Source organism: Azospirillum sp. A23 (genome assembly GCF_042938965.1).
In the GTDB taxonomy this organism is placed as follows: Bacteria; Pseudomonadota; Alphaproteobacteria; order Azospirillales; family Azospirillaceae; genus Azospirillum; species Azospirillum melinis.
Map to the genome: position 1 here is coordinate 1 of NZ_CP170670.1, position 55,535 is coordinate 55,535.

A 55,535-nucleotide genomic window follows, 5' to 3' on the forward strand; every position below is an offset into this window, starting at 1 on the left:
TGAGGCATTCGCCAAGCCCGATCAAGACGATCCGTGGCAGGGCCTGGAGGTGATGTTGAACTCAGAGAATTTTGAGCGGTTTAGCCGAGGCTAAAGACCGAGGATGTCATCCATCAAAGGAGAAAATGATGGAAAAGGATTCAGAATTGGCTTCATCTGCCAAGAAATCGTATGAATGTCGGGTCTCATATCAACACGGCAAGAGTAATGGCAATAGAGCAGTAACCATAGAAGCCGAAACTGGCTCTGTAGCGGCTTCTCTTGCCGAGGCCCTAGTGGTTCGATCTGATCGTTCGTTCACCCGAGTAAAATGCGTATCCTGTCATGGGAAAGATACGATCAAATGGTCTTGCAGAGTCGCCTATAAGAACAGCGCGAGTAATGGCAATGAAACAGTAATCATCGAAGCGGACACCGAGAGCTTAGCTATACAGTTATCGGTGAACGAAGTGGAAAGACGACATCCAAATTATACGGACATTAAATGCTCATCTTGTAAGGCGACATAAAGTAAACCGTTAAAACCTCTGAAACCAAACGAGGTGATTGGGATGATTACTCAGTTCTGCACTATCGCATACGGCCACGAGCGGCAGGCCAATGGCAAGTACAAGCTTTTTCGCAAGGAGGGCGACGGCGAATGGTGGATGGTCATGCCCGATCATCGGCGTCACTTCCATGAGGCCGTTAATGAGTTCGCCGAGACCTATCCTGAGGGCACGGCGATTACCAGCACATGGGATGAGCTGGACTACGATCTACCTCCGACGCCATGGGATTGGATGAGAGACGACGACCTTGGCTGATTCATAATCCATGTAGGGAGCATATGAAGATGTTGATGGTTGAGGATGAGTTCTACCAACTTGCAGCGATCAGCCTGTTCGACACGCGCGGGGCGAGCCAGTATAAGTTCGCCCCCCATGGCGCGGCCGATATCCTGGCCCATACGATGACGGTCGGCCCCATTGCCGGCGGTATGACGCTGGCGCCGCTCCCGGCGACCAATGACGCCGACCGCGACCAGTCGCGATAAGGAGCCTCCGCCATTGATGTTTCTGACACAATGGATACTCCCGTTTTCAGCGATGATGACGGGGCTTTACGCAGCGTGGCTGTGGTGGCAGTCGGCGCAGATCGATGTGGGACCAACCGACTTCGAACCTCTCGACCGGGCGGAGTCCGCTCACTGGCGGGTCACCGCACTGATCTTGGCGGGGCAGAAGTCGGCGACATTGAACCGACGGGCGGCTGCATGGACCGCCGCGGCAACATTCCTCAGTACCGTCGCGAGCTTCACAGATCGTTTATTCTGAGAATGGAGTGAATTGCGAAGGTGTTGAACGAAACTGAGCCCGTCACAATTGAAGTCATTGCAGTGCATAAAGCACCAGTCGGTGGAAAATTGCTGGCGCTTGTCGATGTGTCTATCACGATCCATGGCATCGAATTTAAGGTTCGTGGCCTCCGTGTATCGAGAGAGATCATGAACGGACAACATGCTACCTCTGTTACCGCTCCTCTTCACCGGGATAATGGAGGGCAGTGGATGTCAACTATCACTTTTCCGGAAGAACTCCACGAACCGCTATCGGACATTGTGTTGAACGCCTGCATCGAACACGGTATTTGCCGGAAGGTGTGAGGCGACGCCGTCGGCGCCGATCAGCAGCAGCAGGATCGCCGGCAGCCCGGCCGCCGCGGTGGTGGTGCTGGGCGAGCGCCCGGCGCCGCCCTCCGCCAGCAGGCCCTGCGCGTCGTCGGCGCCGATCAGCAGCAGCAGGATCGCCGGCAGCCCGGCCGCCGCGGTGGTGGTGCTGGGCGAGCGCCCGGCGCCGCCCTCCGCCAGCAGGCCCTGCGCGTCGTCGGCGCCGATCAGCAGCAGCAGGATCGCCGGCAGCCCGGCCGCCGCGGTGGTGGTGCTGGGCGAGCGCCCGGCGCCGCCCTCCGCCAGCAGGCCCTGCGCGTCGTCGGCGCCGATCAGCAGCAGCAGGATCGCCGGCAGCCCGGCCGCCGCGGTGGTGGTGCTGGGCGAGCGCCCGGCGCCGCCCTCCGCCAGCAGGCCCTGCGCGTCGTCGGCGCCGATCAGCAGCAGCAGGATCGCCGGCAGCCCGGCCGCCGCGGTGGTGGTGCTGGGCGAGCGCCCGGCGCCGCCCTCCGCCAGCAGGCCCTGCGCGTCGTCGGCGCCGATCAGCAGCAGCAGGATCGCCGGCAGCCCGGCCGCCGCGGTGGTGGTGCTGGGCGAGCGCCCGGCGCCGCCCTCCGCCAGCAGGCCCTGCGCGTCGTCGGCGCCGATCAGCAGCACAAATTTTCGCGCATGGCGAGCATGCGCGCGGTAGACTCATCCGACAGACAAAGCGAGGCCTCATGAACCGCCGGCTATCAGCCGTCCAAGATCCCGAACTGACCGACAGGCGCCGCCCGGCAGATACTGAGCCTCCGGAGGCTCTTGATCCGGCTGCGGCATTTGCGCTGGGGCAGTGGGGCATGGCGAAGCGGCTTGCCCAGCCCGGTCGACCGCCGCGCCGGTGCAGATTCAGGTAGGCATTCACCTACCGCTGTCCTCGAAGGGAGCGGCCGGGAGCATGCGGCCGCTGTCGCGAAAGGGGCGGTTGGCCATCTCACCGGTGCTGACGGTGCCGATCAGACTACAGGCCACCGGCCCCGCTGGTCGGTCGCGTCTCCGATGTCAGGCAGCACGTCGGCGGGCGTCGGCGACGCTGCAGCATCGGAGAATTCTCGCGCATCGTGGCAATGCGCAGCGTAGACTCTGTTGGGTCGAAGGATGACCCTCCACTCTTTTAAGGAAGTCGGTAGGCCCAATGCCACCCTTCAAGCCCCGCGTACCAGTGCCGCAACCGAATTTCAGCAAGGCCCGTCCCACCACTGCCGCTTCGACCGGAGTTCGGCCAGCACCGGCCCGTGTGAACGGATCAGCGCTTCAGAAACAATCTCAGTGGCTCGCTCGCGCGGCCGATGCCGAACGCACCGGAGATGGCGTGGAGGCTGAACTGTGTCGGCAGTATGCTGAGCATTGGTTCCGCGTATCGCGGGGAGAGGACTGAGGGAGATGAGCTGGTGAGTGACACCACCTTGACGCCGCGGGAGCGGGCTCTGATCCGCAACGAATTCATGGTGCGCTTTGGGCAGGCACCGCGGCTGGAGAGCGGCATCCTGGTGAAGCGGTGGGCCACCGGGCCGAACAAGGGTCAACCGAAGCCGGGAGCGGTCATTCAGGGGATGCTGGACCGTGGGCTGCTGGAGTTGCGGGACGACGGCAGCCATTGGCTGCGGGCTCAGTTTACCGAGGCCGGCCTCGCTGCCTTACGGCACATGGCCGAGGATGCACGCGCTCTGCCACCGGGCGAATACCAGCACGTCCTGAACGAACTCGGAAGCGGGCAACGGGCAGATCACAACAACGCATCGTCGGCCATCCGGGGTTCGAAATCTGTCGCGTAAAGGAGGGGTGGTGGAGCAAGGGGCCGATGATCTGGCGGCTGTGAGTGCATTTCTGGCCATGGCGGTCAAAGAACGGCTGCGTCTCAATGGTCATGCGGCCACCGACGTTTGGGCCGCCTGGGTCCGGCTGCTGGACCTGTCACCGGCTGATCAATCAGAGTTGTTGTGCCGGTTGCTGGGCGAGGTGCCCGAATGAATGCGTCGTGAAAGGGAACGGTCGGTAGCGTCCTCCAGCTGGCCGTCGACGGCGCCGCCCTGGTCGATCACCTCGCCGGCGTGCCGGCGGCGATCCGGATCAGGCTGGCCAGCACCGGCCCGGCCGGTCGGCCGCCGCGTCCTCCAGCTGGCCGTCGACGGCGCCGCCCTGGTCGATCACCTCGCCGGCGTGCCGGCGGCGATCCGGATCAGGCTGGCCAGCACCGGCCCGGCCGGTCGGCCGCCGCGTCCTCCAGCTGGCCGTCGACGGCGCCGCCCTGGTCGATCACCTCGCCGGCGTGCCGGCGGCGATCCGGATCAGGCTGGCCAGCACCGGCCCGGCCGGTCGGCCGCCGCGTCCTCCAGCTGGCCGTCGACGGCGCCGCCCTGGTCGATCACCTCGCCGGCGTGCCGGCGGCGATCCGGATCAGGCTGGCCAGCACCGGCCCGGCCGGTCGGCCGCCGCGTCCTCCAGCTGGCCGTCGACGGCGCCGCCCTGGTCGATCACCTCGCCGGCGTGCCGGCGGCGATCCGGATCAGGCTGGCCAGCACCGGCCCGGCCGGTCGGCCGCCGCGTCCTCCAGCTGGCCGTCGACGGCGCCGCCCTGGTCGATCACCTCGCCGGCGTGCCGGCGGCGATCCGGATCAGGCTGGCCAGCACCGGCCCGGCCGGTCGGCCGCCGCGTCCTCCAGCTGGCCGTCGACGGCGCCGCCCTGGTCGATCACCTCGCCGGCGTGCCGGCGGCGATCCGGATCAGGCTGGCCAGCACCGGCCCGGCCGGTCGGCCGCCGCGTCCTCCAGCTGGCCGTCGACGGCGCCGCCCTGGTCGATCACCTCGCCGGCGTGCCGGCGGCGATCCGGATCAGGCTGGCCAGCACCGGCCCGGCCGGTCGGCCGCCGCGTCCTCCAGCTGGCCGTCGACGGCGCCGCCCTGGTCGATCACCTCGCCGGCGTGCCGGCGGCGATCCGGATCAGGCTGGCCAGCACCGGCCCGGCCGGTCGGCCGCCGCGTCCTCCAGCTGGCCGTCGACGGCGCCGCCCTGGTCGATCACCTCGCCGGCGTGCCGGCGGCGATCCGGATCAGGCTGGCCAGCACCGGCCCGGCCGGTCGGCCGCCGCGTCCTCCAGCTGGCCGTCGACGGCGCCGCCCTGGTCGATCACCTCGCCGGCGTGCCGGCGGCGATCCGGATCAGGCTGGCCAGCACCGGCCCGGCCGGTCGGCCGCCGCGTCCTCCAGCTGGCCGTCGACGGCGCCGCCCTGGTCGATCACCTCGCCGGCGTGCCGGCGGCGATCCGGATCAGGCTGGCCAGCACCGGCCCGGCCGGTCGGCCGCCGCGTCCTCCAGCTGGCCGTCGACGGCGCCGCCCTGGTCGATCACCTCGCCGGCGTGCCGGCGGCGATCCGGATCAGGCTGGCCAGCACCGGCCCGGCCGGTCGGCCGCCGCGTCCTCCAGCTGGCCGTCGACGGCGCCGCCCTGGTCGATCACCTCGCCGGCGTGCCGGCGGCGATTAAAATTTTCGCGCATACGGCTATGCGCGGGTAAAATGTATGCGCGAAACAAGCACTGTCTCGTAAGGGAGCGATCAATGATACCGGCACCGGTCTGGGAGGTGTTTCACCCGGTTGATGGGAGACCCATTGGCTACACCGCGGCGTGGCACTGGCTGCCAGCGATTGAGGCTGTCGCACGCGCTGCTGGTCGTGATCCTCAGCCGCTCGATGCCGAATTGGCGAAGCTTGAGATGGTCGGAGAAGCGCTGCTGGTCGGCGCTGTGCGCTTGACCAGCCTGTCGCAATAAGAGGAAAGCGCGATAGGTGTCAGGTAAACAACGCTAAGGGTGAGCTGAGCCGGAACAGTGGCTTGCCTGTGGGCTACTAGCCGTGGGCTGGGGAGCAGCGGGACAGAAAAACCGACATAAAGGCTGGTCGGTTACACGGAAAACCCTGCTGGAGCGGTTTCCGTGCAGCCGATCAGCGTTTATGAGGTCCGGAGACGAAAGTACGCACGGTGTCCGCTTCGACAGGACATTCACGAAAGGCGGGTGGCGATCACCCGATCCTGCCCACAATTCCACCGGCCAACGGGACTACGGGGCCAGCCCGGTGCGCTATGAGGGCGCGGCTGGCCCCGTAGTCCCTACGCGCCGGAGGCGCGTTGACCCGTGGATTTGTGGACAGGGGTCTCGCTACCAATCACTTCCAACAGTCGTTGGCCACGCCCCGTCGTTGCGACGACGGGCGGCGGACTGTTGCGCAGCCACAGGCCCTCCGGTGTCGGTTCGGTACGTGCTGCAGGGTAAAGTGCGAGTACCCTTGTCATCGTCTCATTGAATCTGGCCCTGAAGTCGCGCAGGCGGTCGTAGCCCTGGTCGAACTGAGCGGCCAAGGCTGGCCATGTGATCAACTGGGGCTTTCCGGCGGGCACCTTGTGAAGCCGCTGCGCCAGCCATGCATAGAGATCGAGCGCAAACGCGGAGCCTGCCAACCGCGCGACTGCTCGGCGGTCGAGCGGAACGGCATGCGCCATCAACGATTGGAAATAGTCGTCCGACAGCCTGATCGTGGACGGCCAAAGGACGCGCTGATTATGAGTGCGGGGGAACCACAGATCAAAGCTGCCGACGACTTGCGTATTGATCTGCCGTGCCCGGCCATCTTCGATCATGCCAAGGCGGATGTTGGTAGCGGCGAGGCAAGCCAGCTGCTCCTTAATCGTCTTGATGGTGCGACCGCCTGTGTTAAGGGATAGCGAGCGCACGAATGCCGTTAGGCTGTTCTCCACCTCGATGACGGGCGATTGCGTTCGCATGGCTTCCGCGTTCAGGTGCAGCAGAACGAGCCGTGGCTTTTCACCATAAGGCAGCGGCAGTTCTTCGAACTTCTCCGTCTCCGGATTGAGGACAGCACCGGCCTCCAGGCGCAGCGAAATACGGCCCTGTTGCCGCTCCCATTCGCGCGCCGCGGTCCTCCGGTAGGGCAAACCCACTTGGCAGAAGACAGTGTGCTGGAACGAGATCTCGGCCGCGCTTGGTGTTGCCTCCGTGATCTCTGCAGTAGCGGCTGCAAGCCGGCTGGCCGTTGCGTCTCCAAGCGGTCGGCCGGTCGCAACAGCACGTGGAGGCTGGCGATAGCCGAAGAGGTCGGCTGGTGCGTTGTCATCAGGCTTCATGGGATGCAGCCTCTGGAATGGCGTCCAGTTCGGCGTCGTTCCGCAGCATTCGGGCTGTGCTCTGCAGCTGCGTGCGCGCCTCCGCCGTAGCAGGGATCCAAGCCGTCACGCGCACATAGCCCTTCGCCTTCAGGCGTTGCTCATAAGCTCGCACGCGCCGGGAATTGTTAGTCGGCATCTACCGCCCCATAGCTTGACTGTAGGCACGCTACCGTAACGCGCGTTATGCGGCAACCGCGTAACGCGCGTTACGCCGCAGCATCGAACGAGCGGGGGAGGGGGGCGGCATGGCGCTGGTGATAAAGTACATAGCAGCGCAAGACACTCGCGAGTGGCACACCACGGTCAATGTCCTTGCCGTACTCCCTGGAAATGTGCCGTACAAGATGTTGCCAACGACCAAACGATAGCTGAAGAGCCATCTCATCTATGGCATCCCAGAATGGCCGCTCAAGAAGAACGGTAGTCCGGCCACAGCCAACTCTCAGACATCGTTGTTCAGCATTGTAGAGCACGTTCGTGGTCCTGCCCTTACTCTATTAACGATGAAGTGGGCATTGCTGCCCATGGAATATGGCGTCCCCGCGTCACCTATCTGCTCCGATTATCTGCGCACAAATAGTGGCATAATCGCTACCTTATCTTGTGGCAAGTTGTCGCACCGCGTCGCAATCCAGAGCGCCGAAAGTAGCGGATCTGAACGAAGACGCCTTTGATATTGCTAGACTTTCCTCAGAGGGGGTTAGGCCCATTAGCATGGCATATTTGCCACTATTTTTGCTATGCGAGTCGCATCCCTGGTCAGCAAAATTAAGGGTGGACGATCCGAAAAACGTATATCGCTATACCTACATATACGTGCATCTCACCCATGCGACAAATATTATCGGGAGAGCGCAACCCAGCCGAAGGCAGCACTCCAACCACGCTTTACCTTTCATTTTCAGCACTTTAACCGGATGCCGCCACCTTACGCGTGGACTGGCGTAAACCACCTTGCCACAGATAAATACATACTGGATTATGCGCCACCATTACGCCGCAGTTGCGCTCGCGAAAGTTCTTGTAGTACGCCATGTTAAACAAGCGTCCTCCGCACGTCTGGGAATGATGAAACTCGGTGAACTCTTCGCCAGAGTCGGGGCAATCAGCAGCAGACCATGGTTTGCATTTGCGGTTGTGCTTACTATTGCTAAATTCTGTGATAAGTCCGGCGTCATATCCTTGCCGCGAGACGAACTCGCAGAGCATGTGGTTAGTCTTCTTGACCAAGATCGCTGGTCAGACCGCCGTACTAGTCGCTCAATGCTATCAAAGGCGACAGCCGGCCCGGACATTAGTCGGGTCATTACAGAGCTTATGGTCGGCGGGATTATTTCAGAACGCTACTATGTTGATCCGGCCGGTAATCGGTTCGACAAACAAGGGCGTGGTCGCATTGCTGCATATCGATTAGATGCCGAAGTATTTTTAGCAATTACAAGGGGCGAGGTCTAGCTGATACTGCGATCAAGCGCAGGACGCTTAGGCCCTGCTTATTGCACTACTGACGAACAGGTGCGAACCTGCTCAACCGCTTCGGCCTGCATAGGAGCAGACGCTGAGCGAACCGTGACCTTGACGAAAATAGTAGTAGCAACTGATCGATACACAGTTGACGCAGTTGCTACTACTGGATATCGTAGTGTCATCAAGACACACGAGGGGACCGCCCATGGAAGGCGATGAAATGCGTGCGCTTCGAGAAGCGCGCGGGCTGGATCAAGCTGCGTTCGCAGATTGGCTCAACACCCAGCTGAGCCGCCGCTATAACAAGCAGAAGATTTCGCGTTGGGAGACCGGGGCGGAACGGATCCCAGAAGCCGTGAACGATCTGCTCGCCGGCGACATTCAGCAACCAGTGCCGCGGCCGCAACTCGCTCCGACAATCCTCGCCGTTGCCAACCAGAAAGGCGGGGTCGGGAAAACTGTCACCGCCGTAAACCTCGCTTACCATCTGGCTCAGGCTGGGGCCCGCGTTTTGCTCATCGACGCGGACTCGCAAAGCAATGCGTCGATCCACCTTGGCCTGGGCGCCGGGACGATCCTTTCGCTCGAACAGGCCGGCAAAACGACCTACGATTTCCTCATCAAAGACGCTGAATTGTCCGATGTCGTTTACGAGACGACTTACAAAGGGCTCCACCTGATGCCCGCCGGCTTGTCCTTGGCCGACGCGGACGCAGGGTTGTTAACGGACAGCATCGCGGGGAAGGCTGTCGATAGGAAGATGCGCGGTCTCCGCCGCAGCTATGACTTCGTGGTTATCGACTGCGCTCCGAACCTGGGTGCCGTCACGATCAACATGCTGTCTGCATCGGATTTGGTGCTGGTCCCTGTCCAAACGGAGACCTTCGCCCTCCACGGCGTACAGCGCCTGGTCGCCACGATCACGCGCATTCGCCGCTCGGCCAATCCTGACTTGGACGTTCTGGGCCTTGTGCCCACGCTCTACCGGAAGAATCTCACAGAGCATCGTGACACGCTCAATGATATGCGGAACCAGTGGGAAAAGAGCTTGCACATCTATGAGCCCATCCCGAACGCGACGATCCTCGCGCAAGCCGCGTCGGCCGGGCAGATCGTGTTTGCCGTAGAGGGCTCTGCTCCCGGACAAGAGGTGTTTGAAGCCATCACCGCGGACCTGATGCGGATCGCCGCGAAGAAGGCGGCAGCCAAGGGGGAGAGCGTCTATGGCTCGTAAGCTGCAGCGGCGAACCGGCGAATTGCTTGGCGGCGTCGAGCCGACAGAGAACCTTGCTGGCACATCTCGCCTTTTCGGGCAATCAGAGAACCTGCCTCGCGTAGTCGAGCTTCAGCTTGATGCTATCCAGTTGAACCCCGATCAACCCCGGAAGCACTTCGATGACGAAGCCATTGCTTCGTTGGCACAGTCGATCGAGCGGCATGGTCTCAAGAACCCTGTGCTAGTCCAGGGTGACCGAGATCAGGGCTATGTCCTCATTGCTGGGGAGCGCCGTCTGCGCGCTCACCAGCTGCTGGGAAGGTCGAGCATCTTTGCCATCATCACAGAAGGCGATTTGGACGAAATCGCTCTGGTGGACAATGTGCAGCGGGTCGATCTGAACGAGGTCGAGTACGCGCGAGCTTTGGAGCGCTTGGCAGACAAGCATGGCTACACGCAAACCGATCTCGGAAAAGTGGTCGGGCGCGCACAGCCGGACATTGCCAGAAGCCTATCAGTGCTGAGGATCGCTGACAGCATCCTGGTGGAGTACATGCCCTTGGCAGGCCAGATCGCCAAAACCGTCCTGTACGAGTTGGCGACGGTAGACGGCGAGGAAGCCCAGCGCGGGATATGGGACGCGTTGAAGAAGACCGGCTTCTCAATCAAAGCGGTGCGGAACGCTAAAGCGGAAGCTGGTCCAGCCCCTCAACCGGCAAAGCCCCCGGCCGATGCCGTCAAGGCTGCCACCACCGGCATCAAGCGGCTCGTCGGCGGTGTGGAAAAACTGCAAGCCCACCGCGCAGCCCTGACGCCGGAGCATCGACAGGACCTGCTTGCATTGCGAGCGAAGGTCGATCAGCTGCTCGGTGACGGGTGACGAACGGAGTGTCATCGCCCGGTTATGTGAATTCGCATAATCGGGCGGTGCGCAACATCCCGGTGGGTCACGAGCGGACGCAGTGCGAGATTTTCAGTTCTGGGGCCAGTGCCCGCGCGAGGCGGCATCGGTATGCCTGATTCCGGACTAGATCACGGGTGTTGTGAAAGGCGCCTGCCGCCCGTTCCCACGTGCCGTGGCGCTCCTTCAGTTCGATGAGGAAGGCCGCACCAGCCCGAACATTGGTCAGAGGATCGAGAACCTTTTCCACGCTGCCAAAGCGGTATGCGTGATACCGCATGTTCATCTGGACGCAGCCGGCATCCGGATACTGACGCTTGGTCAGCATGCCTGTGAGCGCAGATACAGCCTCGGCCTTGGTCCGGAAATAGAAGTCCTGACCGGCCAAGTTTAGGGTCCAAGGCCAGCCGGAGCTTTCAACCTGTCCAATCGCCTTCAGGATGCGGTGTGGCACGCCACTCTCTTCAGCGACCTGGGCAATCGCATCCTCGCACGTCTGCGCCGCCCGTGTAGGGCAGGCAGAAAGCAGGGTGGCTGCCACAATGGCAGCCCCCAAGAGCATCGAGCGCGAGAGGCGGTGATAGGCGCAGCTACGGCTACGCCTCGGGCTTCTTTTGTCCATTCAGAAACTCACGGAACTGCTGCTGCAGATCGGCATCCTCAAGGAACCGATCCGTCAGCCATTGGAACAAGGTGACTTTGTGGACCTTCCGATCCAGCTGGTACGTCAGATCGGTGAGGTGCTTTTCGACCGCAGCCGCTGAGCTTGTGGTGAGCTTGAAGGACGTGAGCACGGTCTTGCCACTATCGGTCATTCGATCTGCCTCTTTCTCTAATATATGCGTATATACGTCAATAGCCATTTGACGATATGCAGCTATAAATGCTAAACCATAGCTGCATATACGACCGTTATGGCGAAGGCGCTGAAATCACTCAAGGGCCTCGGAGTGGCTGCGACCAGCACGCCCCCCCATGCGCAGTGCAAGAGGGTGCGACGAAACATCGCGATCAGGCTGAGGTAATCAGATTGCGCAAATGTATCTCGAAAGATACCTGAATTAGTGGCATAAACGCCACCGTTATGGTGTCAAGCGCGGCTGAACGCGTCAAACCAACAGAAAGGAACTATTAACCATGAAGTTCGACAGCTCGCTCTCCGCACTGAACCGGGACGAGAAAGACAAGGTTGCGTCCGCTGCCCTGGCTGTTCTGGCTTGCATCTTCGTCGTGGGCCTCTGTGATCCGGCCTTTGCTGGCACCGACACCACCTTCGACACGCTGAACACCAAATTCTCGGGATACATCAGCGGCTCGGGCGGCGAGTTGGCCGCGGTGCTGGCGTTCGGCTTCGCCCTCGCGGGCAGCATCCTGAAGTTCAATCTTCAGCAGATGGCTTCCGCGGTCGGCGTCGGGGCGATGGCCGGTCTCGGGCTGCCGATCATCACCGGGGGCATCACGGCGCTGGTGTAATCATGAGCAACGGCGACGTTGAGCCCTACTACATTCCCCGTCATCTAGACGACCCGGAGCGGTGGTATTTTTGGACCTTTGACGAAGCATTGGTTCTCGTTGGCCCGCTCATCCTGGGCTACGTGTTCCATATGTTCACCTTCGGCATCATGCTTTCTGCAGGCGGATACTTCGCTTACCGGAAATTCAAAGGCTCAGAACAAGCCAACGTCGCCGTTTACGGCGTGTATTGGTACTATCCACCGCTTGGCCTAAAAGGAACGCCCCCATCATACGTGCGGCGTTACGTGGGGTAAAGCAATGGACTTTCGATTGCACAACACTACGCTGCACGACGCCATCGTGCTGCGAAACATATTCTTAATTCTGCTTGTTCTGAGCTTGCTCGTCAACGCGGGGCAAGCCTGGAATGCGGCCACAGAAGACAAGGTTACGCGGCTGGTGCCGTCCGTAATTCCGGACGGCATGACGATCGGCACGAAGTCCGTGGATCGGGCCACGCTCGAATTGCTGACGCGCGATATGGCGGGGCTGCTGCTGAACGGCACGCCAGCCACGACCGACTATGCGCGCCAAGCCATCCTGCGCATCACGCATCCGGCAGTGTACGGTGCTGTCGAACAACAGACACTCGAATACTTCGGCTATTTGCGTGATCGCAAACTTTCCACGGTCTACTTCCCCACATCGGTCAATGTCGATACGCGCACTATGATGGTGGAAATGGTAGGGCAATTCGACACTTACATGGGGAAGACCCAAACCAACTCTGAAGTGAAGATCTATCAATTCAAATGGGCCTTCTCTGGTGGCCGTCTGTCCTTTTACGGCTTCCAAGAGGTGAGCAAAGATCATGCTGGAGGTAAGCAATGACGCCGCGGGCCTGGGCCATTCTGGCCGCCGTTGGTTTGGTCGCACTGCCGGTCTCGGCAGGCGCCATGCAGATCAAGAAGGTTGTCGATGGCGGCGAGATTTCGGCAACCGTGTCGAAGCTCGATCCCAACAGGATTGCCGTAGTCGGTGACCGGGTAACCAGCGTGAAAATGGAGAAGGGTGCGTTCTCAGCAACAGTCGATAAGGCGACGGGCGATCTGTATGTGCAGACACTGCCCGGCGGCGAGGGAGCGCCGCTGAACTTCTTCCTGACCACTGAGCGCGGCTACACCTACAAGCTGCTCCTCACCCCCGGAGATCGTCCTTCGGAACAAATCGCCCTGCATAACCCGCAGGTCAACGGCTCCAAGGAAGCCGGCGATTGGGAGCGGGAAACTCCCTTCCAAGAGTCGGTGGTCCGCCTCATCCGGTCGATGGTGCTCGAAGAGACCATCAAGGGATATGAGATCAGCGCACCGGACACGTCTTACGATCTCGGTGGCGGCATCCGGCTTGTGCTGAAGGCTCAATACCTCGGCAAGTCGCTCGACGGTGAAGCCTACACGGTCAGGAACACGCTGAGCCAGCCGGTGGAGCTGACGGAGCAACGCTTCAAGCGGGCCGGTGTGGTGGCTGCAATGCTGACGGAACGGGTGCTGCAGCCGGGTGGTGAAACCACGGCTTTCGTTGCACTTCGGAAGGGGTCAGGCAATGTCACGGGACGCTGAAGCACAGAGACTGAAGCGGCGGCAGCAGCTTGTCGCTGGTGGCACCATCGCGGTCGTGCTGGTCGGCGCTGTCGTCTATCTGGTCCTGCGCCAGCCTGGCCCCGCGACCATGGCATCCTTCGATCCCAACAAGGCCGTGAAGATCAACGATCTGTCGGGAGCCTCGGCACCGGAAAAGAACTGGCTGAACAAGGCGGAAGAACGCTTTGGGAAGCTGGAAAAGACGGTCGACTTCTTGAACTCGGCTAAGACCGCGGCAGAGAAGGAGGTCGATCGGCTGAAGTCGGAACTCAAGGCAACGAATGAGGCATTCGTCGCCGCTGAGAAGAACGCGAAGGAGGTGATCAGCGCACAGGCCGACGCCTTTGAAAAGCTGGAAGGTGAGAACAAGCGGCTGCAGGATCAGGTGCAGGCGGTGGCGGTGGCCAGCCCTGCCGCTGCGCCGAACGCGGGCAATCAGAACCGCCGCTTCGTGCCGTCGCAAGGCGGGCAGTCGGCCGGTGTGAACGGCGATTTCGTCTCGCGCCAGAACGGCCGCCCAAGAACCGGAGCCGACAATCTGGTGAACGGGACGGAGGCTCCGCGCGGCGGCGTTGAGGTGGTGACGTTCAACCTCGATCAGCCGGCCGGGCCCGGCCGCTCTCGATCCACCCGCGACTACGTGCCAGCAGGCGCCTATGCCGCCGCCGAAATCATCAGCGGCGTGGATGCCTCCACTTCCGTAACCTCGCAAGCCGATCCGCGGCCGATGCTAATCCGCATCACCGGCCCGGCGAAATCGGCGGCGCTGAAGGGCGCACAGATACAGGAAACCGATATCATCGGCTGCACGGTCACGGTCGCCGCCACCGGTGACCTATCGTCCGAAAAGGTGTACGGCCGTCTGCAGCGCATGACCTGCACCCGCAAGGCAGGAGAGGTCATGGAAACCGATGTTAAGGGCTATCTGGTCGGTGCCGGTAAAGCTGGCATCCGCGGCGAGGTTGTAAGCCGCGAAGGCGATCTAGTGATGCAGAGCTTCTTTGCGGGCGTAGCCGGTGGCGTTGGCAAGACCTTCTCCCAAACACTCGGCGGCGGTATGGCCGGCTTTGGCGGTCTTGGCGGCAGCGGCATCACGATCAACACCGGGGAGACGGAAACCCCGAGCTTTGGGCAGGTCGCGAAATCGGGCATAGGGCAGGGCCTGGGGAACGCTGGTGACCGGCTCTCCGATTACCTCATAAAGCGCGCTGAGCAGTACCAGCCGGTCATCACGGCACAGCCTGGACCTGTCGAGGTCGTGTTCATCGAAGGCTTCCACCTCGACGGCCGCTCGGCTAAATAAGGAAAAACTGTTATGAGCTATCGCATTGCGATGGGCGCCTTGGCGGCTGTCCTCCTGGGGGCGAGTGGCCCGGCTCTGGCGGATTGCACCGCGCAGGATGCATCCGCGGTAACGTCGGCTTTCGCAGCCCGCATGCCGAACACCCGTGTCACCAAGCTCAGCTGCACGCCCTGGCCTGGGGTGTTTGAAGTGGTGGCTGGGAACAACGTCTTTTACACCGACGCGTCGGCCCGGCTGGTCTTCGTCGGCTCGATGTATGATCTGGTGGCGCGCGAGGATCTGACGGAACCGGTTCGCGACGCCGCCGGGGGTGGAGAGGGTGCCAAAGTGGGACGGGTGGACGTCCCCGATGACAGCCCCACGGTCACTCCCGTCACAAAGCCGCCAACACCCGAATTGTCGGCCGCTTGGGACACGTTCCCGGCCAACACCGCGGTCGTGAGCGGTGCCGGACGACCGCTGAAGCTGGCCGTCTTCTCGGACCTGGGCTGCAGCTACTGCCGCGAACTGCACAAGGCGCTCGTGGAGTGGGGGGACGTGGAGGTTCACGAGTACGTGACCACGATCCTCGGTACGGAAAGCCTCGCGGACAAGGCTCTTTGCTCCGACGATCCCGCGGCGGCAGTCGACCGCACCTATAGAGGTGAAAAGTTGGCTGGTGGCACCCCCGGCTGCTCGCGCGAGCGCACTGCACAGGTGCGGTCCTTCATGGATTCCAAGGGCTGGCGTGGAACGCCAATGCTCGTGCGCGCCGATGGGGCCGTGATGGTCGGGTTCCCCGGCAGAGACAAAGTTCGCGGCTGGCTCACCGATGGGGGCAAGTAAGATGCGTGGTATTTTCCTGGCGATAGGACTCGCCTCGCTGGTTACCGGCTGTAGCGGCCTCAACGGCAACATCTCAGGGTCCTGGGACTGTCCGGCTCAGAAGGGCCGCGGCTGCATCTCGATCTCTGATGCGGATGAACTGGCGCGTCACGGTGGCGGAACGGCGGTCGTGTCCTCGGGCGTCTATACGGCTCCTAAGGCCGCTACCACAACACCCGCACCGTCCTCCCAAACCTCGAACGCCGGCGTCTTGGAAGCGCTCGGCCTGAAGGGCTCTGCAGGTAGCGTCAGCGCCGCCAGTGCGGAGCCGGTGCGCTTGGCTCCGGGAGCCGCGGCACCGTCCGTCGTGGTGCCGCCCCGCACCCGTGAAAGGGTGGCGAGCATCTATTTCTTCCCCTTCGTGGATGCGGCAGATGCCTACCACGATGCAGCCTATGTCCACGCGACGATTGTCCCGTCTGAGTGGGTGGAGCGCTGACCATGCTGAACCTGCTGGACGGATTGCAAGGCACGCTCACCGGAGTGTCGATGGCGCAGCTGCGTGAAAAGCTGCGCAATCTGTTCGGTGACGACCATCTCATTGACCGCCAGTCCGAGTTGGAGCGGCCGCACTCCATCGCGGAGCTCCTGCCTTACCGGGTCTACGATCAAGAAAACGATCTTTACATCAACCGCGACAGCCACGGCTTCATCCTCGAATGTTCGCCGCTGGTGGGCGCCAATGAGGAAACCGTCAACCTCCTAACGGGGATGATCACGGACGGGCTGCCGGCGGGATGCTCGGGTCAAATCCTGTGCTGGGCGAGCCCGAACGTCGCCGCCACGCTCAAGCGGTGGGTCGGCATGCGGGAGAAGCAAGGAGGCATCTACGCCCGCCTGGGGCAACGTCGGTTGGAGCACCTGGCCCGTGGCGGCTGGGAATCCCTCCTGCCGAGTTCTCCCTGCCTGCTGCGACATTTCCGCTGTTTCATCGCTCTCAGCCTGCCCGGCAAGGGTGACATGCGGACCTTCGACCAGATGCGCATGCTCCGTGCTGGTTTGGTCGCCACGCTGTCCGGCATGAAGATCCGCGGGTCAGTGCTGCGGCCGGAAGGGCTAATCGCTTGGCTGGACGAGGTGTTCAATCCACGCGAAGGACTGGACCGTGACGTGCCGCCGTATAGCCCAACCGATCCGATCAACGCCCAAGTCGGTATGGGGGAAAGTCAGCTGGTGGTCGGACGCGGCGGCCTTGGCCTGGGAGCGGTGGAAGAGTGCGAGGACGGCCGCCGCAGGTCTGCCTTCGACGTTCGCTGCTTCGCCGTGCGCAGCTTTCCGGAGGTGTGGGCGCAGTGGCAAATGGCCCGCTTGATCGGCGATCCCAGCAACGACCAGCTGCGACCATCAGGGCCATTTCTTTCTGTCTTCACCTTCACGATCGGCGAAGACGTGAACGCGTCGATGAAGGCGAGCGCGAAGGCAACCCGCGCCACCCAGCAAGCCGGGACGGACATGGCGCGGTTCGTGCCGAGCATCCGAGAGAAAGAGCGGGATTGGAAGTTCGCCAAGGCCAAGCTCGATCAGGGGCAGAAGCTGGTGAAAGGCTTCTACAGCGTGGTGATCTTCGCGCGCCGGGGCGAGGGGGACGAGGCAGAGCGACGCATCAGGGGGTTGTACCGGGCGAACGGCTGGGCATTGGCTCGTGAGCAATTCGTCCAGCTGCAGACCTTCTTGACGGCGCTTCCGCACACCCTATCGGAAGGATTGGCGCAGGACCTGGATTACTATGGCCGCACGCGAACCATGGTTTCGTGGACCTGTGCGAACCTAGCCCCCCTCCAGGGCGAATGGCGGGGCATGGGAGACCCATATCTGCAGCTGATCGGCCGGCGCGGCGAACCATTTTGGTGGAACCCTTTCGCCAACACGGAAGGCAACTACAACACCATCGTGGTCGGCAAGTCGGGTTCCGGCAAATCGGTGGCGATGCAGGAACTGGCCGCCGCTCTGCGCGGGGCGGGCGCTCACGTCGTCGTGGTCGACAATGGCCGGAGCTTCGAGAACAGCGGCAAGCTGCAAGGGGGCTCGCACGTCGAGTTCACCGCTGCGGCTGGGCTGTGCGTGAACCCGTTCAGCATCATCGACGCGTCCAGCTTTCTGGAAGACGGCGATTACCGCGGCGAAGTGGTCGAGTTGATCAACAAGATGGTGCGGCAGATGTGCCGGCCGCATGAGCGCACGGACTCTGTGGAGAATGCGCTCATCGCCAAGGCCATCATGGCGGCGCTCGAAGTGCGCGAGACCGGCAAACTCGTGACCATGACGACGGTCGGCCATTTCCTGCGCGAGAACCCGGACGCGCGTGCACAGGATCTCGGCCTCATGCTCGAACCCTATATGGTGGGCGGCCTGTATGCCCGCCTCTTCGAGGGGGAGTGCAACATCGACCTCGGCAATCCGCTCACCATCTTCGAAATGGCCGAGCTTAGCGGGAAAAAGGAACTGCAGGGCGTCGTGCTGCTGATGCTGATGTTTCTCGTCTTCCAGGCGATGTACCGCAGCAAACGCCGCTATCCGGTCGCCCTCATCATCGACGAAGCCTGGGAACTGCTGCACGGCGAAGCGAGTGGCGAGTTCATTGAGAAATTCGCCCGCACATGCCGAAAGTATTTCGGTGCACTCATCACCGGCACTCAATCGGTGGATGACTACTACAAGACACCAGCGACACTCGCCGCGTTCCAGAACTCGGACTGGGCATTGCTGCTGGCTCAGAAAAATGAATCAGTCGATGCCATTAAAAAATCCGGCCGGATTGCCTGCGATCCGCAGATGGAAACAGCGTTGAAGTCTCTGAAAATGGTCGAACACCAGTACTCGGAAATCATGGTGTATGGGCCGATGGGATACCATATCGGACGCCTTATTCTCGACCCTTATTCCATCGCACTGTACTCATCGAAAGGCCAAGACTACGCCCAAATTCAACATCTCGTTGAGCAAGGCGTTTCTTTGGAAGATGCCGTCGATAAGGTTGCCGACCGCATTCGCAATGCTCGGCATTGAAGCACAACAAGAAAGGATGACTCCATGAACCTCGCAATCGTGAAGACCAATGTGACCGCCGCCAGCCGCACGCTCTCCGGCATTTTGATCCCGGCGCTTGGTGCCGCCCTGTTCCTGCCCGGCTTCATGCTGTGGGCGTTGCTGGCGCTGCTGCACTTCGACACCGGCGCTCTGTTGGCCCTGTTCGCAAGCCTCCTTCAGCATTGGCAAGCCTTGCCAGCGGATGCACAGGCTGACGCTGCGCTCAGCCTGGAACGGGTGATCATGGTTGGCGTCGCCACCCTGTGGGGTGTCTGGCTCGTCCTCACCAGTTCGCTGTTCGTCGGCCGGAACAAGGATGCCGTCCGTGGGTAGCGCGCTGCTCGGTGAGCTGAAGACGGTCGCGGTGGCGCTCCTTACCGCCCTGGTCGTCGTTCTTGGGCATGCCCACTTCAATCCGCCGCCACCGACGATGGTCAAGGTTGGGCTGAAGGGTTTGGTTGAAGGGTTCGTGCTGGACACTGCGAAGTCTGTGAAGGACGAACACGAAGTGTCTGCCCGTACCGAGGCGTTCATCCAGGGCCTGAACACCGAAGTCAACCGGATCGCTGAGACCTACAACGTCATCGTCGTTCCGAAAGAGGCTGTGATGGCTGGCGCTCCCGACGTGACGGGCTTGATCGAACAAGCGCTTCGTGAGGGGAGCTATGCGCCGCGCCGTTAATGTCGCCGCCGCGGTTGCCCTGCTGATCGCCGGTATTGCCGGGGCACTGTGGAGCCGCAGCCATCAGATCCTCATCAACAAGACGGGGAGCCTGAGAAACTGGGGCTACATAGTCGACGTCGGGCGATTGCCAGAGCGCGGCGAAATGGTGGCATTTATGCCACCATCAAACCCCTATTACTCCGAGACCTTCGTCAAGATCGTGGGTGGGGTGCCGGGGGATGTGGTGGAGCGGGAAGGCCAGACCTATCGCGTGGCTGGCCGCCCGATTGGGGAGGCAAAAGAAACCTCCGCCCGCGGCCTCCCCCTCGCTCCCGGCCCGACGGGGGTTCTCCCCCCCGGCCACTACTTCGTCTACGCGCCCCACAAGGATTCCTATGACTCGCGATACGCGGAAATTGGCTGGGTTCCTGCTGCTGCTGTGCTCGGTGCTGCACGCCCCATTCTCTGACGCGGTGGCCGCGGACCTCGGCGTGCACGGTCAGGTCTTCCCAGTGGCTGAACCGGACATGCTCGAAATGATCATGGCGAAGCTCCGCCAGATGGAGGCAGAGGGCAAAATCACAGAAATGCAGGAAGGCTTGAAGAGCCGAACGGCGGCATACGCTGTTCGTCCGCCGGCTGTCCCTGGAATTGGCACTGCGGTCCAGGCGCGCTCCTGGCTGCACGATCCGGCTGTGGTCCTGAACCGTGATCTGCAGGACCAAGACGGAAACGTGTTCCAGAAGTCAGGGCGGCGGATCAATCCGCTCGACTACATCAACCTGTCCCAGCAAATGCTCTTCATCAACGGCGACGATGAGAAGCAGGTCGCTTGGGCAAAACGCACTGAGAACGCACTGGGCGGCCGAGCCAAGATCATCCTCGTGCGTGGGGCTGTGGCCGATCACAGCCGGCGGGAAGGCAAGCCCTATTACTTCGACCAAGGCGGGAAGCTCACCGAACGCTTCGGGATCCGCAATGTGCCTGCGCTGATCCGGCAGGAAGGCCGCTATCTGCGCATCGAAGAGGTGCCACAATGAAAAAGCTGCTGTGCGCGCTGGGCCTCCTGGCCGTTGTGGTGGTGGCGGCTGTTGGCCTCGGTCGGCAGGCCGTGGCGCAATCCGCCTCCACGTCGGGAACCTGCACCGGACACTTCGTCAATCCGATCAGCGACCTGTGCTGGGATTGCGTGTTTCCGATCACGATTGGCAGCTTCCCTCTACTGCCGTCGAACCGCCCGGACACGCCCAATCCCGCCCTACCGATCTGCATGTGCCCGATGCCGCTTCCGCCATTCATCCGGCTGGGGTTGGCTGTCGGCTACTGGGAACCGGCTCGGCTCGCGGATGTCACCCGCCATCCGTACTGCTTCGTCAATCTCGGTGGTTTCACTCTGGGGAACATCCCGGCGCCGGCGGGGAAAACCGTCTCCAAGGACGGCAACAGCCACGACGCGGCATGGCACATCCACTGGTACATCTACCCGGTGCTGTACTGGCTAGAGATCTTGGTCGACTGGATTTGTCTGGAAGCGACGTCGGTCGATATCGCCTACATCACCGAACTCGATCCGCTGTGGCTGGACGACGAACTGACGTTCCTGATCAACCCGGAAGCGGTTCTCTTCGCCAATCCGATTGCTATTGCTGCCTGTGCGGCTGACTGCGTTGCGGCGTCTGTGGGCATGCCGCTTGATCCGCTGTTCTGGTGCGCGGGCTGCCAAGGCTCCTATTACCCGCTCGACGGCCGTCTCCCCAACCATGTGGGCTCCATCCAATCGAGCCTGCTCGCCGCCGAACGGTTCATCTACAAGCTCCACCGCGAACTCGTTCTGTGGGCCGAAGGTGGCCCGGAGGCGATCTGCGGCAAGTATCCCATGCCGGTGGTCCGCAAATCTCTCTACCGCTCGCAAATCACCAATCCTGTGCCCGGCCCGTGGGGGCTGTTCGGCTGCAACCCGCTGGGCCGGTCCACGGTGCTCTACGAGACCGGCCGTGAGGTCCCGGTGATTGGCGAGGATTTCGGCTTCTTGTTCTGGAGGAAACGGAATTGCTGCAGCTTCTAAGGCCGCTGTGCGCGATGGCCGTGCTGCTGGCCCTGGCGCCGGCCAACGCGGAAGACCTGAACCAGCTTCGCCAACAGGTGCGGCCGGACCTCACCGAGAAGGCCATTGAGGCACAAAAAGGTGAGGCGCAGTCCTTCCTCGATGGCGTCATGGGCAGGGTACAGGGCTCTGGCGCCATGGACGACACCGGGAAGTGGGTGAACAACAACCGCATTCGCCTGGGCGGGGCCGGCGAGCGCGCTACTGGCGGGCCATTGGCTACCGAAAGCGGCGTTGACCTGGGCGAACTGGTGGGCCGTTACGCTGGCCCTATGGACGAAGCTCAGACGGCCGGGCAGGACCTGCACTCGCCGCTCGTGTTCGTCTCGTTCTCGATGCCGGAGGCGGCGCTGAAGGATCTGGCGGAGCAAACGCGCCGGGCCGGCGGCGCGCTGCTCTTCCGCGGCATGGTCAACAACAACATCACCGACACCATGGCCGCCATGGGTCGGATCGTTGGGGAACAGGGCGGAGCGATGCTCGATCCGACCATGTTCCGAATGTTCGATGTGAAGGTCGTGCCGACTGTCGTTGTGCCGGCGGAGCAGGTTCAGCCCTGCTTTGAGCCGCGGTGCCGGTCGGCCGCGCCGGAGCATGATCGGATCGCAGGCAACGTCACGCTTTTCTATGCGCTGGAAACAATCGCGAATGCCGGCGGACCTGGCGCTGCGCGAGCGGCGGAGAACCTGTCCAAGCTCCGGAGTGCTGAGCCATGAACCGGATGGCCCTATGCGTCCTAGCCGCTCTGCTGCTGGCTCTGCCTGCCTCGGCCCAGACGCAGTCTGATGCTCGAAATGACGCAAAGGCGTTTGGCACTCCGCAGCAGGAAAACCTCAAAGGGGTGGCGCGGAATCAGTCGAACCCCGGTGAGGTGCCGAACTATCAGGGCACGAACCTGCCAGAGTCAGCCTACCAGAACGGCATCATGTTCGATGACGCCGTAGAGCGGGCGCATGACACCTCCACTCCGGAAGGCGAGGCGGCAACCCTGCTGAGCGACAGCTTCGCCAATCGCCCGAAGATCGAGGTGAAGCGGTCGGACGCCTGGATGCAGCCCGGCCTCGATGCTGAAGCGAACCCGAAGTCGCTGGTGGACAGCTTCACCGGCCGATACGGGGAGTGCAAAGAGCTTCCCGGTGCGACGCTGCCTGGTGGATCGACATACAAGACGTGCGACGTGTGGAGCGATCTCACGACAAGCACCTGCTACCTCGAACGGCTGGTGTCGGTCGATCAGCATCACCGCTACCGCTGCGACAAGGTGCGAGACAGCTATACCGTCAGCTGCCAGAACCAGCTGCGCGTCTCCTGCGACTGGGTGCAGTCAACAGGGCTTGAAGGAGCACAAGTATCCTCGGGCTGCGGCGGTGTGAGCGCCGGAATTTCCGGAAATGCGATCTGGATTGGGTCAGATAGCACCTACCCAAATATTGGCGCGGCCATGTGTGGCGGCCCCGGAAACTCAGAAGCGTGGTTCAACATCTATATACCAGACGTCAATGTTCTTGAGTCATTGCGCATTGAGAAAGTCAGGTACGGCGCAAGAGACTTTCTTAATGTTTACGTCAACGATCAACACGTCCTTGGTCTTGGTGGATACAACAACACCCTTGCGGGCGACGTGCTCAACGTCTGGGCAGAGGTGAAGCACGTTCTTCGTAGCGGGTGGAACAGTGTTCACCTGACCACGAATGCGGGCGCGAATATTGGATACCTTTACATGGCGGGCTCAACCCGTCGATGCGGGCAGTGGAGAGAAACATGGAACGATGGCTGCGCAGGCTACTACTGACGCTGGGTGTCGTCATGTCTGCACTAACCGCGTTTTCGTTCAGCGCTGACGCAAGTTGCGTCAAGACGTCCGAATGGTGCGCAGAAGGCGGCGGCACGCGGACGATCGACGGCTTTCCTGTCTATAAGGACTGCTGGCGCTACGACGCCACCATGCGCTGTGGCAGCGGCACCTATCTTGATTACTGTGCCCCTCTCCGCAACACCGGGCGCTGCACGGCGGTGAATTCGACCTGCGTCGCCTGGGATCCGGATGGCATCTGCGGCCGGTATCAGGACGAATATGTGTGCGACGTCCAACTCGGCTCCTTGCCGAGCAACGTCGTATTCCTGAACACGACCTACACCATCAGCAACGATTCCATCTCCAACCAGTGCACGTCGCTGGAAGAGAACAGCAGCTGCGAGCTTGCCGGCGAGGTCTGCGTCGAAGGCGGCGGAACGCGCAACATCAACGGGCTCGACGTCTACAAGGATTGCTGGAAGTGGCGCCGTGATTACACATGCCGGGCTGCCTCCACCAAGAACGACTGCGCCAAGAACGAACAGGAAGGATGCACCTTCCTGAACGAAGAGTGCATCGCGACCGACCGAAGCGGCACGTGCCGCACATGGCAGCGCAACTATCGGTGCGGTGAAGCATCCTCCCAAGGCCCCAAACAGGTTGTCTGCGGAGACTCCATCTATTGCATCGACGGCGACTGCGAAAGCATCTCCTACGAGCCGAATAAAGACTTCACCAAGGCCGTGACCTACCTGAATTTGCTCCGAGATATGGGAAAGGACTTCGACCCGAACTCTCTTCGAGTTTTCTCTGGAAAGAACTATTACTGCGGCAAGGGCATCATTGGTTTCTCCAATTGCTGCTCTGATGATGGATGGGGCCTTGATCTTGGAATTGCTCAGTGCAGCGACGACGAAAAGATGCTGGCTGAAAAGCTGAATGCGAAGCTGTGCACTTATGTTGGGACCTATTGCGGCAATAAAATCCTTGGTGTCTGCTTGTCAAAGCGGAAGAGCTATTGCTGCTTCCAATCCCGCCTTGCGCGCATGCTGCAGGAACAAGGCCGCCCCCAAATTCACAAAGAGTGGGGCGATCCGAAATCTCCTAACTGCACCGGGTTCACGCTGGAAGAAATGCAAAGGATCGACTTCAGCCAAGTCGATCTGACGGAGTTCTATCCGCAACTCCTGAAGCAAATCGACGTGCCGGGCGAAGCGAAAATCAAAGACGAATTCACCAGCCGGATCGAGAACTACTATGCGCGTCGGTAAGAACATCCTGATCCTGGCGCTGCTGTGGCTGGTTTCGGCCGGCGCGGCGGCAGCTGAGGACAAGCCGAAATGGTGCGACCTGCAGAAACTCGGGTGGCACTTCTACTGCGATCCTGACAAGGAGGAACCGGCGGCTCAGCCGCCGCCTGCTCCTGCAGCGCAGCCGGCCCCGAAGACGGCCCGTGAACGCGTCGCCGCGATCCGTGAAGAGTTGGAGGAAGCCCGAGCCGAAATGGTGCTGAACCCGCGCGATCCCGCCGCGGTGGCGCGCTACATCGCGCTGCAGCGGCAGACGCTGGATCGGGCGTCGGACGTCAGCGACACATGGCGCCGCGTGATCTGGCAAAGCCCGGATCTTGATTACTCTCTCGAACGGCCGGTCGGCACGATGGCGAAGCGGACCTGGCTGGATCAGCGGCGTGCTGCGGAGGACCGCACCATCCGCGGCCTGAACGAGCGGTATGGGGTCTTCTTCTTCTTCGCCTCGAACTGCGTCTACTGCCACGCCTTCAGTCCGATCATGCGCAACTTTGCCGACAAGTACGGCGTGTCGGTGATGGCCGTGTCGGTCGATGGTGGCACGCTGCCTGAGTGGCCGGAAGCTGTGCGCGATACCGGCCAGATGGCCCGCTTCGGCCTATCGGAAAAGCCCGTCCCGGCCGTCGTCCTCTACGACACCAAAGCCAACCAGCTGATCGAGGTTGGGTACGGCGTCCTGTCTCAACAGGACCTTGAAGAACGGATCTTTGTGCTCACACAGGTGGAGATCGGCCATGACTACTAAGGCTCTCAAGGCGGCTGCGGCCGTGATCGTCGTGGCGATCGGCTCCCTGGCTGTTGCGCCGGCCGATGCTGGCGTGCGGGACCGCATGCGCGAGTTCTTTCAGGACTCCGGCATTCGCGCCAATGTGACCGGCCCCCAAGCCTATCAGGGGCAGGAGTCCGGCTACTACACCGGCGGCAACATCTACGCGCGTGTGCCGTCGAAGAATGCCAACCTCGTCAACATCCAGCTGCCGTCAATGCGGGCAGGATGCGGCGGCATCGACGCGTTCTCAGGCGCCTTCTCCTTCATCAATGCAGCCCAGCTGGTCGCGACGCTGAAGGCCATCGCCAGCAACGCGCCGGCCTTTGCCTTCGAACTGGCTTTGGAAACCATCTCCCCCGTCATCGCTGAGAAGATGGGCGAATTGAACGATCTGATTCAGAAGATCAACCAAGCCAACATCAACAGCTGCGAAACCGCACAGGCGCTGGTCGGTGGCCTCTGGCCGGCGTCCGACCGGGCATCAAAGCTGATCTGTGAAAAGGTCGGCAACAGCCAAGGCATCTTCGCTGACTTCGCTGCATCCCGGCATGGCTGCGCGAATGAGGGGCGGCGCACCTCCACGCTCAACGCCGCCGACAGCAAGGTGAAGGAGCAAATCCCAATCAACAAGAACCTGACCTGGGAGGCCATCAAGAAGAATGACGTGCTGAATGGTGACACCGAGATGCGCGAGCTGATGATGACCATTGCTGGCACGGTGATCCTCACGGGCGGCGGCACCGATGACGCCCCCCAGAACCACCGGCATATCTCGCCGCAGGTCATCAATGCCGAGTTGATCTCGGCCCTGCTGGACGGCGACACCAACGTGATGGTGTATGGCTGCGGCACCGATACCGATAAGTGCCTGAACCCGACCGACGCGCGGACCAAGAGCATCTACATCGCGGCCGACGCGGCGTTCAAACCCCGTGTGCGCGATATCCTGCTCGGGATGGTGGAAGCGATCCGCACCAACAGGAAGCTGACCGCGACCGAGCGGAACTTCCTGAACATGACCAGCCTGCCCGTCTACAAGATGCTGAATGTCTACACGGCCTATCAGGGTCTGAAGGCGGAGGAAGAGCTTCCCAAATACGCGGAAATCATCGCCATCGACTTGGTGTCTCAGTTCATTTCGGAAGGGCTAAAGCAAGTCGAGGAAGGTGGCAATCAGGTCGTAATTGCGCTGGGCAGTAAATTGGACGAGTGGAAGCGCAGCCTCCGGGAAAGCCGCAAGGCGCTTGCCGAACACAAAGCTGAAAGCCTGGATCGCGTGAACCAGACCATCCAGCTGGTGCAACAGACCCAGTTTATCGAATCCCTCCTGGCAAGCCGCCTCACGGGCTCGCTGAGCGCCAGCCTCGGGTGGTCGCGCGCAATGGCTCGGCAGTGAGGTCAACATGTGGGAAATCATCACCTACGGCGGCGGCGTCTACCTTGTTGACCTGTTCAACGGCGTTGCCGCCCTCACCGGCGCCGGCGACTTCGGGGCCGCAATCCGGGTCACCTTGACAGCCTGCTTCGGCATGATCCTGCTGCAGACGGCATTCGGCCAGAAATGGTCGGACAATCTGCGGTGGTTCGCCACGGTCATCGTCATCTACAACGGCCTGCTCGTGCCTCGCGTCACCGTCCTCATCACGGACAGGATCAACCCGACCCTGCCTGGTGCCGCGGTCGCCAACGTCCCCTGGGGGCTGGGGGTGCTCGCCAGCGTGTCGAGCCAAGTGGGTGACCGCTTGGCTCGTAATGTCGAGGTGGCGTTCTCGCTGCCGAATGACATGCGCTACACCCAGAACGGGTTCATCTTCGGATCCAGGCTCCTGCAGTCGTCGCTAAATTTCGAAATCACCAACAGCGAATTTGCGGGCAACGTCCGCGAATTCATGAACCAGTGCGTCTTTTATGACCTTCTCTTGGGGCACCTTAGCCTCGAAGAGATGAAGCAATCGCGTGATCTATGGACTTACCTGACTGTGACGAACACGCCGTCACAGGCCCGATCCTTCGAAATGCGCACAGCCGGCACCCCCTCAATCGTCGGCTGCGATATCGGCGGCGTGGCGTTGAGCAACCAGTGGACTGGGGAGGTCGACCGCGCTGCCACGATTTTCGGCGTGAAGCTGTTCCCGGACCGTTCTTCCGCCCAGGCGAAGGCGTTGCTGCTGTCCTCCCTCCCCGTCGCCCATGATTTCCTCGTCGGCGCGTCGCGCTCTGCGGCAGATATCATGAAGCAGTCAATGGTGCTGAACGCCGTGCACAGTGCGCTGCAGTCCTCTACGGCTGCGACCGGCAACAGCGCTGCACTGGACGTCTACGCCCAAACCCGGGCAGAGAGACAGACAGAGATGGGTTACCGCGCTGTCGGCCGGCAGGCCGAACAGTGGGTGCCTCTGCTCAAGATCGTTCTGGAAGCGCTGTTCTATGGTGTCTTCCCCATCGTGGTCCTGCTGTTCTTCATTCCCAAGGCTGGGCTGGGCACTCTGAAGAACTATTTCGGCGTCTTCGTTTGGCTGCAAAGCTGGCCGATCCTCTATGCGATTCTCAATCGCCTCATGACGGGCTATGCGGGCCTCGGCGTAAGCGCGCAGGCCGCGCTCCCGGCCGGGGGCTCCGGCATCTCCATGGTGACCGCCGCTGGCATTGATTCCGTACAGGGTGATGTGGCGGTCCTGGCCGGATATCTCTCAATGTCGATCCCGTTCCTGGCGTTCGCCATTGCCAAGGGAGCAACGAGCGTGGCGGGCATGGCCACCTCCATGCTGGCTGTACCGCAGGGCGCTGCGCAACAGGCCGCCGGCGAAGCAAGCACGGGCAATCTGAGCCTCGGCAATACGAACGTGGGCAACCACGCTTTCAATACGATGCGCGCCAATCAGGTGATGAGCAGCGCCATGTACGATCAGGGGGCGACGACATACCGAACCGCCGAAGGCAGCACGTATACCGTCACCTCTGGCGGGCGAACGGTGCTCGATACGGCCGCCGGCGAGTCCAAGCTGCCGGTGGACATCAACCTGACCAGTGGTTTGGAGCGCGCCTATCGCGAACAGGGATCGCAGGCGCAGACCCTGGGCGAGCGGGAAAACGAGCGCGCCGCCTTCAGCCGGGCAAACACCTTCGGAAAAGTCAGCGAACTCGCCAATCTCAACTCAAACGGGCAGGCGTTCGACAAAAACCGCAGCGTCCACCAAAGCCGTGGGGAGAATGAGGCGTTCAACCGCATCCGTAGTTCCGGAGAGGATTTTGCCAAGGCAAACGGTCTGTCAGTGGAAGAGGCGACGGCTTTGCTTTCCGCCGCATCGTCCGGTATCGGCTTCGAGGCTTTCGGAACGAAATTTGGTGTGAGCGTGCAAGGCTCCGCCTCCAATAGCACAGCAAACAAGGCTCTATGGGACAAAGCGAAGAAGTACGCGGAAGCGAAGGATCTGCGTACATCATTCGAGAGTGCCACGAACTATGTGAAGAATTCCGACGAGCGCGACTACTCCCAACAAGGGCGTGAGCTGCGGGAAAGTGTGCGACAGGGCTACGAGGAAACCTCAACCTTCGAGCGCTCGTCCGAGAGCTACTTCGAGAGGGCAAGGCGGTTTGAAGTATCCGCGGAAGAGGTGGAGCGTGAGTCCGGCTCGATCAACCGCAGCCTTCAGCAGCCCTTTTTCGAATGGCTGCAGAAGCAGCAACGCAATGGTGGCGTCATGGGCGTCAACGGGGCCAGAAACCTGCTGGAATCGACCCACCCAATGGATCGCGATGAAGTGCAGAGCTATGCACGGCGCTTTCTCGAAATGGAGGCCACCCCCTCCCTCAACCGTCTTTCGACCGCACGCAGCATGGCAGGCGGCGCTGCAGAGGCACGTGGCCTGACGACCGGCAACGCGCAATCGGCTCCCACTGTCCTGGGCGCAGATCGCGCGCCAGCTGGGTCTACCGGCATGTCGGATAGGATTTCTCAGTCTGCGGCAGTGCCACCTCTAGCTCTGCCTCGGCAGGCTGGCAGCACACCGGACAAGATGTTGCCGCATGATCCAAGCAACGCGCTCACGCTGCCCCAGAGGGCGCCAGAACGGTTGGAACGCGCGCTGCCACCTGAAAAGCCGCACCGTGATGGCTCTCGCCCCGAGATGTCCAATTTCGATCAAAAATTTGATCGGATTGGAGGGGAAATCAGAAAGGGTCGGCAGGAAATCAACAATGACGCGGTTGTGAAGCCAGACGTCGAGGTGCAGTCTGACCGACGTCCGACCGCTGAAGCCGCGAACGCAGCTAAGGAAACTGCTGGGAAGGTCCTCGGCACGCCCGGTAGCGGAGCCTTCCTGCAAGTTGGCAATTTCACGCCTGGGAACGTCATCAACACAGACCCTCCGCCTAAGCCGCCTAGAACTGCAAAAGCGCCTTCTAAGGTCCCCCAAGGCGGAGCCGCGCCGAAGGCCGCAGAGGGCGGCGGGGGCGATCATCAATCTGCCATGGAAGGCGGCGGTGGTCCCGATCTTCCCACCATCTCGCGCGGTCGCCATGCCGATGCCCTGCCGCCCGCCCGCGGGCTAGTCGGCGCCGCACCGGCAATGGTCGAGGGCGGCGGCACTGCCGATCACCCCGTCACCTCGCGCGGTCGCCATGCCGATGCCCTGCCGCCCGCCGCTGAGCCGGCCAGCACCGCACCGGCAATGGTCGAGGGCGGCGGCGCTGCCGATCACCTCCTCACCTCGCGCGGCCGCCATGCCGATGCCTTGCCGCCCGCCGGCGGGCCAGTCGGCGCCGCACCGGCAGTGGTCGAGAGCGGCGGCACTGCCGATCACCCCGTCACCTCGCGCGGTCGCCATGCCGATGCCCTGCCGCCCGCTGCTGAGCCGGCCAGCACCGCACCGGCAGTGGTCGAAGGCGGCGGCGCTGCCGATCGCCCCGTTACCTCGCGCGGTCGCCATGCCGATGCCTTGCCGCCCCCCGGCGGACCAGTCGGCGCCGCACCGGCAGTGGTCGAGGGCGACGGCGCTGCCGATCACCCCGTCACCTCGCGCGGTCGCCATGCCGATGCCTTGCCGCCCGCCGGCGGACCAGTCGGCGCCGCACCGGCAGTGGTCGAGGGCGACGGCGCTGCCGATCACCCCGTCACCTCGCGCGGCCGCCATGCCGATGCCTTGCCGCCCGCCGGCGGACCAGTCGGCGCCGCACCGGCAGTGGTCGAGGGCGGCGGCCATGCCGATCTCCCCGTCACCTCGCGCGGCCGCCATGCCGATGCCTTGCCGCCCCCCGGCGGACCAGTCGGCGCCGCACCGGCAATGGTCGAAGGCCGCGGCCATGCCGATCTCCCCGTTACCTCGCGCGGCCGCCATGCCGATGCCTTGCCGCCCCCCGGCGGACCAGTCGGCGCCGCACCGGCAATGGTCGAAGGCGGCGGCCATGCCGATCTCCCCGTCACCTCGCGCGGCCGCCATGCCGATGCCCTGCCGCCCGCCGGCGGGCCGGCCAGCACCGCACCGGCAATGGTCGAAGGCGGCGGCGCTGCCGATCACCCCGTCACCTCGCACGGTCGCCATGCCGATGCCCTGCCGCCCGCCGCTGAGCCGGCCAGCACCGCACCGGCAGTGGTCGAAGGCGGCGGCGCCAATCAACCCGCCTCGCCAACACACCCGGAACCGATGCCTTCAACAGCATCGCGGGAGCCGACAGCTTCGGCCGAAGCACAAGGCACCAGTGAGCCCGACAAGCTGCTGGCCGACATTGTGTCAGATAAGGCAAAAGCGCAGCCTCGGCTTCCGGAACTGGCAATCCCGCTCTCAAGGACTGGGCTCCCTGGTGGAGCGCAGAAGAAGGAGTAGAACCACGACACACCACATGGTAGAATATAAGGCAGAGAGGTGACTATCATGCTGATAGAGCTTGCCGCTTTCGTGATTTTTGTGGTGTTCGCCTTCAATGTCGCAAGGTGGGCTTATCGTGGCACGGTTTCCGGCGTTTGGTCGAAGCCCATCAAGACGGCTCACAATGCCAGCGAAAGTTGGCTCACGGTGACACCCGAAAACCAGTACATCCGCAAAACAGCGATGTATATCCCGCATCGGGATGATCGCCGCCTTTGATGGCGACGCCTCCCTCGTAGTCGGATTAAAGGCCGCGCCCTGTTGGCAGCGGCCTTTTCCTTTTACAAAAATCTTGACTACCGGCAGCGCGACTAGAGTCCAAAGTCCATCGCTCTCGCATGCTCCTGCTGCGGCGCGGGCTGGTGCTGGTGCTGGTGCTGGTCGGCCGCCAAATCGTGACCCTGGGTTTCAAGCGCCGAGATCTTCTCGCCAGTCACCTTCTGCAGCTGCTTGCCCAAGGCTTTGGCGTCGTCAACGAAGAGTCGGGCGCTGGTTCTGGCGCGGCTGATCGTGACGTAAAAGACCTTCTGGTTCGACAGATTGCGCCGCCAGCTTTCGAGCACGCCAATGACGTGATCGACGGTGCGCCCCTGCGCCGCATGAGCCGTCGCCGCATGCGCATAATCCATGTGCGCCAAGCGCGGATCGTCCCGTGCGAGGTCGATTTCCTTTCCGTTCTGCAGGCGCACGGTCACCTTTCGGCCGTCCACCGCAAGGATGGTCGCCGTGTGGCTGTTGATGAGAACCTTTTCCTTGTCGTTCTTCGTCCATTGGATTCGATCACCCTGCTGCAGATCGTGCTTGTCCCGGTCATACACGGACACGGCACCGCTCCGGCCGGCGGCAAGCTCCTGGGGTTTCCACTTCACGGTGCGACCGTCCTTGTGCAGCGTCACCACGCCTCGCCGCTGGTCGATGCCGCTGACCTGCCAGTGCTCGTCCTTCTCAACGCCGAGAGCGTCATACGATCGGTTGAACACCACCACCTGGCCGTTCTTGTAGTTGAAGGTTGCGCGCTGCTGAGCACCGGTGAAGTTAGCCGGGCGCAGCGTGTTGATCGTGATAGCCGAGCCGGTTATCTGGCCCTCCAAAACCAGCTGGTTGCGAACTGCCTCGTTGATTTGCCGCCTGGTCTCATTCGCCGGCGCGACGATGAGTGTCCGGGCCCGATCCTCGGCCGAGAGCGAAAGCCAGTGAGCCGCTGCCTGGGCGGCTGGCGAGTCATGCTCTTCGACGGCCGAACCCAACTTCGCGAAGGCCGCGCGGACCTCACCCGCAATCGAGTGCTCGACCGCGGCCTTTAGCTCTGGGCTGTTCTTCTGCCGCTGGATCTCCTTCATCTCTGCGGTCGTGATGCCGGCGCGCTGAAGCTGGGCAAAGGGCTTGCCGGCCTCCACGGCACCCAGCTGCTTCTCGTCACCGGAAAGCACCACCTTGGGAAGCTTCAGGGCATTCGCGATGCGCTTTAGATCCCGCGCCTGGGCGGTAGACGCCAAGCTGTCCTCGTCAACCAGCAGACCCGTGCGCGCAAAGAGCGCCTGAGCCTCCAACAGCTTGTCCTTGGGCACGTCGCCGCGCGTGAACTTCTCGTGGTTGGCAAGGAAGCTCTGAAGCGTCCGCGCCTCGATCCCGGCTTCCTCGGCCAGCGTTGCAGCCGCTGAAGCGGTCGGCGCGAGACCGATCCAGCGGAAGCCGTTCTCGTCCGACACCTCGCGCACGGTCTGGTACATCGTGGTCTTGCCCACGCCGGCATAACCTTGCACGGCGACGAAGCGGTCTCGGCTGGTGAGGATCATAGTCGAGGCGGCGATCTGCCCCGCGTTCAGGGACTTCCCGTCCTCTCGCACCACGGCCAGCCGCTTGGCCACCTCATCGGCACGGGTGGGCACAACAGGCGTCGCCACGCCCCGCCCCTCCCGCATCAGCTGGATCACCTCCTTCTCCATCGCCACCGCGGTGGGGGTTGTCACCAGCTTCCGATGCTCGGCAACCTTGGAATCAAGGAGCTTCCCCGACGATCGGGCCGCAGCTATCGCACCCTCAATCGCTGTCACGCTCACCCGGCCCAACCCTGCCGTCATCGCCTCCTTCCTGACGTCATCCAGTTCGAACGCGCTGTTGCGCTCGGACAGGTGCCGCACCGCATAGTCGACCGCCTGCTGCGCCGTCTCCGCCTTGACCTGCGGAACGCGAGGGGCGCGGTCGGTCACGCGCTCCGCCAGGTAGCCCAGCACTCCGCTGATACCGCCCTGCTCCATCGCCTCCCGAACGGTGGTCGGCAACCCGGCATCGAGGCGGGCCGCAACCGTGGCGTCGGCCTCCGTCGCCTTGTTCAGCGACACGCCCAAGGCCGAAACACGCGCACGCCAATCCGCCGCGAGTTCCGTCGGCGAGACGGTACGCTTGGCCTGCCGGGTGACCAGCGCCGCGACGGCCGCGGTCTTCGCGTTCTGATGATCGTAGCCGTCCAGGGCTGTGCGGATCTCACGGGCGCGGGAGGAAAACTCGTCAATCAACTCCTGAGGGATGGAAGCGATTTCGAACCGGCCGTCCTTGTGCGTGAGGCGGATTTCATAGCCCATCTCGTGCAGGCGCTGGGCGAGTTCCGCCCGGTACATCTGCCCTACCAGCATCTTGCTGTCATAGAGCGCGGGGTTGTGCAGCGAGCGCCATGTGCCGTCGCCATTGTCCCGAACCATGTTGGCGATCACCGCGTGCGTGTGCAGCTGCGGTTCAAGATTACGGTTCGTGTCGTGGCGGAAAGTGGCCGCGACCATGGACTGATTGCCCACCGTCTTCACCTTCCCGTCGATCATCACGCGGGTCTGGATGAGGTTCTTTTCCACCCAACCCAGAGCCGCTTTCACGGCGTCATCGTGGGCCTCAAGGACGCGCTTATCGTCTGCGACCAGCCCTAGGATTGAGACCGATTTCGGCGCGGAAAAGGTCAAGTCTACGCCCGGTGCGTGCTGCACCTCACCGTCCACCACGCGCCCCAGCTGGCCGCCGCCGGGGACGCGCCCCTGCAACACGCGGATGAAATCGCCGTTCTCCACCTCACCCACATAGCCCACGGATTTGGCACCATCGCCAAACCATGCGCTTGCCTCACGCGCCTCCGCGCTGCTCTTGGCGTAGTAGTTTTCCTTCCCGTAGTAGGAGCCAGCCTGATGCGCGCTGCTGAGCGTCGATATCGAGAGCATAGATCTCTCCTAGTCAGAAATCGTTCGGCCGGCGGGCGGCCTTCGGCGGCGTCGCAGCCGGCGGTGCGGTTGCCTCAAGCTCCGGCTCGTCCTGGGCCTGCGGAGGAGAGGCGGGCGGTGCTGTTTCAGTCCGGCGCGGCTCTGCCGGCGGTGGCGGTGCGGAGGCGGGCGCAGCTTCCACAGCTGGCTTGCTCTTGGTCGTCCGGCGCTTCTTCGGGGCCTCCGGTGCGCTGCCCGCTTCTTCTGGCTGGGTTGGCGGTGCTGCCGTTGGCTTCGCTGTCCCCTCGATAATGCGGGGTGCCTCTGGCAGCGGCGGAATATGGCGAAGCACGTAGCGCGGCACGACGGAGCGCACCTTTCTAAGCGGAATTTTGATTGCAGCAGCCGGAAAGCCCTGAGGCATCTTGATGAAGCCGTGCCGGTCGGGAAGGTCTTGAATTTGAGAGGCGAGTACCAGCTTTTCCGGCGTCGTCTTCTCGCTCAGCGAAACACCGTCGCGCATTTCGTTCGCGCCGTAGGTCACCCCCTCGTGATACTCCGACACCTCGCGCTCGCCCAATACCTGGGCGCACCACGTTGCAGTCTCCGGCTCAGGCGTAGACAGCACGACACGCGACCGGCAGCTACCAAGGAGCGCGGCTGCGCCCTCCTTTCCGAAGTTGTGTTCCAGCAGCGATTTGGTCTGGATGCCGATCACGAATGCGCCACCGAACTGGCGGGTCTCGGTCACCGACGTGATGAGGCTCGGGATGTAATTGAGCGAGCCAACCTCGTCCAGAATGAACCACAGCATGCGGCTACTGGGCTGGCCGGACAGCAGCTGATTGACCGCCACCTCAAGCCACATAGAAATGAGAGGCTGAAGCGTGCTGTGCTGGTCGCCACGCGACGACATGAACAGAAAGCCGTCGCGCTCCGTGTCCGAAACCCAATTGCGGATCGAGAATGCTTCCCCGTCATGGCGCAGCACCCGGAACGCCCGGAGTGCGTTCGTGATGGTGAACTGCACCGATGCAGCCGTGCGCTCAGACCCTTCGGGCAAGACGTTCTGTGCGAAGGTTCCCTTGATGAAAGCTTGCACGTATTTCAGGTCGATCCGCACCAGATGGTCGATCAGTGCGAGGTTGTCCGTCACACCTTGGGATGCGAGCTTCTGCGCTGCCTCGGACAACAGCAGCTGCGACGCTTCCGCCCAAGTTGGATCTCCTTTCGTCGGCCGGGGAATCATCGCCTGCGCCAGCATGTCGAAGTCATTCGGCAAGCGTGCGTCGATGAACGGGCTCCAATATGGGCTGCGCTGGTCGAGCGGGTTCAGCAGAACGTCGCGGGACGGATCTAAGAATGCCTCCGTCAGCGCGCCCATTTTATCGTACACAATGGCGCGGTCGCCACGCGCTCTGATCTGGTCCAGCAGCGCCAATATCATCTGGGTCTTACCAGTGCCTGGTGCGCCGGAAATAAGCGTGTGCGTCGTCTCCGCGCCGTGCGGATAGGGCACGCCCGCCAAGCTGTAGCGCGTGCCTCCACGGCGGATATTGTACCGCCTGATGGCCTTCGCGAGCTTTCGCTGAGTGGTAAGCTGAGCGCCGCGGATATGCGTCTTCCTGGCGAACGCACGGCCTCTCAGGTAGGCGACGAGCAGGAACAATCCGGCGATCCCGCCGGCGGCAAATCCGCCGCTCCATGCCGCCGCAATAACGTCCGACACGACCCGGTTTTTCGCCATGTGTACGCCCGGTGTGCGAAGGATATCCACCACGCGGACTTGCGTGTTTTCGCCACTCGGTTGGCGGAAGTTGACGAACTCGTTGGCGTTCTGGTGGATGCGCCACAGGAAGCTGGCATAGCCGTACTGGAACGTCACATAGCGGTCGTATGGTGCCGTATTCAGGTAGGCGCTAACCACCATCACACCGGCGAAAGCCAGCAGCATCAGGCGCCACATATCGCGGATGATCTGCCAGAGCATCCGCCACGTATGCGTGATCGTCTGGCCGCCACGGATGATCGTAGACGAGCGAATCATTCGTCGCCTCCCCGGTTCAGGGCGCTCATGGGCGGAAGGCCCTGAGCCTTCAGCCACGCATCAACGTCCTCCAGAGCTTCGCTAATCACCCCCTCACGGTTGGTCGCTTTCAGCGAACGCCCGAGCATGCGGCAGGACAGTCCGACCCATACCAGCATCTGCATTTCTATCGGCGTTCGGGGAAAATCCGACCGCACCACCTGTTCGCCTCGCGCCGCCGCAAGGAGCGTACTTCGCACCCAGTCGGCTGTTGCCATGCCTGCCGCGGCGGCGGCGGTGGTGATCTCGGACCATTCGTCGTTGGTGGCTCGTACAGAGCGGGGCTGTCGCATTGGCGCGCTCCAAAGGGGGCATTTATGCCACCTTTCTACCACCTTCGAATGGGGATGGCGAGCGTATGCCACGTAACACGATGGCGGCTAACTCGTTGTTTTTGTTACGTAATACGCGTGTGACACACCACGTATTACGGCGCAGCTTGTGCTAAGTGTTTGATCTAAATGGCGTTTTCGCCATTTCGACGCCGCAACGCAGTTGCATCAGGTGTGACCTCCGAAGGAGGTTGCTTTCTCTCACCCCTGGGTTCGAAAGCCTTGGAATCCCTAAGCGCGTGGCTGGGCTGGAAAAGTCTCCGCGGCGTCTGAGCGGACTTCGCAAAACGGGGGGCAGGTGAGGGGCAACCAGTGCCCCTCACAAGGTCACCTAGGCATCGGCCGATCCTGGGGGACGGCTTGACGCACGCTGCCAGAAATGGGCTGTGGCGACGGGCGAAATTGCTGAGCAATGCCCGGCGCTGAACCGGCAAAGCTGGGCAAGCCATGGGGAAGGCCCTGTCCACAAATCCACGGGTCAACGCGCCGAAGGCGCGTAGGGACGGAGGGGCCAGCCGCGCCCCCATAGCGCACCGGCATGGCCCCGTAGTCCCGTTGGCCGGTGGAGGCTGTGGACAGGTCGGGACGGGCTGGCGCGCGACCAAAACCCCGGCATGGCGACACACCCTGCCCACAAATCCACAGACCAATCCGCCGCAGGCGGATAGCGACTGGTCGCGTTGGTCTGTGTGAGCTTGTGGACAGGGCCGGGCGATCTGGCGGTGTCGTGTGCCTGGGCGGCCAGCTGGCCGCCATTGAATGCGGATCGGACGCGTAGCGGCCGGCATTTTCCCGAGGCAGAGGGGGGATGGTCCGACTTGTGGCGCGGCTGGGGGGGGCTCGGCCCCCCTCCCCCCGCCGGGGGGACCGCGCCGCAGGACCATGGGCGCACGGCGTCCGCGGGTGGCAAGGCACTGCCGTCGAAACCTACCCATTGGCGCACGCAAAAAGGCGGTGCAGTCGCCTTGTGGACGCGGTAAATATCGCACCACCATGGTGACATGCGAAGGGGATTTACCGTGTCCGCTCTCGACAAATTGACCACGCTGCAACAGCAACTTTCGACGCTTCAGGAACAGCAGGCGAAGGCGCTTCAGGAACGCCGCGAAGAGATCGGCGCACTGGCGGAAGCCGCCGGTGTCCTGACGGTGCCGAACGCCGTCCTTCTGGGCCTTTTCCGGGAACTGCGCGAGCTTCCGGACAGCGCACCGCGCTTGGCGGAGCTTGCCGAAAAAGGGCAGGACCTGGCGAAGCCGAAGCGGGGTCGTCCGGCCGGTACTGGCACGTCAAAACAGGCGGCGAAGGGTGGCTCAAGCGAGACTGCGACCGCTGGCACAGAGACCCAGGAGTGACGTACAAGCCGGCTATCAGGCCCGCCGGGGAGCCGGGGAGCATCGCGATGCCGGCGACGGGGCGCGGCCGGCGCGGGTGGGCCGGCGCGACTCTGTGGTAGGGCGGCGCCAGCCGCCATAACGATGGTTCAGCCGCGCTTGCGCGGCTGGCCGCTTGGGCGCTGCCGGGTCGCTCCCTTCCTGCTCCGGTCAGGGGAGCGCTCCGGCGCTCCCTGCCGCTGCCTGGGGGTCAACCGTACAGGGCGTTGAAGATATCTAGGTCGTCACCTTCCACGAAATAGAGCGCGGTTTGCGCCGTCTCCGTGTCGCTTTCGCGGCGGATGCTCATCCCGGCCAAGCGGTAGAAATCGACGTTCCGCTGTCCGTGGCTCTCGTCCACAAAACACGCGTCGGCCACCTTCTGCGCTATGATGCTGGTGAGCGCATTTTCAATCTCGGCGCGGAAATGGGCGGGCACCGGCCGGAAGCTCAACGTTCCCTTCATGGAACCGATTTCCGGGTTCTTATCCTCCCATCGGATCTCAAGCAGCACGCCGTTGCAGGTTTCCTGATGGGCGGCGGTGTGTGCGGTCATCGTCTGAGGCTCCCTATCCTGGCTGATCCGGCCGGTTCTGTTCGTCACCGGCCGGATGCGTCTCATTGCCTGGGTCTTAATGGCGCTGTGATTCCGCCTCTACGACCGCTTGGGCCCAGTCCAGCAGCAGCGGTGGCGGGGCGGCGCGGTCTTGCATAATGTCCAGCAAGTGCCGGTCGATTTCGTCGTAATCGGCGGTCCCGAAACTGCGCGCCAGAAAGCCGCGGCTTGCACTGAGGATCACCAGCTTAACGGGGTCGAGAGTCATGGCTGCGTGCCTTTCCTGTCGCGGGTGGTGGGGCTGTTGTTGCTGTGGGTGCGGCGGTCGAGGGGGGGTCTCCCCCCTCTCTCCAGGGTCAGCGGCGGCGCTTTCCGGTCACGCCGTCGAGTAACTTCCCGGCCCCGCGTTCGAGGGTGATGCGGGTATCCTGATGCTCGCTGCGACGCGCAACGGCGGTCATACCCTGGACGAAATCCCAGACGCTTTCCGGTGCCTTCCCTTCCTCCTGGGTCACCGCCTCGATGACGCGGGCGGCGGCGCTCTTGGTGAGACCGGCGCGCTTGGTCAGGAAGTCCGTCCGTTCCTCGTCGTCCTTCGCAACGACGGCCCCTTTCGCCTCCTGCACCCCGCTGGTGAGCGCGTGGGTATCGGCGTTGGCGAAGGCGCGGAGCGTCGGCATAGCCTGCTCCAAGAAGCGACTGGGCGCGTGCTTGGTGTGACGCAGGGTGATTTCCTTGAAGCCTTCCACACCCCACATCATGCGGTTCTGGCACACTCCGCGCAGGTAGAAGGTCGCGATACCGGCGGACTTGCTGCCCACCTCGCTGTTCCAGACGTAGAAGCCGCGGAACACGAGGTCGGGGGAGCCGTCCGGGAGCTTGCCGATTTCGATGGGGTGGGTATCGTCCACAAGGAAAATGAACACGTCGCGGTCGCTCGCAAACAGCGTCGTGGTCTCCTTGGTGACGTCCACGAAGGGGTTGTAGCGGGTCATCCCTTCCAGCATCCCCGGCACCTTCCAACGGGTCTCCCCGAGACCGTTACCGGCGATGCGATGCACGGCCTTGACCACTTCCCAATCGTGGATGCGACCATAATCCGGGCCGGTGATCGCGCGGAGTTCGGTGCTGCCGTCCATCCGGGTGTAGGTCTTCACCAGTTCGCTGCGGTGGGTCGCCAGCCCGTATTGCAGGTTGATCCCGGCGATGGCGGCGGGGAGGTCGCGCAGGTAGCCGGCGGGAGCGCCGACGATCTGCGCCAGCTGACCGAAGGACCAATGCGAGGGGGCGGCGGTGCTGCCGTCCGGGAGCGCGAGGAAAAGGGACTCCGCGTCGTCGCGGGTCGCCTGCACCGTGATGCGGGCGGTTTCGACCGTCGCGGGCTTGCTGGCGTCGGCCGCGGAGCGGGTGAAGGCATACAGGCTGTCCAAGGAGAGGAACCGCTGATCGGCCGGACGCTGGAACCACTGCGACTGAACGCGGGCGTTCTGCTCACCGCGCAGCGCGTCCACGCGGAAGGAACCAGTCACGGGCGCGGCGTCGATGGTAAAGGCGGCGGGGGCGATGGCGTTCATTCTGTCGGCTCTTGGTGTTGTGTTCGTCTCTATGCCCCCATTATAGCGTAACGCGTTACGCACGGAAGCGAAAAATCGTAACGCGTTACGTCGTGGCTGCTTCCACCCTATGCAGTGAAAACATAGCTAAATCAGCATCTTAACGGAGAACTGGCACGCTCCATGCAAAACCCCACACGCTAAGCAATCGCATTTTCCGGTTTTGGGGCGCAGCAGGCGTTACAGGGTCTTGGGACCGCGCGTTCAGAACCCCCCCGAAGGGGGCGCGCGGTCCCTAGACCCTGTTAGCCTGCGGTGTGGCGGCGAACGATCCGCTGCGAGGGGTCCCCGCCCCCGGCGGGGCGAGCACGGATCGCTTCGCCCAGCTGGCGCCGATCCGACGCGGCGGAGACATCCGGCCCGGATGGGCCGGACCTTGATGGTTGGCGCCGATAGGCGCCTCATTGTGTGACCGGAGCAAAGCGCAGGTCACGGCCCCACCTCTCCAGCCCCTGCCCTGCCCCATCAGCCTGCCGCCCGGCTCCGCGGACGGCCTATCCTCTACCCCGCCCCGCTGAAAGCGGGGTGGCTCCCGAAGGGGGCCAGATCGTACCGTAGGCGGAGACACCGCGCCGGCCTCCACCTCCCGGACAACCTGGCGCTACCCTGCCCGGCCGGTGGCTCCGGGAGCTGGCCGCGGCAGCGGCCGGCGACTAGAGCCGGAGAACCCAAGCGGGAGACCAAAAACCCCGCTGGGTCCAAAAATGAGTTCTAGATCTCGGGCTCGCTCCAAACCCGCATCGGCTTCCAATTCGGCTCAGCCGTCACGTCGAACGCCTTCCCAGCATCCGTAATTCGCAGCCGATACGGCGGCTCGCCGGCGAGCAAACCGCGCTTCACCAACCCTGCCGCAATCCCGCGCATCACCAGAAAATCCGGCACGTAACTGGACCACGGCGCGGACCATTCGAACTCGGCATCGGGGTGCTTCTGACCGAATTCGATCAGCCGCAGCGCCGACAAGGACAGCGGCTTTTCCTGCTTCGGCTTCGTCAGCGACCGTCCGTCGTCATCTGCACCAGCAAGGCGATGATGTGCCGCCCGGTGCGAGCGTCCATCAGCCCCGTGCGCGCGTGCCTGAGCTTGACCAACGCGCGCCCTTCCAACGCGCCCCACGTCGCGCCGGTGCCGTTCGACACCAGCCCCTGCCCTTCGAGCACGCGGCGGAGATTCCAGCCGGCGTCGAGGATCTTCGCGCTCACCGCGCCGTATTCGATCCACCGCCATTCGGACGCGGGCCTGCCGCCGGGGCCGCGGTGCAGATCTTCGCGCCGCTGGTCCTCGTCATAAGCGGCCAGCAGATAGGCCCGCTGGCGCTCGTTGAGCGCCGCGGCGATCTGCGCCAATCGGTCGGCGGCGGACTGCTTCGCCATCGGTTTGCCTCCTGCTCGATCACGTTACCGTCGCTGCCGGCGCGTCGCCAGCCCCCCGCAGCCGTCCAGGCTGTGGGGGGCGCGGGCGGTGGGGGGAGGGGCGGCGCTCCCTGACCCGGAGCGCAGCGGAGGGCAGTGAGCGCCGCCCCAAGTCGCGCGGTGAGTGGCCTTCCGGCCGCGAACCGGGCGAGACACCGACGCTGATAGTCCGGCGCGGCGGCGGGCCGGTCGGAGGTCGGCCCGTCGCCGTGTCCGGCGGGTTGGTCGGGGGCCACGCCTTTCCGACGCCCCTCCGTCGACGCTGAGGCGCTTGTGCGGCCGGGCAGTGCCGCGCCCCTGTAGCGCGGCTCTGACCGGCCGCCGCCGCCCGGCGCTGCTCCACCGCGGCGGCGACAGCCGCCATGATGATGGTTCGGCCGCGCTTGCGCGGCCGTCCGCTTCCCGCTCCGCCGTGTCGAGGACTGCAGCACCTGGCTGGCGATCGGCGGCTCAAGGGCGGCGACAGCCGCCACGATGATGGTTCGGCCGCGCCTGCCCGGCCGTCCGCTTCGCGCCTCCCACCGGCGAGGTTCTCCTGCACCAGCTGGTCGTCGTCGTGGCTCCCAAGGCTGGCCGGAGAGCCGGCGCGCGTCAGCGTCGCCGGCGACGGGGCCAAGCCGGGCGCGGCGGAGAGCGGGGGCACGCCCCGCCCTCCCCCATCGTCACGCCTCGATGACCAGCAGCGCCACGTTGACGTTTGTCCCCTGCTCCCGGAACGATCCGGCGGGCAGGGCCTCCCAGACCGTCGCGAGCGGGCGCAGCTTCTCGGCCTGCCTCGGGCCGTTGGCGCACAGCGCCACCAGCCGCCCCCCCTTCTTCAGCAATGCCGCCGCGTGTGTGATGTGCGCGATATCCTGCGCGTGAGCAAAAGGCGGGTTCATAACGATCCGGTCGAACCGTCCCAGCGCTGCCGCGTCCATGGTGAGGAAATCGCCCTCGCGCACGTCGTCAAAGCGCTCCGCCAGCAGGTTAGCCAGACGCGGGTTAACCTCCACCGCAGTTATCACCGGCTCCACCCCGGCCACCTGCAGGGCGTCCAGCAGCGCGCCGGTCCCGGCGCTCGGCTCAAGCACCGCGTGGCGGTCCTCGATCTCTGCCACGTCCACCATCTGGGCGGCGATGGCCGCCGGGGTCGGGAATAGCTGCGGGGCAGCAACCACCTGAACACCGCCCTTCAAGCTGGCGCGCATCGCCTCGAAATCATCGGCTGCGCTGTCCTGGCGCGCGGGCGGCGGCTCCTGGGCGGGCACTGGGGCAACCAGCGCGGGGCGGGGCGGCGGAAGCGTCGGCGCTGCACCGGCTGCGGGCGGCGGAGGATCCTTGCGCTTGGCGTCGGTGATGTAGACCGGTGCCGTCCTGAAGCTGCCGCCGGAGACGAACGCCTCACGATAGCGATAGGCACCGTGTTTTTCCGTGGCCTTGGCGGTGCGGACGATCCGGTAATCCTTCGGCTTGCGCTTCCATTCCGCCTCGGTCATCTGAATGAAGCCGTCGCCGGGGAAGTTGCACAGCGGGGGGAGCTTGGTCGCGGCCTTGGTCGCCTCGGCCTCGGCCTGGGTGGGGGCCTCGTAGCCGGTGATTTCCTCCACGCCGTATTTCCAACCACCGCGCCACGTCACGCCACGCGGCGCTTGGGTGGTGATACTGACCGGCACGCCATCCTTGCGGGTCACGCGCAGGATGGTCAGCCAATCGCGCTCGCGCCTCACCATCACGCGTCCACCGGGCTGCAGGTCAAAGCGACAGCCCATCAGGGCCGTTGCCGGGGCATCCTCGGGGGCGGTCGCGCCGATCTGCTCGGCCAGCATCGCGCGCTCGTATGCAAGGCGGTTTTCGTAATGGGCGATCCAGCGGCTGTTGCGCTCGATGCTGCGAGCGTAGACCGGCAGGGCGATGTCTCGGGCCTGGGTGTGCGTGATGATTCCGTTTGTCATCGCCGTCCACAGCGACATTTCGCCTTCATAGCTGCTGGCACCCTCGGGGCGGGGGTACTGCGCCACGGGGAACGGTCGGGAGATGTGGCCGCCGTTTGCCAATCTCAGGGCCTGCTCGTGCGTCAGGTCCTCGCGCGACCACGCGCGCTGGTATGCCTCGGCCTCGGCCTTGGTACGCTCGGCCTTGCGCTTGTCGGCCTCCAAGCCCTTAATGCGGCGGTGCCGGACGTCGGGCCGCTCCTTGTACTTGGCGGCGCGGATCGCGCCGGCGGCGCGGCTCTGCCAGTAGGTGGAGGTATCCCACAGCTTCACGGCGCGGCGCATGCCGTCCTCGATGCGCTGGGCGTCCTTGCGGGCGCGGCGCTCGCTGTGATGACCAACCAATATCGGCTGGCCCAAGGGGATGCCGTCCATGATGGTGGCGACAGTCTTGCGGGCGGCGGCGGCGTCCTGGGCACGGCGGTCGCTGTAGTCCTCGAAGCGGTCGGCGCGCTGCTCGGCACGCTCAACAAGGCTGGTGTCCTCGTCGCCAATCTCGCCGCACAGGTCGATCAGAAGATCCTCACGGCCCGGCGTCCAGGCGGGGGCGACGAAAAGCTCCTGCTTCGGTGCCCATTTGAACCCCGCCGCTTTGACGCGCTCATAGGTTTCGGCGTCGAGGCGGGTAACCGCATAGAGCCGCAGCTTGTTGTCGTCGGGGGAATAGGTAGCGGACAGGTTCATGGGGGCAGACTCCTGGCGTGCAGCGCCTGCGTGGAGGCACCGTGCATCGGTCGGGATAGGAAGGGCGGGGGTTAGGGGCGGGGCAGGCTTCGCAGCGGCTGAAGGCGCTGCAGCACGTCGGCAACCTGCACCGTCGTGTCCTCGTGGAACTTGGTGGAGGTGAGATACCGGAAGAGGTCCAGCACCGTTTCGTCCACCGTCTCCAGAGCTTCGACCATGATCCGGTTGTCTTCCTGAAGGCGGAGGATGTGGTTCATGGTGGAGGCTCCTTCGTTCTCTGTGCCCCCATTATATCGTAACGCGTTACGATAGAAAGCGGAAAAACGTAACGCGTTACGGCGTTTTTACTCTGACCCTATGCTGAAATCACATACCAACGTCGGCACTCTGAACCGGCCCCGGTACGACAGAACCCGCGCCATCCGGGGGACGGTCGCGGGTTGCTGCGTGGGCCTGGATCACTCGGCGGTCAACGGGCTCCCCTCGTCGTCGGGCAGGGCCTCGTCCTGGCCTTCGTCGTCGGCCTGGGCATCGCTCATGCCCTGTTCGCTCTGCTGGGTGCGCTGCCCCGGCTTGCGCAGCAAGGCGGGCACCCACCGGGAACCGGCAAGCCGCCGCTCGGCTTCAGCAGCGAGTGCCGCTTTCTTCATGCCGTCCAGGCCGTCCGCTGCCGCGCCGGTCCCCTCGCGCACCGCGTCGAGGATAAGGGTCTTCGACACCCTGCCGAGATACCCGGCGGCGGTCGGCTCCCACCAGTCGGCCATGTCGAGACTCAGGGCCTCGGCCAGCAGGTCCGCACCGCGCAGTCGCGAGCGGTCGTCGTTGTAGCGGTCCTTTCCCTGGGTCGCGTTGACGGATTGGGCGAGGCAGAACGCCAGCAATCCCATCACCGTTTCCTGATCCTGCTGGGCAAGCCAGTTCCACAGGTCATCACTGTTTGCCGGGATCCGCAGGGTCCACCAGCCCCGGCGTTCTTCGACGGCCTGGAACGCCTTTCCGGCCTCGATGTCGGGAGCGGTCTTAGCGGGCGGCTGCACATGCCCCAACGTGATTTCCAGCGCGCTGCCGGTCTCGCTGTAGAAGACGCGCAGCACCAGCTTGTGAACGAGCGCCAGCAAGGCAACGTCGGGCCGGTCGATCAGCGCCGCGCGCAGCGCCACGGTGCGGTGCATGCTCAGTTCGGCGGTCAGCGCCTCGGAAAGCCCGGTGTTGGACGCGCGGCTCCCGGCGCGGCCTACGGCTCCATCCTCCCCGGCGTCGTCATCCTGGGCGGTGCGCTTCAGCCCACGGCGCACCGTCAGATCCCCGGCATAGTCGAGGTACACGATAGCTCCGGCGCTTGCCTTCACCTCCGGATCCCACACCTCAAGTCCGGCCTGCAATTCCAAAAGCCGTTGGTCGATCACCTGGGCACGCTCGCCAGCCTCGGGCGTCTCGTTCTCCGCCAGAGCGTCAAGCTCCGTCGTCAGGGCCTCCACCTCGGCCCGTTCCTCGGGCGTGTATTCGCGCTGCGTGGGGTAGCTGCGGCCGAAGCTGGACAGGTAGCTGTATTCCGCCTCGGTGCGAGCCTCCACCCAAGCCCACCCTTCGGCGCGGACGGCCTCGGCCGCTTCGTGCAGCTTCTGCTCGGTCAGTTGCGCCACCAGCGGGGCGTCCTGCCAGAACCCCAGATCATCGGGACCGGCGAAGAGATCGCGCACCACGCGACCGCCTGCGGCTTCGTATGCCGCCAGCCCGATGAACTGTGCGCGCCGGTCCCTCGCGGCGTCGATGTGCTCATGCGTCAGCCGGTCGCGGAGCGCAACCGCATAGCGCGCGTGCGTCGGCACGTCGAACCATGCCGCCTCTTGCTCGGTGTGGCTGTCGCTGAGCGTGAGAGCCTTGGCTTGGTCAGCCTGTAGCTCCCCCTTCCGGTAGAGGTCCAACAGCTTCGGGGAGAGCCGCCCCAACTTCAGGCACTGGTAGACGTAGGACGGCGACACCGAGAAACGGGCCGCAATGTCCTGGGCGGTCATGCCCTGGTCATCCACCAGCTTCGCGAACGCGGTGAAGGCGTCGGCGGGGTGCATCGCCTCCCTGATGATGTTCTCGGCAAGCGACACCTCGACAGCTTCGGCGCTGGGCACCACGCGGCACCGCACCGGGAAGGTCTTCAGGATCTTCCCTTCCTTGCGCAACTCGGTCAGCGCCTGGAAGCGGCGACCACCGGCCACCACCTCGAACTTGCCGCGCTTCGCGGCAACCGTGACGGTGAGGTTGTGGAACAGCCCGTGAGCGAGGATGGAGGCTTTCAGCCCCTCAATGCTGGTGCCGACCTTGCGCACGTTGCGCTTGGAGGCGATCAGGTCGCACAGCGGAATCACGCGGTCCTCTGCGCGGGCCTCCGGCTCCTGGGAGGACACGGCGGCGGTCTGCTCGGTGGTGTCGGCGGCGTCCAGGGCGGCGGCGTCGATGGCGGCGGCAACAGCGGTCATGCTCGCGATCCTTCGGGATAGAAGTGATTGAACAGTTCGAGGTCTTCGCCGTCGACGAAATGCAGCGCGGTCGCGTCGGTACGGCGGTTGTAATGGCGGCGAACGAGGCGTCCCCAGAGGCGGAAGAACTCCACCCGGTGTTCGTCCTCTGTGCCGTCGAGGAAGCACGCGGCGTCAACGCGTTGCGCGTGCGGTCCCTCAAGGTCTTGCAGCAGGTTGCGCCGCAAGTACGTGGGCACGCTCCACATGGCGGGGCACCGGCGGGCTATTGGTCGGCCAGCAGCGCCAAGGCGAGGGCGGCGCTGATGACCTGGGCGCGCACCTCGCCAACCAGTTCGTCGTCGTTGTGTCCGGCGGACGCGCTGCGCAGCTGGTCGATGGTGATGGCGGACAGCTTGTCTGCAAGGTCCGTGTCCTTGCGGGTGCGGGCCATGGCCGCATACTCGGCCAGCAGCGCCAGCAGCGCCGCATCGTCCGGGTGACAGGCAAAGGGTGCAGGGACGCACCCCCCATGTGTCACGGTGAACCCCTCGCGCTGCAGCGCCCGGACCAGATCGGCCGGGGTGTCCCGGTCAGGGTCACGATGGATCAGGGAGGCGCGCTGCACGTCGAACTCGAAGCCGTGCTCGTCGCAAATCTGCTTCGCCACAGCCGCCAGCGGGACCGGGGGCAGAGGGTTGGGGTACGGGCGGAAGGCCAGAACGCCAGAGAGGCGGCCATAGTTTTCGTCCCGCCACATGAGCTTCATCTCCACCGGAGTGGCAGAACCCTTCGGGCAAGGGGCTTTAACTGCGGGGGCGGCGGCTTTCATGGTGGCGGCTCCTGGTGTTGTGTTCGTCTGCATGCCCTCATTATATCGTAACGCGTTACGTAGAAAAGCGGATTAACGTAACGCGTTACGCATTGCAGCCATGCGCTAAAGGCGGTCATTGACCACGCTCCACGCTTCCCTCTAGGCGGTCATTGACCTATAATCAGGGTATGAAGACGAAAGCTCCCCAATCAGTTCTGGAACTGCCGTACTACTCGGCTCGTGCGGCAACCCGCATGACGCCGGAGGAACAGGCGGATGCGGTGTTGATGATCGGGAGCGACCCGGAATGCGGCGATCTGGTGCCGGGCGGCGGCGGGATCCGAAAGGTCCGGTTCGCGGTCGGTGGTCGTGGCAAGAGCGGTGGGGTGCGGATCGTCTACTACTACCATGATCGGCAGAACCCGATTTACCTGATTACGGTCTTCGCGAAGAACGAACAGGCAAATCTCACGAAAGGCGAAGTCGCCGATCTGAAGAAGCTGGTTAAGCGTCTAATCGACACCTACTGAGGGCAGAACCATGGCGAGCGAAGCATTCAAGAGCATTGCGGCGGGGCTGGAAGAAGCCATTGCGCACCGCGAGGGCCGCTTGACCGAAGGCGTCAAGGTCCACACCGTCGAGGTTGACGATGTGGACGTTAAGGCCGTGCGGGACAGGATGGGCATGACGCAGGAGGTTTTTGCCTCCACCTTCGGCCTCAACGTCGAGACGCTGAAGCAATGGGAGCGAAAGCGCCGATCACCGCGTGGGCCGGAACGCACGCTGTTGCGGGTGATCGAGCGCGAACCCGACGCAGTGCGCCGCGCCCTGGCCCAGTAGCCCGCCCGCAAGGATCGCGCACCGTCCAGGGGAACCCCCACACACGCTAAGCAAAAGCGTTTTCCGGTTTTGGGGCGCAGCAGGCGTTACAGGGTCTTGGGACCGCGCGTTCAGAACCCCCCCGAAGGGGGCGCGCGGTCCCTAGACCCTGTTAGCCTGCGGTGTGGCGGCGAACGATCCGCTGCGAGGGGTCCCCGCCCCCGGCGGGGCGAGCACGGATCGCTTCGCCCAGCTGGCGCCGATCCGACGCGGCGGAGACATCCGGCCCGGATGGGCCGGACCTTGATGGTTGGCGCCGATAGGCGCCTCATTGTGTGACCGGAGCAAAGCGCAGGTCACGGCCCCACCTCTCCAGCCCCTGCCCTGCCCCATCAGCCTGCCGCCCGGCTCCGCGGACGGCCTATCCTCTACCCCGCCCCGCTGAAAGCGGGGTGGCTCCCGAAGGGGGCCAGATCGTACCGTAGGCGGAGACACCGCGCCGGCCTCCACCTCCCGGACAACCTGGCGCTACCCTGCCCGGCCGGTGGCTCCGGGAGCTGGCCGCGGCAGCGGCCGGCGACTAGAGCCGGAGAACCCAAGCGGGAGACCAAAAACCCCGCTGGGTCCAAAAATGAGTTCTAGCAGGGTGCGGAAAAAGGCTTTTGCGTCGCGAGGGAGGGGGCTTTCCGGCAAGATTAGGAAAGGTTGCAGCAAGATACTGGTGGTATCTTGCAAGACCTTGACGCGAGATTGCCGGAAAGAACCCGACTGCAGCAGCAAAATGGTTTTTCCGCACCCTGCTAGATCTCGGGCTCGCTCCAAACCCGCATCGGCTTCCAATTCGGCTCAGCCGTCACGTCGAACGCCTTCCCAGCACTGATCGCGCTATACTTCACTTTACAACCGAGATTGCAATATCGGCAGCATCAATCACCAGTGAAATCTTCCGGCGGAAATTGGACCGAGATGGAGAGCCTATTTCCACTACGGAAACACAATACTGAATTCCCTGAGCTTGTTTTGGTAACGTGCGTTACATTTTTCTTGATGACATAGTGATCGTGATCGCCACTAATGACCTTAGACGTTTCTATTTTTGCATGCGCGAGAAGGTTGCGAAAGTCTTCAACATCTCTTTTAACCTCATATCTATCTGTTCCGATGGCGACGCCTATAGTCGCTTCACTGGGCCGTGTATATTCCTCGAACCAATCGAGATCAGCGAGCTTTACAGCGATTTTTTTACCGAGCCGCGTTTCTAGGATAATCATTTGTGACCTTCATTGTCGATTTCGTGTAGCCGCAGAACATGAAAACGCTTCGATGGGATTTTGCAAGCACTACAGGTTTCATGTCTAGTTGAGCGAGAATTTCTCAAGATAACGATAGGCTGGACGTTGGAGATCGTCTTGTTTACGGAGCCTAGCCTGTGCAAGTGCGCTCTTTTCGACGCGGTTAGAAAGTGTGCGGTTTCTGCGGAGCCAACCATTGGCTGCTGTGGCTATGCGCCTCGTAAGGGTAAGGCCCGCCGGGGAGCCGGTGCGCGTGAGCGCCGCCGGCGACGGGGCGTGGCCGTTCAGGTAGGCAGATGCCCTGCCCTGCTACGGCGGCGGTAGCCGCCATGATGATGGTTCGGACGCGCCTGCGCGGCCGTCCGCTTGGGCGGGCAAACCCGGTTCAGAAGCTGCATGCTGAAGATCAGCGCGGTGCTCACTGCGCGGTGGTGTCAGCGTCCAGCTTCAGCAGGTCGCGCCCCATCGTTCTGAAGCCTTCACGTCGGTCTTCCTCGACGGTCTGCAGCATGGCATTTAGCAGGTTCAGCCGGACGTCTTCCGGCAGGTCACTTGCCGCCGATACCAGCGCGCGGCGCACCACGTCGATATCGGGCGGGAGACCGCCGGCGGCACGCTTCATGCGCATCCGTCTCATCCGCTCGCGGGCCTGCTTGCGGGTGCGTTCATCAGCGGTGAGATCGGGGTTAGCGGGCTTGCGTGCCATTGCCGAAGATTGAACCTGCATAGATTGATCCTCCTGATTCCTACGAGATACGGTGGGCCGGAGCAACCCTAAGCGGATCGTCGGGCATGGCGGGGGAGGCTAGGTGGGGTCGAGTGGCGGACCGCCGTTGTGGCCGATCAAGAAGCCTTCCTCCTGACGGTCTTCGGGCATCGGTGCCTCTTCGCTCTGCGCCAGTGCGGTGAACGGCTTTCCGGCGAAGTAGTCCGGGCGCCGTGCAACTTCCTCTTGGAACCAGAGGGTGGCGAACAGAGGCACTTTGTGGTCCAGGCGTGTTTGCAGGTTCCGCCGGCGAACGCGCCCTTTGGCTTCTTCCGACCATTTCGACCGCTGGGGCTTCTGCACGGAAACTCCAAGGCACCAGCCGCTGCCTGGCGTGAAGGAGGGTGCACAGTCCCGAACGATCTCGCGGAAGTCCTCGGTCGCTGGCATGGAGAATGCCCACACTTCCCGCGGCAGGCCGCCGGGCGCCTTAGTGTTCGGGTTTCCCCACATCACACTCACGGTGCTGTAGCCGGCGCGCATTCTCGCGCCAAGGGGCAGAGGGAGGGTGGGGCGGGACGACCGGTCAGCTGCTGCACCTGGCGCAGCTTGCCCGCTCGGGAGCGGCACCGGAGCGTCGCGGAAGGTTAGCCCGGCTTCCACCTCCTTTCCGTCGCGGATGGCCGCGTGCCGCTCGGCGTTGTCGGTGACACGAGTGCGCGCCTCCATCGTCATCCAGTACCGGCCGCGGGCTGTGGTCAGACGGCGGCGCCAGCCATTGGCAAGCGTGGTGTTCCCTTCAGCGGCTGCCAAGCGTTCGGAGAGGGTCCGCACCTGCTCCACCTCATCGGCGGTCCAGTCAGGGTGAATGACCGTAGGCATCGGCAGAAGACGATCAGGCGGGCATTGCGCGGCTTGGCGCGCAAACATGCTGGCATTCTCTTCCGTCTTGTCACTGCGACTGCCGACACCGTAGGCGGCGGCAAGCTGGCCGATGCGACCGCGCTGCTCAGGCGCGATCCCGGGCCCTACCTCTGTGACGCGTGGTGAAAGAGAAACTGGTAGGGCAGAGGAAGGGAAGAGGGGGAGGGTCACCATCATGGACCTCAGAGACTTTATGCGAATTCACATAACGGCGCGGTGCCAGCGGAAACCGCGGCGGCCGCGTTCAGCCCACCGCCTCCGCCCGCCTCTCGCGCGAGAGGATGAGCGTGCTCGTGGCATGGAGATACGGAACGGTCACGCCGCCCATCTTCTCACCCTTCAGCACGACGAAACGGCTGGCCGCCAGCGTCAAGCAGGCGGCTTCAAGGTCGCAGCCAAGGGGAATTTTGGAAGGGGCGAACAGCGCCGCCAAGGCGGCGCAAGGCACTACAACATGGCGGCGCAGGAGATCCAGAACGGCATTTTCGAGCCCGGTCTGGTCCTGTACTGGCAGCGCCTTCCATTTGATCTGCCAGCTGTAAGGCTGCGGCTCACGGGACGGCATAGCGGAGTTTCCTGGGAGTTGTGAGCGTGGTGGCATCACCCACCGAACGCCTCCACTCTACCGTAACGCGTTGCGCTTGGAAAGGATAAACGTAACGCGTTACGCAATTCCCAGTTAATCAGACGCCAGCCGGAGGATCAGCAAAGGTTGCCGCCTGGATGGCTTCAGCCAGCCCCTCATCCGCGGCGAGGGCCTGCACAATCCGGGCGGTTAGGACACCATCAGGATCAACGCGTCGGAACTCGGGCGAAAGGTGGGCCACATTTAATCGACCAAGGGAGATGTGCGGAATACGTAAGCTGTCGTACGTAACTGTGAACGCTGGCGCCTTCATGATTGTCTGCTCCTGCTGCTGTCTGATTGTTGGGGATCAGGGACGATCGGATAGGCATCGTCGCGAAGGCGCACGGGGCCGCCACAGTTTGCGCACATGGAAGGCGGAGCCTCATTGGCGCTGACCGGCAGGACTCCAAAGGTGCTGGGACAAGGGTCATCGCCGGCGCACTCGTAGACGAAAGCCCATCCTTGGCGTTCGTTGCCAAGGTAGGCGGCGATGAGATCAGCAACGATAACCGCCCCGGTCGGAGGATCTTCAGGATCAGGGGCCCACCAAGGGCCGGTTGAGGGCATTGGCATTTCGAAAGCGACAATGGGGGTGCGGAGGCTCATCTAACTCACCTTGTATCGACGTTATTTGGCAGAGGCCGCGCCGGCGGCCAGAGGAAGCGAGCGGGCGAGTTGACGTGCCTCTTCAAGCACCGGCCGGAAGCGTGGCATCCCCTCCAAGCGAGCCCGCACATCCGGCGGCAGCTGGGCATCCATCGCCGCGATCAGCACCAGCTTTTCTAGGTCGCGCCGGTCACGTCGTGCGCGACTGCGGGCCTGCCGCTCGGCGTCACTCGGTGGGTTCGCAAGGCGTGGGCGTCCTCTCCGATTCCGCTTCGGCGGTTCCGAAACTAATTTCTGTGACGTCACAGAAAATCCTGCATCGTCCTGCGCATCCATTTTTTGTGACGTCACAAAAATTAGCTCCGTAGCAAGCGCGAAGGTCTGGGAGTGATCCGCCTCCGGGAATAAGCCGTCCGCCGCAGGCACCAGCGCGCGGCGCTCCTGCATCTGCTCAACGAGACGCCCATCAATCTGACGCTTTGCATTGAGCAGGTGCCACTCAGGCCCGCTCTCGGTGAACGTCTGAATCAGACGCTCTGCCGGCATGGACAGGGCCGCTATCGCCTCTGCCTCAACGGTGATCGTTGTCATGATCCGGCAGCGTTGGTGCGAGCCATGACAGCCGGCAGGCGTGTAGGCACCAAATCTAGTCGCTCGATCGGGACCAGTTCAGCGTCGAGCATTCGATTGGGAAACATGGTCAACTCCGCCACGGCGGATATGGCCGCTTCCACGTCGGCTCCGCGAGCGTATCCAAGGATCCTTCCTGCATGTGGATCAAAGACCTCCCACACGGGCAGGCACTCAATGGGCAGTGTTGTCATCGGAGATAGCGTCCCAAAACATATATGGCGTTTATGCCACCTTTCTGGCGCGACGCAAGGGTGTGACACCGTTAGCTGTTGCTTCCGAGTGCCGCACCTTGGTTGCGCTACAGCTTCAACATTCAGAGATAAGAGGGAATTGTTAGGACCTGGGTGACGAAGCAGGTTTCAGGCCCACAGCTGTTGCTGAAGCTCGGGGCAGCAGGAACTAGAACCCTGTGGGTCTTCCGACCTGGGCCGCTAGCCGCCGTCCCTGCAACCGGCATCAAGAACTGAATGTGCCCGTTGCTCAAGCAATAGGACGGACCTTGTACGGCTCCATTGTCCGGGCCGCAGGCGGGCATATCCTCCAACGGCATACTCCCGACATAGACAATTTCACCGCCTGCTTGCACCAGCGGAGTGAGATCTGAGTTGCGGGGAGTTAGAGCGGCCACAGCGCGTAGGAGAGGCTGATCGTCGTGAGCGGGGCGCGGAATCACTGCCAGCCGGAAAACCGGGGAAGTCGGCTTGACCTGCTTCTCTGCAAAACGCCAGTGCTGAATACGGGTCATCTGTTCGGACGTAGGTTCCCTCGGCATGTCAGGTGCCGTGGTGCATCCGGCGCAAGCGGCCAACAAGCTCGCAAGCCCAATCAGCTGGTGAGCGGATTTCGGGAAAATGGATTTGGAAAGCATGGTTGGGTTTCCTGCGGAAGAGGCGAGGGTAGGGGGCCGCTCAGTTATGCGAATTCACATATTCCGGCGGAGCACTGGCAGGATCGCGCAAAGTGATGCAAAGAAGAGCAAGGTGCCCAAGGAGGCTCCACCCGCGATAAAGGCGCTCAGATAGACCTTTACCGCGAGGATACGAAGCTCCGCATCCAGGTTCTCGAAGTTCGCAACACCAATCGCGAGTAACGCACTGTCAGAGGCAAGTGCGAAGGCCGCGAGTGCAACAAAAGCTGCACGCCGCTCCCACCGTTGGGAAGGCCACCATTGGCGAAACCAGATCACTCTTTTTCGGAAAGGGCGTAGGGTCGTTCCATGGATCGTCATGATGGCGCATCTATTATTCGATGATGGGGAATATATAGCCCTAAAAGTCTTACAAAAAAGTATATTGATGGCGTTTATGACACCTTTTTTGGGTGTTCCGCTAGGCGTATGACCCAACCAAAACAGCCCTGTGCTCCCAGCCTTATGTCTACGATCTGGGACGGATACCGGATAGCCGCAGCACCAGACGTCGAGCCGATGACGCGTGCCACCGCCGACCTTGCGGAGTTGGTATGTCGCGATCATTCAGAGCCTCGGCCAGTCCAGCATAGGTGGTCGAACTGGCCGCTCGGATGTGGGCGACATAGCCGGAAAGCTCCTGGGCTCGAACGTTCGCTTGGTCGCGCCTGGCGGTGGCGCCTCTTTCAGCCACTGCCCCGCCATCGCGTCCCAATGCCGGGTTTTTCCAAGGCGCACGCCGCGTGCTTTTGCTGCGGCCAGTGCTGCTCGCGTTCGGTGAAACCACATATCCAACTCGCTGGCACATTCCCTGCAAAACCTCACACGCTAAGCAATCGCGTTTTCCGGTTCTGGGGCGTAGCAGGCCTTACAGGGTCTTGGGACCGCGCGTTCAGCATCCCCCCGAAGGGGGCGCGCGGTCCCTAGACCCTGTTAGCCTGCGGTGTGGCGGCGAACGATCCGCTGCGAGGGGTCCCCGCCCCCGGCGGGGCGAGCACGGATCGCTTCGCCTTGCGAGAGGGTGCCTGTTGGAAAATTAATGATGGTTCGGATGCGCGGAGCGCATCCGGCCGATTCTTTAACGGTGTCTGTTGCTGTGCAACAGACACGATAATGGTTCAGACACCCGAAGGGTGGCTGGCCGATTCATCCCCAGTTTGCAGCGACATCTACCTGTAAAAAAGATACCTGTAGATCTTTACCTGTTTGAGCGACCAACTGCACGTGAACGAATCGAGGTTTGCGCGACCAACTGCACGTGGTTTGCCATCTAAGCCGCGACCAACTGCACGTGG

At 63.1% G+C, this 55,535-nt stretch carries 57 protein-coding genes and 1 pseudogene; 33 read left to right on the forward strand and 25 right to left on the reverse strand.

Going from position 1 to position 55,535, the window contains the following annotated elements; genetic code table 11:
* Window positions 1-551 precede the first annotated feature (551 nt).
* From ABNQ40_RS34105 to ABNQ40_RS34115, 3 genes are read left to right on the forward strand one after another with little or no spacing between them, the layout of a single operon-like run.
* The gene (locus ABNQ40_RS34105; protein ID WP_391349455.1) at window positions 552-806 is read left to right on the forward strand and encodes a hypothetical protein; all 255 of its coding nucleotides are present in this window, start codon (window positions 552-554) and stop codon (window positions 804-806) included.
* 23 nt (window positions 807-829) lie between these two features.
* Window positions 830-1,036, forward strand: a complete 207-nt coding sequence (locus tag ABNQ40_RS34110; RefSeq protein ID WP_391349457.1) for a hypothetical protein — start codon at window positions 830-832, stop codon at window positions 1,034-1,036.
* A 16-nt stretch (window positions 1,037-1,052) separates the two neighbouring features.
* Window positions 1,053-1,316 (forward strand): hypothetical protein, encoded by a 264-nt coding sequence (locus ABNQ40_RS34115; RefSeq protein WP_391349459.1) that lies wholly within the window; start codon window positions 1,053-1,055, stop codon window positions 1,314-1,316.
* 272 nt (window positions 1,317-1,588) lie between these two features.
* Here the strand turns inward: ABNQ40_RS34115 and ABNQ40_RS34120 are convergent, their stop codons facing one another.
* The gene (locus ABNQ40_RS34120) at window positions 1,589-2,305 is read right to left on the reverse strand and encodes a hypothetical protein (protein WP_391349460.1); all 717 of its coding nucleotides are present in this window, start codon (window positions 2,303-2,305) and stop codon (window positions 1,589-1,591) included.
* Window positions 2,306-2,822: 517 nt separating this feature from the next.
* Here ABNQ40_RS34120 and ABNQ40_RS34125 point away from each other — a divergent pair.
* The 4 genes from ABNQ40_RS34125 to ABNQ40_RS34140 are packed head-to-tail and all read left to right on the forward strand — an operon-like array spanning window position 2,823 to window position 5,203.
* Window positions 2,823-3,065 (forward strand): DUF4167 domain-containing protein, encoded by a 243-nt coding sequence (locus ABNQ40_RS34125; RefSeq protein WP_391349462.1) that lies wholly within the window; start codon window positions 2,823-2,825, stop codon window positions 3,063-3,065.
* A 13-nt stretch (window positions 3,066-3,078) separates the two neighbouring features.
* Window positions 3,079-3,462, forward strand: a complete 384-nt coding sequence (locus tag ABNQ40_RS34130) for a hypothetical protein (protein ID WP_391349464.1) — start codon at window positions 3,079-3,081, stop codon at window positions 3,460-3,462.
* Window positions 3,463-3,472: 10 nt separating this feature from the next.
* Window positions 3,473-3,658, forward strand: a complete 186-nt coding sequence (locus tag ABNQ40_RS34135; protein WP_391349466.1) for a hypothetical protein — start codon at window positions 3,473-3,475, stop codon at window positions 3,656-3,658.
* Complete coding sequence (locus ABNQ40_RS34140) at window positions 3,659-5,203, forward strand: hypothetical protein (protein WP_391349468.1); 1,545 nt, start codon at window positions 3,659-3,661, stop codon at window positions 5,201-5,203.
* 594 nt (window positions 5,204-5,797) lie between these two features.
* Here the strand turns inward: ABNQ40_RS34140 and ABNQ40_RS34145 are convergent.
* Both ABNQ40_RS34145 and ABNQ40_RS34150 read right to left on the reverse strand, forming a co-directional pair.
* A complete protein-coding gene (locus ABNQ40_RS34145; RefSeq protein ID WP_391349470.1) occupies window positions 5,798-6,829 on the reverse strand; it encodes a replication protein RepA in 1,032 nt (343 codons plus the stop codon).
* Between the two features lie 248 nt (window positions 6,830-7,077).
* Entirely contained in the window at window positions 7,078-7,344 is a 267-nt protein-coding gene (locus ABNQ40_RS34150; protein WP_391349472.1) for a ribbon-helix-helix domain-containing protein, read from the reverse strand.
* Between the two features lie 481 nt (window positions 7,345-7,825).
* Here ABNQ40_RS34150 and ABNQ40_RS34155 point away from each other — a divergent pair, with 481 nt between their 5' ends.
* The 3 genes from ABNQ40_RS34155 to ABNQ40_RS34165 all read left to right on the forward strand — a co-directional run bounded on the left by ABNQ40_RS34155 (window position 7,826) and on the right by ABNQ40_RS34165 (window position 10,434).
* Window positions 7,826-8,326: a hypothetical protein gene (locus tag ABNQ40_RS34155; RefSeq protein WP_391349474.1), complete on the forward strand. Its 501-nt coding sequence runs from the start codon at window positions 7,826-7,828 to the stop codon at window positions 8,324-8,326.
* Between the two features lie 217 nt (window positions 8,327-8,543).
* Window positions 8,544-9,572 (forward strand): AAA family ATPase, encoded by a 1,029-nt coding sequence (locus ABNQ40_RS34160; protein ID WP_391349476.1) that lies wholly within the window; start codon window positions 8,544-8,546, stop codon window positions 9,570-9,572.
* A complete protein-coding gene (locus ABNQ40_RS34165) occupies window positions 9,562-10,434 on the forward strand; it encodes a ParB/RepB/Spo0J family partition protein (protein WP_391349478.1) in 873 nt (290 codons plus the stop codon). Before ABNQ40_RS34160 ends, ABNQ40_RS34165 begins: the two co-directional genes overlap by 11 nt.
* 67 nt (window positions 10,435-10,501) lie before the next feature.
* On the opposite strand, the gene ABNQ40_RS34170 is transcribed toward ABNQ40_RS34165, so the two are convergent.
* Window positions 10,502-10,996, reverse strand: a complete 495-nt coding sequence (locus ABNQ40_RS34170; protein ID WP_391349480.1) for a transglycosylase SLT domain-containing protein — start codon at window positions 10,994-10,996, stop codon at window positions 10,502-10,504.
* Between the two features lie 55 nt (window positions 10,997-11,051).
* A complete protein-coding gene (locus tag ABNQ40_RS34175) occupies window positions 11,052-11,270 on the reverse strand; it encodes a hypothetical protein (RefSeq protein WP_391349482.1) in 219 nt (72 codons plus the stop codon).
* A gap of 322 nt (window positions 11,271-11,592) precedes the next feature.
* Between ABNQ40_RS34175 and ABNQ40_RS34180 the strand changes: the two genes are divergently transcribed.
* Genes ABNQ40_RS34180 through ABNQ40_RS34275 form a run of 20 tightly spaced genes read left to right on the forward strand, consistent with a single transcriptional unit; the run spans window position 11,593 to window position 31,469 of the window.
* Window positions 11,593-11,928, forward strand: a complete 336-nt coding sequence (locus ABNQ40_RS34180; RefSeq protein WP_391349485.1) for a hypothetical protein — start codon at window positions 11,593-11,595, stop codon at window positions 11,926-11,928.
* 2 nt (window positions 11,929-11,930) lie between these two features.
* Entirely contained in the window at window positions 11,931-12,224 is a 294-nt protein-coding gene (traL, locus tag ABNQ40_RS34185) for a type IV conjugative transfer system protein TraL (protein WP_391349487.1), read from the forward strand.
* A 16-nt stretch (window positions 12,225-12,240) separates the two neighbouring features.
* Window positions 12,241-12,801 (forward strand): TraE/TraK family type IV conjugative transfer system protein, encoded by a 561-nt coding sequence (locus ABNQ40_RS34190; RefSeq protein WP_391349489.1) that lies wholly within the window; start codon window positions 12,241-12,243, stop codon window positions 12,799-12,801.
* Window positions 12,798-13,529, forward strand: coding sequence for a type-F conjugative transfer system secretin TraK (locus ABNQ40_RS34195; protein WP_391349491.1), 732 nt, complete (start codon window positions 12,798-12,800; stop codon window positions 13,527-13,529). The genes ABNQ40_RS34190 and ABNQ40_RS34195 overlap by 4 nt, the downstream gene beginning before the upstream one ends.
* Complete coding sequence (locus ABNQ40_RS34200; RefSeq protein ID WP_391349493.1) at window positions 13,513-14,853, forward strand: TraB/VirB10 family protein; 1,341 nt, start codon at window positions 13,513-13,515, stop codon at window positions 14,851-14,853. Before ABNQ40_RS34195 ends, ABNQ40_RS34200 begins: the two co-directional genes overlap by 17 nt.
* A 12-nt stretch (window positions 14,854-14,865) precedes the next feature.
* Window positions 14,866-15,678 (forward strand): DsbC family protein, encoded by an 813-nt coding sequence (locus tag ABNQ40_RS34205; protein ID WP_391349495.1) that lies wholly within the window; start codon window positions 14,866-14,868, stop codon window positions 15,676-15,678.
* 1 nt (window position 15,679) lies between these two features.
* The gene (traV, locus tag ABNQ40_RS34210; RefSeq protein ID WP_391349497.1) at window positions 15,680-16,156 is read left to right on the forward strand and encodes a type IV conjugative transfer system lipoprotein TraV; all 477 of its coding nucleotides are present in this window, start codon (window positions 15,680-15,682) and stop codon (window positions 16,154-16,156) included.
* A gap of 2 nt (window positions 16,157-16,158) precedes the next feature.
* The gene (gene traC / locus ABNQ40_RS34215; protein ID WP_391349500.1) at window positions 16,159-18,723 is read left to right on the forward strand and encodes a type IV secretion system protein TraC; all 2,565 of its coding nucleotides are present in this window, start codon (window positions 16,159-16,161) and stop codon (window positions 18,721-18,723) included.
* Window positions 18,724-18,747: 24 nt separating this feature from the next.
* Window positions 18,748-19,077: a hypothetical protein gene (locus ABNQ40_RS34220; protein ID WP_391349502.1), complete on the forward strand. Its 330-nt coding sequence runs from the start codon at window positions 18,748-18,750 to the stop codon at window positions 19,075-19,077.
* Window positions 19,070-19,426: a TrbI F-type domain-containing protein gene (locus tag ABNQ40_RS34225; RefSeq protein ID WP_391349504.1), complete on the forward strand. Its 357-nt coding sequence runs from the start codon at window positions 19,070-19,072 to the stop codon at window positions 19,424-19,426. Before ABNQ40_RS34220 ends, ABNQ40_RS34225 begins: the two co-directional genes overlap by 8 nt.
* On the forward strand, window positions 19,410-19,877 hold the full coding sequence (locus ABNQ40_RS34230) for a S26 family signal peptidase (RefSeq protein ID WP_391349506.1): 468 nt from the start codon (window positions 19,410-19,412) through the stop codon (window positions 19,875-19,877). The genes ABNQ40_RS34225 and ABNQ40_RS34230 overlap by 17 nt, the downstream gene beginning before the upstream one ends.
* The gene (gene traW / locus ABNQ40_RS34235; protein ID WP_391349508.1) at window positions 19,825-20,448 is read left to right on the forward strand and encodes a type-F conjugative transfer system protein TraW; all 624 of its coding nucleotides are present in this window, start codon (window positions 19,825-19,827) and stop codon (window positions 20,446-20,448) included. The genes ABNQ40_RS34230 and traW overlap by 53 nt, the downstream gene beginning before the upstream one ends.
* Entirely contained in the window at window positions 20,445-21,473 is a 1,029-nt protein-coding gene (gene traU / locus ABNQ40_RS34240) for a conjugal transfer pilus assembly protein TraU (protein WP_391349510.1), read from the forward strand. Before traW ends, traU begins: the two co-directional genes overlap by 4 nt.
* A complete protein-coding gene (trbC, locus tag ABNQ40_RS34245; protein ID WP_391349512.1) occupies window positions 21,458-22,228 on the forward strand; it encodes a type-F conjugative transfer system pilin assembly protein TrbC in 771 nt (256 codons plus the stop codon). Before traU ends, trbC begins: the two co-directional genes overlap by 16 nt.
* Window positions 22,225-23,304, forward strand: a complete 1,080-nt coding sequence (locus tag ABNQ40_RS34250; protein ID WP_391349514.1) for a hypothetical protein — start codon at window positions 22,225-22,227, stop codon at window positions 23,302-23,304. Before trbC ends, ABNQ40_RS34250 begins: the two co-directional genes overlap by 4 nt.
* Window positions 23,274-24,578 (forward strand): conjugal transfer protein TraN, encoded by a 1,305-nt coding sequence (locus ABNQ40_RS34255; RefSeq protein WP_391349516.1) that lies wholly within the window; start codon window positions 23,274-23,276, stop codon window positions 24,576-24,578. The genes ABNQ40_RS34250 and ABNQ40_RS34255 overlap by 31 nt, the downstream gene beginning before the upstream one ends.
* A complete protein-coding gene (locus ABNQ40_RS34260) occupies window positions 24,565-25,362 on the forward strand; it encodes a conjugal transfer protein TraF (protein WP_391349518.1) in 798 nt (265 codons plus the stop codon). The genes ABNQ40_RS34255 and ABNQ40_RS34260 overlap by 14 nt, the downstream gene beginning before the upstream one ends.
* Complete coding sequence (locus ABNQ40_RS34265) at window positions 25,352-26,782, forward strand: conjugal transfer protein TraH (protein WP_391349519.1); 1,431 nt, start codon at window positions 25,352-25,354, stop codon at window positions 26,780-26,782. The genes ABNQ40_RS34260 and ABNQ40_RS34265 overlap by 11 nt, the downstream gene beginning before the upstream one ends.
* A 7-nt stretch (window positions 26,783-26,789) precedes the next feature.
* Window positions 26,790-31,208 (forward strand): conjugal transfer protein TraG N-terminal domain-containing protein, encoded by a 4,419-nt coding sequence (locus tag ABNQ40_RS34270; RefSeq protein ID WP_391349521.1) that lies wholly within the window; start codon window positions 26,790-26,792, stop codon window positions 31,206-31,208.
* Between the two features lie 48 nt (window positions 31,209-31,256).
* The gene (locus ABNQ40_RS34275; protein WP_391349523.1) at window positions 31,257-31,469 is read left to right on the forward strand and encodes a hypothetical protein; all 213 of its coding nucleotides are present in this window, start codon (window positions 31,257-31,259) and stop codon (window positions 31,467-31,469) included.
* A 92-nt stretch (window positions 31,470-31,561) separates the two neighbouring features.
* Here the strand turns inward: ABNQ40_RS34275 and mobF are convergent, their stop codons facing one another.
* From mobF to ABNQ40_RS34290, 3 genes are read right to left on the reverse strand one after another with little or no spacing between them, the layout of a single operon-like run.
* A complete protein-coding gene (gene mobF, locus ABNQ40_RS34280; protein WP_391349525.1) occupies window positions 31,562-34,453 on the reverse strand; it encodes a MobF family relaxase in 2,892 nt (963 codons plus the stop codon).
* A gap of 13 nt (window positions 34,454-34,466) precedes the next feature.
* Entirely contained in the window at window positions 34,467-36,479 is a 2,013-nt protein-coding gene (locus ABNQ40_RS34285) for a type IV secretion system DNA-binding domain-containing protein (protein ID WP_391349527.1), read from the reverse strand.
* A complete protein-coding gene (locus ABNQ40_RS34290; protein WP_391349529.1) occupies window positions 36,476-36,811 on the reverse strand; it encodes a hypothetical protein in 336 nt (111 codons plus the stop codon). Before ABNQ40_RS34290 ends, ABNQ40_RS34285 begins: the two co-directional genes overlap by 4 nt.
* Before the next feature lie 1,058 nt (window positions 36,812-37,869).
* Between ABNQ40_RS34290 and ABNQ40_RS34295 the strand changes: the two genes are divergently transcribed.
* Window positions 37,870-38,202, forward strand: coding sequence for a conjugal transfer protein TraD (locus ABNQ40_RS34295; protein ID WP_391349531.1), 333 nt, complete (start codon window positions 37,870-37,872; stop codon window positions 38,200-38,202).
* Between the two features lie 229 nt (window positions 38,203-38,431).
* Here ABNQ40_RS34295 and ABNQ40_RS34300 read toward each other — a convergent pair whose 3' ends face one another.
* From ABNQ40_RS34300 to ABNQ40_RS34345, 10 genes and pseudogenes are all read right to left on the reverse strand, one after another.
* Window positions 38,432-38,776: a hypothetical protein gene (locus ABNQ40_RS34300; RefSeq protein WP_391349533.1), complete on the reverse strand. Its 345-nt coding sequence runs from the start codon at window positions 38,774-38,776 to the stop codon at window positions 38,432-38,434.
* 76 nt (window positions 38,777-38,852) lie between these two features.
* Window positions 38,853-39,044: a hypothetical protein gene (locus tag ABNQ40_RS34305; RefSeq protein ID WP_391349535.1), complete on the reverse strand. Its 192-nt coding sequence runs from the start codon at window positions 39,042-39,044 to the stop codon at window positions 38,853-38,855.
* Between the two features lie 88 nt (window positions 39,045-39,132).
* Window positions 39,133-40,350 carry a DUF932 domain-containing protein gene (locus ABNQ40_RS34310; RefSeq protein WP_391349537.1) on the reverse strand — a complete coding sequence of 406 codons (1,218 nt, stop codon included), beginning with the start codon at window positions 40,348-40,350 and terminating at the stop codon, window positions 39,133-39,135.
* Window positions 40,351-41,100: 750 nt separating this feature from the next.
* A complete protein-coding gene (locus ABNQ40_RS34315; protein WP_391349539.1) occupies window positions 41,101-41,352 on the reverse strand; it encodes a hypothetical protein in 252 nt (83 codons plus the stop codon).
* A gap of 29 nt (window positions 41,353-41,381) precedes the next feature.
* Window positions 41,382-41,762: a hypothetical protein gene (locus tag ABNQ40_RS34320; protein WP_391349541.1), complete on the reverse strand. Its 381-nt coding sequence runs from the start codon at window positions 41,760-41,762 to the stop codon at window positions 41,382-41,384.
* A 1,349-nt stretch (window positions 41,763-43,111) separates the two neighbouring features.
* Window positions 43,112-44,458, reverse strand: a pseudogene (locus ABNQ40_RS34325) (DUF3560 domain-containing protein); the annotation flags it as partial.
* A gap of 71 nt (window positions 44,459-44,529) precedes the next feature.
* On the reverse strand, window positions 44,530-44,715 hold the full coding sequence (locus ABNQ40_RS34330) for a hypothetical protein (protein ID WP_391349543.1): 186 nt from the start codon (window positions 44,713-44,715) through the stop codon (window positions 44,530-44,532).
* 201 nt (window positions 44,716-44,916) lie between these two features.
* Entirely contained in the window at window positions 44,917-46,932 is a 2,016-nt protein-coding gene (locus ABNQ40_RS34335) for a ParB/RepB/Spo0J family partition protein (protein WP_391349544.1), read from the reverse strand.
* Complete coding sequence (locus ABNQ40_RS34340) at window positions 46,929-47,180, reverse strand: hypothetical protein (RefSeq protein ID WP_391349546.1); 252 nt, start codon at window positions 47,178-47,180, stop codon at window positions 46,929-46,931. The genes ABNQ40_RS34335 and ABNQ40_RS34340 overlap by 4 nt, the downstream gene beginning before the upstream one ends.
* 17 nt (window positions 47,181-47,197) lie before the next feature.
* Complete coding sequence (locus ABNQ40_RS34345) at window positions 47,198-47,671, reverse strand: hypothetical protein (protein WP_391349548.1); 474 nt, start codon at window positions 47,669-47,671, stop codon at window positions 47,198-47,200.
* A 242-nt stretch (window positions 47,672-47,913) separates the two neighbouring features.
* On the opposite strand from ABNQ40_RS34345, the gene ABNQ40_RS34350 reads away from it, so the two are divergent.
* A complete protein-coding gene (locus ABNQ40_RS34350) occupies window positions 47,914-48,255 on the forward strand; it encodes a type II toxin-antitoxin system RelE/ParE family toxin (protein WP_391349550.1) in 342 nt (113 codons plus the stop codon).
* A 10-nt stretch (window positions 48,256-48,265) separates the two neighbouring features.
* The gene (locus ABNQ40_RS34355; RefSeq protein WP_391349552.1) at window positions 48,266-48,565 is read left to right on the forward strand and encodes a helix-turn-helix domain-containing protein; all 300 of its coding nucleotides are present in this window, start codon (window positions 48,266-48,268) and stop codon (window positions 48,563-48,565) included.
* 905 nt (window positions 48,566-49,470) lie between these two features.
* Here ABNQ40_RS34355 and ABNQ40_RS34360 read toward each other — a convergent pair.
* From ABNQ40_RS34360 to ABNQ40_RS34390, 7 genes are all read right to left on the reverse strand, one after another.
* The gene (locus ABNQ40_RS34360; RefSeq protein WP_391349554.1) at window positions 49,471-49,815 is read right to left on the reverse strand and encodes a hypothetical protein; all 345 of its coding nucleotides are present in this window, start codon (window positions 49,813-49,815) and stop codon (window positions 49,471-49,473) included.
* Window positions 49,816-50,254: 439 nt separating this feature from the next.
* Window positions 50,255-50,563 (reverse strand): hypothetical protein, encoded by a 309-nt coding sequence (locus tag ABNQ40_RS34365; RefSeq protein ID WP_391349556.1) that lies wholly within the window; start codon window positions 50,561-50,563, stop codon window positions 50,255-50,257.
* 78 nt (window positions 50,564-50,641) lie between these two features.
* Entirely contained in the window at window positions 50,642-51,643 is a 1,002-nt protein-coding gene (locus ABNQ40_RS34370) for a hypothetical protein (protein WP_391349558.1), read from the reverse strand.
* Window positions 51,644-51,710: 67 nt separating this feature from the next.
* Window positions 51,711-52,031, reverse strand: a complete 321-nt coding sequence (locus ABNQ40_RS34375; RefSeq protein ID WP_391349559.1) for a hypothetical protein — start codon at window positions 52,029-52,031, stop codon at window positions 51,711-51,713.
* A gap of 118 nt (window positions 52,032-52,149) precedes the next feature.
* Window positions 52,150-52,365, reverse strand: a complete 216-nt coding sequence (locus ABNQ40_RS34380) for a hypothetical protein (RefSeq protein WP_391349561.1) — start codon at window positions 52,363-52,365, stop codon at window positions 52,150-52,152.
* A 356-nt stretch (window positions 52,366-52,721) separates the two neighbouring features.
* Entirely contained in the window at window positions 52,722-53,291 is a 570-nt protein-coding gene (locus tag ABNQ40_RS34385) for a hypothetical protein (RefSeq protein ID WP_391349563.1), read from the reverse strand.
* 964 nt (window positions 53,292-54,255) lie between these two features.
* Window positions 54,256-54,561, reverse strand: coding sequence for a hypothetical protein (locus tag ABNQ40_RS34390; protein ID WP_391349564.1), 306 nt, complete (start codon window positions 54,559-54,561; stop codon window positions 54,256-54,258).
* Window positions 54,562-55,535: the final 974 nt, after the last annotated feature.

Coding starts and splice junctions, on each gene's coding strand:
- ABNQ40_RS34105 (WP_391349455.1), top strand. CDS start 552: ATGATTACTCAGTTCTGCACTATCGCATACGGCCACGAGCGGCAGGCC.
- ABNQ40_RS34110 (WP_391349457.1), top strand. CDS start 830: ATGAAGATGTTGATGGTTGAGGATGAGTTCTACCAACTTGCAGCGATC.
- ABNQ40_RS34115 (WP_391349459.1), top strand. CDS start 1,053: ATGTTTCTGACACAATGGATACTCCCGTTTTCAGCGATGATGACGGGG.
- ABNQ40_RS34125 (WP_391349462.1), top strand. CDS start 2,823: ATGCCACCCTTCAAGCCCCGCGTACCAGTGCCGCAACCGAATTTCAGC.
- ABNQ40_RS34140 (WP_391349468.1), top strand. CDS start 3,659: ATGCGTCGTGAAAGGGAACGGTCGGTAGCGTCCTCCAGCTGGCCGTCG.
- ABNQ40_RS34145 (WP_391349470.1), bottom strand. CDS start 6,829: ATGAAGCCTGATGACAACGCACCAGCCGACCTCTTCGGCTATCGCCAG.
- ABNQ40_RS34160 (WP_391349476.1), top strand. CDS start 8,544: ATGGAAGGCGATGAAATGCGTGCGCTTCGAGAAGCGCGCGGGCTGGAT.
- ABNQ40_RS34165 (WP_391349478.1), top strand. CDS start 9,562: ATGGCTCGTAAGCTGCAGCGGCGAACCGGCGAATTGCTTGGCGGCGTC.
- ABNQ40_RS34175 (WP_391349482.1), bottom strand. CDS start 11,270: ATGACCGATAGTGGCAAGACCGTGCTCACGTCCTTCAAGCTCACCACA.
- ABNQ40_RS34180 (WP_391349485.1), top strand. CDS start 11,593: ATGAAGTTCGACAGCTCGCTCTCCGCACTGAACCGGGACGAGAAAGAC.
- traL (WP_391349487.1), top strand. CDS start 11,931: ATGAGCAACGGCGACGTTGAGCCCTACTACATTCCCCGTCATCTAGAC.
- ABNQ40_RS34195 (WP_391349491.1), top strand. CDS start 12,798: ATGACGCCGCGGGCCTGGGCCATTCTGGCCGCCGTTGGTTTGGTCGCA.
- ABNQ40_RS34200 (WP_391349493.1), top strand. CDS start 13,513: ATGTCACGGGACGCTGAAGCACAGAGACTGAAGCGGCGGCAGCAGCTT.
- ABNQ40_RS34205 (WP_391349495.1), top strand. CDS start 14,866: ATGAGCTATCGCATTGCGATGGGCGCCTTGGCGGCTGTCCTCCTGGGG.
- traV (WP_391349497.1), top strand. CDS start 15,680: ATGCGTGGTATTTTCCTGGCGATAGGACTCGCCTCGCTGGTTACCGGC.
- traC (WP_391349500.1), top strand. CDS start 16,159: ATGCTGAACCTGCTGGACGGATTGCAAGGCACGCTCACCGGAGTGTCG.
- ABNQ40_RS34220 (WP_391349502.1), top strand. CDS start 18,748: ATGAACCTCGCAATCGTGAAGACCAATGTGACCGCCGCCAGCCGCACG.
- ABNQ40_RS34230 (WP_391349506.1), top strand. CDS start 19,410: ATGCGCCGCGCCGTTAATGTCGCCGCCGCGGTTGCCCTGCTGATCGCC.
- traU (WP_391349510.1), top strand. CDS start 20,445: ATGAAAAAGCTGCTGTGCGCGCTGGGCCTCCTGGCCGTTGTGGTGGTG.
- ABNQ40_RS34250 (WP_391349514.1), top strand. CDS start 22,225: ATGAACCGGATGGCCCTATGCGTCCTAGCCGCTCTGCTGCTGGCTCTG.
- ABNQ40_RS34255 (WP_391349516.1), top strand. CDS start 23,274: ATGGAACGATGGCTGCGCAGGCTACTACTGACGCTGGGTGTCGTCATG.
- ABNQ40_RS34260 (WP_391349518.1), top strand. CDS start 24,565: ATGCGCGTCGGTAAGAACATCCTGATCCTGGCGCTGCTGTGGCTGGTT.
- ABNQ40_RS34265 (WP_391349519.1), top strand. CDS start 25,352: ATGACTACTAAGGCTCTCAAGGCGGCTGCGGCCGTGATCGTCGTGGCG.
- ABNQ40_RS34270 (WP_391349521.1), top strand. CDS start 26,790: ATGTGGGAAATCATCACCTACGGCGGCGGCGTCTACCTTGTTGACCTG.
- ABNQ40_RS34275 (WP_391349523.1), top strand. CDS start 31,257: ATGCTGATAGAGCTTGCCGCTTTCGTGATTTTTGTGGTGTTCGCCTTC.
- mobF (WP_391349525.1), bottom strand. CDS start 34,453: ATGCTCTCGATATCGACGCTCAGCAGCGCGCATCAGGCTGGCTCCTAC.
- ABNQ40_RS34285 (WP_391349527.1), bottom strand. CDS start 36,479: ATGATTCGCTCGTCTACGATCATCCGTGGCGGCCAGACGATCACGCAT.
- ABNQ40_RS34290 (WP_391349529.1), bottom strand. CDS start 36,811: ATGCGACAGCCCCGCTCTGTACGAGCCACCAACGACGAATGGTCCGAG.
- ABNQ40_RS34300 (WP_391349533.1), bottom strand. CDS start 38,776: ATGACCGCACACACCGCCGCCCATCAGGAAACCTGCAACGGCGTGCTG.
- ABNQ40_RS34305 (WP_391349535.1), bottom strand. CDS start 39,044: ATGACTCTCGACCCCGTTAAGCTGGTGATCCTCAGTGCAAGCCGCGGC.
- ABNQ40_RS34310 (WP_391349537.1), bottom strand. CDS start 40,350: ATGAACGCCATCGCCCCCGCCGCCTTTACCATCGACGCCGCGCCCGTG.
- ABNQ40_RS34320 (WP_391349541.1), bottom strand. CDS start 41,762: ATGGCGAAGCAGTCCGCCGCCGACCGATTGGCGCAGATCGCCGCGGCG.
- ABNQ40_RS34330 (WP_391349543.1), bottom strand. CDS start 44,715: ATGAACCACATCCTCCGCCTTCAGGAAGACAACCGGATCATGGTCGAA.
- ABNQ40_RS34335 (WP_391349544.1), bottom strand. CDS start 46,932: ATGACCGCTGTTGCCGCCGCCATCGACGCCGCCGCCCTGGACGCCGCC.
- ABNQ40_RS34340 (WP_391349546.1), bottom strand. CDS start 47,180: ATGTGGAGCGTGCCCACGTACTTGCGGCGCAACCTGCTGCAAGACCTT.
- ABNQ40_RS34345 (WP_391349548.1), bottom strand. CDS start 47,671: ATGTGGCGGGACGAAAACTATGGCCGCCTCTCTGGCGTTCTGGCCTTC.
- ABNQ40_RS34350 (WP_391349550.1), top strand. CDS start 47,914: ATGAAGACGAAAGCTCCCCAATCAGTTCTGGAACTGCCGTACTACTCG.
- ABNQ40_RS34355 (WP_391349552.1), top strand. CDS start 48,266: ATGGCGAGCGAAGCATTCAAGAGCATTGCGGCGGGGCTGGAAGAAGCC.
- ABNQ40_RS34360 (WP_391349554.1), bottom strand. CDS start 49,815: ATGATTATCCTAGAAACGCGGCTCGGTAAAAAAATCGCTGTAAAGCTC.
- ABNQ40_RS34365 (WP_391349556.1), bottom strand. CDS start 50,563: ATGCAGGTTCAATCTTCGGCAATGGCACGCAAGCCCGCTAACCCCGAT.
- ABNQ40_RS34370 (WP_391349558.1), bottom strand. CDS start 51,643: ATGATGGTGACCCTCCCCCTCTTCCCTTCCTCTGCCCTACCAGTTTCT.
- ABNQ40_RS34375 (WP_391349559.1), bottom strand. CDS start 52,031: ATGCCGTCCCGTGAGCCGCAGCCTTACAGCTGGCAGATCAAATGGAAG.
- ABNQ40_RS34380 (WP_391349561.1), bottom strand. CDS start 52,365: ATGAAGGCGCCAGCGTTCACAGTTACGTACGACAGCTTACGTATTCCG.
- ABNQ40_RS34385 (WP_391349563.1), bottom strand. CDS start 53,291: ATGACAACGATCACCGTTGAGGCAGAGGCGATAGCGGCCCTGTCCATG.
- ABNQ40_RS34390 (WP_391349564.1), bottom strand. CDS start 54,561: ATGACGATCCATGGAACGACCCTACGCCCTTTCCGAAAAAGAGTGATC.